Source organism: Paenibacillus sp. J22R160 (genome assembly GCF_059692135.1).
In genome coordinates, this window is the sequence record NZ_JCAUAU010000008.1 from 1 (window position 1) to 57671 (window position 57671).

At 43.9% G+C, this 57671-nt stretch carries 59 protein-coding genes, 1 tRNA gene and 1 rRNA gene (1 of these 61 running past the window's edge); 43 read left to right on the forward strand and 18 right to left on the reverse strand.

Features of this window, described 5'->3' with window-relative positions; all coding sequences use genetic code 11:
* The 9 genes from AC58UW_RS18155 to dnaA form a co-directional block, all read right to left on the reverse strand.
* Nucleotides 1-70, reverse strand: a 16S ribosomal RNA gene (locus AC58UW_RS18155); the annotation flags it as partial.
* A gap of 329 nt (nucleotides 71-399) precedes the next feature.
* Nucleotides 400-1467 (reverse strand): HD-GYP domain-containing protein, encoded by a 1068-nt coding sequence (locus AC58UW_RS18160; RefSeq protein WP_497422031.1) that lies wholly within the window; start codon nucleotides 1465-1467, stop codon nucleotides 400-402.
* A gap of 83 nt (nucleotides 1468-1550) precedes the next feature.
* Nucleotides 1551-4043 (reverse strand): DNA gyrase subunit A, encoded by a 2493-nt coding sequence (gene gyrA / locus AC58UW_RS18165; protein ID WP_497422032.1) that lies wholly within the window; start codon nucleotides 4041-4043, stop codon nucleotides 1551-1553.
* A gap of 46 nt (nucleotides 4044-4089) precedes the next feature.
* Nucleotides 4090-6006, reverse strand: coding sequence for a DNA topoisomerase (ATP-hydrolyzing) subunit B (gene gyrB, locus AC58UW_RS18170; protein ID WP_497422033.1), 1917 nt, complete (start codon nucleotides 6004-6006; stop codon nucleotides 4090-4092).
* 68 nt (nucleotides 6007-6074) lie between these two features.
* Nucleotides 6075-6323 carry an extracellular matrix regulator RemB gene (remB, locus tag AC58UW_RS18175; protein ID WP_127454100.1) on the reverse strand — a complete coding sequence of 83 codons (249 nt, stop codon included), beginning with the start codon at nucleotides 6321-6323 and terminating at the stop codon, nucleotides 6075-6077.
* Between the two features lie 5 nt (nucleotides 6324-6328).
* Nucleotides 6329-7447, reverse strand: a complete 1119-nt coding sequence (gene recF / locus AC58UW_RS18180; protein ID WP_497422034.1) for a DNA replication/repair protein RecF — start codon at nucleotides 7445-7447, stop codon at nucleotides 6329-6331.
* Between the two features lie 28 nt (nucleotides 7448-7475).
* A complete protein-coding gene (gene yaaA / locus AC58UW_RS18185) occupies nucleotides 7476-7691 on the reverse strand; it encodes a S4 domain-containing protein YaaA (protein WP_127454096.1) in 216 nt (71 codons plus the stop codon).
* 13 nt (nucleotides 7692-7704) lie between these two features.
* Nucleotides 7705-8847, reverse strand: coding sequence for a DNA polymerase III subunit beta (dnaN, locus tag AC58UW_RS18190; protein WP_497422035.1), 1143 nt, complete (start codon nucleotides 8845-8847; stop codon nucleotides 7705-7707).
* A gap of 178 nt (nucleotides 8848-9025) precedes the next feature.
* Entirely contained in the window at nucleotides 9026-10390 is a 1365-nt protein-coding gene (gene dnaA / locus AC58UW_RS18195; protein WP_497422036.1) for a chromosomal replication initiator protein DnaA, read from the reverse strand.
* A 634-nt stretch (nucleotides 10391-11024) separates the two neighbouring features.
* Here dnaA and rpmH point away from each other — a divergent pair.
* The 12 genes from rpmH to AC58UW_RS18255 all read left to right on the forward strand — a co-directional run bounded on the left by rpmH (nucleotide 11025) and on the right by AC58UW_RS18255 (nucleotide 21857).
* Complete coding sequence (gene rpmH, locus AC58UW_RS18200) at nucleotides 11025-11159, forward strand: 50S ribosomal protein L34 (RefSeq protein ID WP_028557239.1); 135 nt, start codon at nucleotides 11025-11027, stop codon at nucleotides 11157-11159.
* A 137-nt stretch (nucleotides 11160-11296) separates the two neighbouring features.
* Nucleotides 11297-11656: a ribonuclease P protein component gene (rnpA, locus tag AC58UW_RS18205; RefSeq protein ID WP_497422037.1), complete on the forward strand. Its 360-nt coding sequence runs from the start codon at nucleotides 11297-11299 to the stop codon at nucleotides 11654-11656.
* Nucleotides 11657-11727: 71 nt separating this feature from the next.
* Nucleotides 11728-12501: a membrane protein insertase YidC gene (gene yidC, locus AC58UW_RS18210; RefSeq protein ID WP_235959431.1), complete on the forward strand. Its 774-nt coding sequence runs from the start codon at nucleotides 11728-11730 to the stop codon at nucleotides 12499-12501.
* Nucleotides 12498-13115 (forward strand): RNA-binding cell elongation regulator Jag/EloR, encoded by a 618-nt coding sequence (jag, locus tag AC58UW_RS18215; RefSeq protein WP_145665519.1) that lies wholly within the window; start codon nucleotides 12498-12500, stop codon nucleotides 13113-13115. The genes yidC and jag overlap by 4 nt, the downstream gene beginning before the upstream one ends.
* 73 nt (nucleotides 13116-13188) lie before the next feature.
* Entirely contained in the window at nucleotides 13189-14565 is a 1377-nt protein-coding gene (gene mnmE, locus AC58UW_RS18220; RefSeq protein WP_497422038.1) for a tRNA uridine-5-carboxymethylaminomethyl(34) synthesis GTPase MnmE, read from the forward strand.
* A gap of 49 nt (nucleotides 14566-14614) precedes the next feature.
* Nucleotides 14615-16507 (forward strand): tRNA uridine-5-carboxymethylaminomethyl(34) synthesis enzyme MnmG, encoded by a 1893-nt coding sequence (gene mnmG / locus AC58UW_RS18225; RefSeq protein ID WP_497422039.1) that lies wholly within the window; start codon nucleotides 14615-14617, stop codon nucleotides 16505-16507.
* A gap of 3 nt (nucleotides 16508-16510) precedes the next feature.
* Nucleotides 16511-17236: a 16S rRNA (guanine(527)-N(7))-methyltransferase RsmG gene (gene rsmG / locus AC58UW_RS18230; protein WP_497422040.1), complete on the forward strand. Its 726-nt coding sequence runs from the start codon at nucleotides 16511-16513 to the stop codon at nucleotides 17234-17236.
* Nucleotides 17237-17483: 247 nt separating this feature from the next.
* A complete protein-coding gene (gene noc / locus AC58UW_RS18235; protein WP_497422041.1) occupies nucleotides 17484-18302 on the forward strand; it encodes a nucleoid occlusion protein in 819 nt (272 codons plus the stop codon).
* Nucleotides 18303-18459: 157 nt separating this feature from the next.
* Nucleotides 18460-19218, forward strand: a complete 759-nt coding sequence (locus AC58UW_RS18240) for a ParA family protein (RefSeq protein ID WP_127454079.1) — start codon at nucleotides 18460-18462, stop codon at nucleotides 19216-19218.
* A complete protein-coding gene (locus AC58UW_RS18245; protein ID WP_497422042.1) occupies nucleotides 19215-20087 on the forward strand; it encodes a ParB/RepB/Spo0J family partition protein in 873 nt (290 codons plus the stop codon). Before AC58UW_RS18240 ends, AC58UW_RS18245 begins: the two co-directional genes overlap by 4 nt.
* Nucleotides 20088-20189: 102 nt before the next feature.
* Nucleotides 20190-21350: an aminotransferase class V-fold PLP-dependent enzyme gene (locus AC58UW_RS18250; RefSeq protein ID WP_497422043.1), complete on the forward strand. Its 1161-nt coding sequence runs from the start codon at nucleotides 20190-20192 to the stop codon at nucleotides 21348-21350.
* A gap of 15 nt (nucleotides 21351-21365) precedes the next feature.
* Entirely contained in the window at nucleotides 21366-21857 is a 492-nt protein-coding gene (locus tag AC58UW_RS18255; protein ID WP_497422044.1) for a DUF4446 family protein, read from the forward strand.
* Here AC58UW_RS18255 and yyaC read toward each other — a convergent pair.
* Nucleotides 21832-22455, reverse strand: coding sequence for a spore protease YyaC (gene yyaC, locus AC58UW_RS18260; protein ID WP_497422045.1), 624 nt, complete (start codon nucleotides 22453-22455; stop codon nucleotides 21832-21834). The genes AC58UW_RS18255 and yyaC overlap by 26 nt on opposite strands.
* Nucleotides 22456-22554: 99 nt before the next feature.
* On the opposite strand from yyaC, the gene AC58UW_RS18265 reads away from it, so the two are divergent.
* The 5 genes from AC58UW_RS18265 to AC58UW_RS18285 all read left to right on the forward strand — a co-directional run bounded on the left by AC58UW_RS18265 (nucleotide 22555) and on the right by AC58UW_RS18285 (nucleotide 24728).
* On the forward strand, nucleotides 22555-22791 hold the full coding sequence (locus AC58UW_RS18265) for a putative Se/S carrier protein (RefSeq protein WP_497422194.1): 237 nt from the start codon (nucleotides 22555-22557) through the stop codon (nucleotides 22789-22791).
* A gap of 16 nt (nucleotides 22792-22807) precedes the next feature.
* Nucleotides 22808-23647 (forward strand): mechanosensitive ion channel family protein, encoded by an 840-nt coding sequence (locus AC58UW_RS18270; protein WP_497422046.1) that lies wholly within the window; start codon nucleotides 22808-22810, stop codon nucleotides 23645-23647.
* A gap of 22 nt (nucleotides 23648-23669) precedes the next feature.
* Nucleotides 23670-23885 carry a DUF951 domain-containing protein gene (locus AC58UW_RS18275; protein ID WP_161406880.1) on the forward strand — a complete coding sequence of 72 codons (216 nt, stop codon included), beginning with the start codon at nucleotides 23670-23672 and terminating at the stop codon, nucleotides 23883-23885.
* A 70-nt stretch (nucleotides 23886-23955) separates the two neighbouring features.
* Nucleotides 23956-24043, forward strand: a tRNA-Ser gene (locus AC58UW_RS18280).
* 250 nt (nucleotides 24044-24293) lie between these two features.
* Nucleotides 24294-24728, forward strand: a complete 435-nt coding sequence (locus AC58UW_RS18285; RefSeq protein WP_497422047.1) for a hypothetical protein — start codon at nucleotides 24294-24296, stop codon at nucleotides 24726-24728.
* Between the two features lie 35 nt (nucleotides 24729-24763).
* On the opposite strand, the gene AC58UW_RS18290 is transcribed toward AC58UW_RS18285, so the two are convergent.
* Nucleotides 24764-26125 (reverse strand): right-handed parallel beta-helix repeat-containing protein, encoded by a 1362-nt coding sequence (locus AC58UW_RS18290; protein WP_497422048.1) that lies wholly within the window; start codon nucleotides 26123-26125, stop codon nucleotides 24764-24766.
* A gap of 193 nt (nucleotides 26126-26318) precedes the next feature.
* Between AC58UW_RS18290 and AC58UW_RS18295 the strand changes: the two genes are divergently transcribed.
* The 5 genes from AC58UW_RS18295 (at nucleotide 26319) to AC58UW_RS18315 (ending at nucleotide 31245) form a co-directional block, all read left to right on the forward strand.
* A complete protein-coding gene (locus tag AC58UW_RS18295) occupies nucleotides 26319-27566 on the forward strand; it encodes a hypothetical protein (protein ID WP_497422049.1) in 1248 nt (415 codons plus the stop codon).
* 61 nt (nucleotides 27567-27627) lie between these two features.
* Entirely contained in the window at nucleotides 27628-28353 is a 726-nt protein-coding gene (locus AC58UW_RS18300; RefSeq protein WP_497422050.1) for an ABC transporter ATP-binding protein, read from the forward strand.
* A complete protein-coding gene (locus tag AC58UW_RS18305) occupies nucleotides 28340-29092 on the forward strand; it encodes an ABC transporter permease (RefSeq protein ID WP_497422051.1) in 753 nt (250 codons plus the stop codon). The genes AC58UW_RS18300 and AC58UW_RS18305 overlap by 14 nt, the downstream gene beginning before the upstream one ends.
* A 12-nt stretch (nucleotides 29093-29104) precedes the next feature.
* Nucleotides 29105-30532 (forward strand): sensor histidine kinase, encoded by a 1428-nt coding sequence (locus AC58UW_RS18310; RefSeq protein ID WP_497422052.1) that lies wholly within the window; start codon nucleotides 29105-29107, stop codon nucleotides 30530-30532.
* A gap of 17 nt (nucleotides 30533-30549) precedes the next feature.
* Nucleotides 30550-31245, forward strand: a complete 696-nt coding sequence (locus AC58UW_RS18315) for a response regulator transcription factor (protein WP_497422053.1) — start codon at nucleotides 30550-30552, stop codon at nucleotides 31243-31245.
* Nucleotides 31246-31310: 65 nt separating this feature from the next.
* Here the strand turns inward: AC58UW_RS18315 and AC58UW_RS18320 are convergent, their stop codons facing one another.
* Together AC58UW_RS18320 and AC58UW_RS18325 are read right to left on the reverse strand one after the other, a co-directional pair.
* Nucleotides 31311-31583: a hypothetical protein gene (locus tag AC58UW_RS18320; protein WP_497422054.1), complete on the reverse strand. Its 273-nt coding sequence runs from the start codon at nucleotides 31581-31583 to the stop codon at nucleotides 31311-31313.
* A gap of 16 nt (nucleotides 31584-31599) precedes the next feature.
* On the reverse strand, nucleotides 31600-31782 hold the full coding sequence (locus AC58UW_RS18325) for a YjzC family protein (protein WP_145665448.1): 183 nt from the start codon (nucleotides 31780-31782) through the stop codon (nucleotides 31600-31602).
* A 232-nt stretch (nucleotides 31783-32014) separates the two neighbouring features.
* On the opposite strand from AC58UW_RS18325, the gene rpsF reads away from it, so the two are divergent.
* From rpsF to AC58UW_RS18375, 10 genes are all read left to right on the forward strand, one after another.
* Entirely contained in the window at nucleotides 32015-32302 is a 288-nt protein-coding gene (rpsF, locus tag AC58UW_RS18330; protein WP_173221841.1) for a 30S ribosomal protein S6, read from the forward strand.
* Nucleotides 32303-32337: 35 nt separating this feature from the next.
* A complete protein-coding gene (gene ssb, locus AC58UW_RS18335) occupies nucleotides 32338-32817 on the forward strand; it encodes a single-stranded DNA-binding protein (RefSeq protein WP_497422055.1) in 480 nt (159 codons plus the stop codon).
* Between the two features lie 23 nt (nucleotides 32818-32840).
* Nucleotides 32841-33128 carry a 30S ribosomal protein S18 gene (gene rpsR, locus AC58UW_RS18340; protein ID WP_029196139.1) on the forward strand — a complete coding sequence of 96 codons (288 nt, stop codon included), beginning with the start codon at nucleotides 32841-32843 and terminating at the stop codon, nucleotides 33126-33128.
* A 163-nt stretch (nucleotides 33129-33291) separates the two neighbouring features.
* The gene (locus AC58UW_RS18345; protein ID WP_161406888.1) at nucleotides 33292-33603 is read left to right on the forward strand and encodes a MazG-like family protein; all 312 of its coding nucleotides are present in this window, start codon (nucleotides 33292-33294) and stop codon (nucleotides 33601-33603) included.
* 6 nt (nucleotides 33604-33609) lie between these two features.
* Nucleotides 33610-34524 carry a DUF2232 domain-containing protein gene (locus AC58UW_RS18350; protein WP_497422056.1) on the forward strand — a complete coding sequence of 305 codons (915 nt, stop codon included), beginning with the start codon at nucleotides 33610-33612 and terminating at the stop codon, nucleotides 34522-34524.
* A gap of 18 nt (nucleotides 34525-34542) precedes the next feature.
* Entirely contained in the window at nucleotides 34543-36507 is a 1965-nt protein-coding gene (locus AC58UW_RS18355; protein WP_497422057.1) for a DHH family phosphoesterase, read from the forward strand.
* On the forward strand, nucleotides 36504-36953 hold the full coding sequence (gene rplI / locus AC58UW_RS18360; protein WP_497422058.1) for a 50S ribosomal protein L9: 450 nt from the start codon (nucleotides 36504-36506) through the stop codon (nucleotides 36951-36953). The genes AC58UW_RS18355 and rplI overlap by 4 nt, the downstream gene beginning before the upstream one ends.
* 82 nt (nucleotides 36954-37035) lie before the next feature.
* The gene (gene dnaB, locus AC58UW_RS18365; RefSeq protein ID WP_497422059.1) at nucleotides 37036-38400 is read left to right on the forward strand and encodes a replicative DNA helicase; all 1365 of its coding nucleotides are present in this window, start codon (nucleotides 37036-37038) and stop codon (nucleotides 38398-38400) included.
* 383 nt (nucleotides 38401-38783) lie between these two features.
* The gene (locus tag AC58UW_RS18370; protein WP_497422060.1) at nucleotides 38784-40070 is read left to right on the forward strand and encodes an adenylosuccinate synthase; all 1287 of its coding nucleotides are present in this window, start codon (nucleotides 38784-38786) and stop codon (nucleotides 40068-40070) included.
* Between the two features lie 140 nt (nucleotides 40071-40210).
* Nucleotides 40211-40864, forward strand: a complete 654-nt coding sequence (locus AC58UW_RS18375) for a hypothetical protein (RefSeq protein ID WP_497422061.1) — start codon at nucleotides 40211-40213, stop codon at nucleotides 40862-40864.
* A gap of 29 nt (nucleotides 40865-40893) precedes the next feature.
* Here the strand turns inward: AC58UW_RS18375 and AC58UW_RS18380 are convergent, their stop codons facing one another.
* A complete protein-coding gene (locus AC58UW_RS18380; RefSeq protein WP_497422062.1) occupies nucleotides 40894-41157 on the reverse strand; it encodes a hypothetical protein in 264 nt (87 codons plus the stop codon).
* Between the two features lie 311 nt (nucleotides 41158-41468).
* On the opposite strand from AC58UW_RS18380, the gene AC58UW_RS18385 reads away from it, so the two are divergent.
* From AC58UW_RS18385 to AC58UW_RS18410, 6 genes are all read left to right on the forward strand, one after another.
* Nucleotides 41469-43013, forward strand: a complete 1545-nt coding sequence (locus AC58UW_RS18385) for a peptidoglycan DD-metalloendopeptidase family protein (protein WP_497422063.1) — start codon at nucleotides 41469-41471, stop codon at nucleotides 43011-43013.
* A 134-nt stretch (nucleotides 43014-43147) separates the two neighbouring features.
* Nucleotides 43148-43867, forward strand: coding sequence for a response regulator YycF (yycF, locus tag AC58UW_RS18390; RefSeq protein WP_497422064.1), 720 nt, complete (start codon nucleotides 43148-43150; stop codon nucleotides 43865-43867).
* 2 nt (nucleotides 43868-43869) lie between these two features.
* A complete protein-coding gene (walK, locus tag AC58UW_RS18395; RefSeq protein ID WP_497422065.1) occupies nucleotides 43870-45702 on the forward strand; it encodes a cell wall metabolism sensor histidine kinase WalK in 1833 nt (610 codons plus the stop codon).
* Entirely contained in the window at nucleotides 45699-46988 is a 1290-nt protein-coding gene (locus AC58UW_RS18400) for a YycH family regulatory protein (RefSeq protein ID WP_497422066.1), read from the forward strand. The genes walK and AC58UW_RS18400 overlap by 4 nt, the downstream gene beginning before the upstream one ends.
* Before the next feature lie 40 nt (nucleotides 46989-47028).
* Nucleotides 47029-47853, forward strand: a complete 825-nt coding sequence (gene yycI / locus AC58UW_RS18405; RefSeq protein WP_497422067.1) for a two-component system regulatory protein YycI — start codon at nucleotides 47029-47031, stop codon at nucleotides 47851-47853.
* 80 nt (nucleotides 47854-47933) lie between these two features.
* Nucleotides 47934-48734 carry an MBL fold metallo-hydrolase gene (locus AC58UW_RS18410; RefSeq protein ID WP_477498439.1) on the forward strand — a complete coding sequence of 267 codons (801 nt, stop codon included), beginning with the start codon at nucleotides 47934-47936 and terminating at the stop codon, nucleotides 48732-48734.
* Here the strand turns inward: AC58UW_RS18410 and AC58UW_RS18415 are convergent.
* A complete protein-coding gene (locus AC58UW_RS18415) occupies nucleotides 48703-48912 on the reverse strand; it encodes a hypothetical protein (RefSeq protein ID WP_497422068.1) in 210 nt (69 codons plus the stop codon). The genes AC58UW_RS18410 and AC58UW_RS18415 overlap by 32 nt on opposite strands.
* A 180-nt stretch (nucleotides 48913-49092) precedes the next feature.
* On the opposite strand from AC58UW_RS18415, the gene AC58UW_RS18420 reads away from it, so the two are divergent.
* From AC58UW_RS18420 to rlmH, 3 genes are all read left to right on the forward strand, one after another.
* A complete protein-coding gene (locus AC58UW_RS18420; RefSeq protein WP_497422069.1) occupies nucleotides 49093-50316 on the forward strand; it encodes a S1C family serine protease in 1224 nt (407 codons plus the stop codon).
* Nucleotides 50317-50349: 33 nt separating this feature from the next.
* Nucleotides 50350-50517 (forward strand): CxxH/CxxC protein, encoded by a 168-nt coding sequence (locus AC58UW_RS18425; protein WP_497422070.1) that lies wholly within the window; start codon nucleotides 50350-50352, stop codon nucleotides 50515-50517.
* Nucleotides 50518-50580: 63 nt separating this feature from the next.
* Nucleotides 50581-51060, forward strand: coding sequence for a 23S rRNA (pseudouridine(1915)-N(3))-methyltransferase RlmH (gene rlmH / locus AC58UW_RS18430; RefSeq protein ID WP_497422071.1), 480 nt, complete (start codon nucleotides 50581-50583; stop codon nucleotides 51058-51060).
* Between the two features lie 191 nt (nucleotides 51061-51251).
* On the opposite strand, the gene AC58UW_RS18435 is transcribed toward rlmH, so the two are convergent.
* The 3 genes from AC58UW_RS18435 to AC58UW_RS18445 form a co-directional block, all read right to left on the reverse strand.
* Nucleotides 51252-52031, reverse strand: coding sequence for an isocitrate lyase/PEP mutase family protein (locus AC58UW_RS18435; protein WP_497422072.1), 780 nt, complete (start codon nucleotides 52029-52031; stop codon nucleotides 51252-51254).
* Entirely contained in the window at nucleotides 52028-53086 is a 1059-nt protein-coding gene (locus AC58UW_RS18440; protein ID WP_497422073.1) for a bifunctional transcriptional activator/DNA repair enzyme AdaA, read from the reverse strand. Before AC58UW_RS18440 ends, AC58UW_RS18435 begins: the two co-directional genes overlap by 4 nt.
* A 602-nt stretch (nucleotides 53087-53688) precedes the next feature.
* On the reverse strand, nucleotides 53689-54348 hold the full coding sequence (locus AC58UW_RS18445) for an FMN-dependent NADH-azoreductase (protein ID WP_497422074.1): 660 nt from the start codon (nucleotides 54346-54348) through the stop codon (nucleotides 53689-53691).
* 286 nt (nucleotides 54349-54634) lie between these two features.
* Here AC58UW_RS18445 and trpB point away from each other — a divergent pair, with 286 nt between their 5' ends.
* Both trpB and AC58UW_RS18455 read left to right on the forward strand, forming a co-directional pair.
* Nucleotides 54635-55795, forward strand: coding sequence for a tryptophan synthase subunit beta (gene trpB, locus AC58UW_RS18450; protein WP_497422075.1), 1161 nt, complete (start codon nucleotides 54635-54637; stop codon nucleotides 55793-55795).
* A gap of 264 nt (nucleotides 55796-56059) precedes the next feature.
* Nucleotides 56060-57671 carry the 5' portion of an ABC-F family ATP-binding cassette domain-containing protein gene (locus AC58UW_RS18455; protein ID WP_497422076.1) on the forward strand. It continues 128 nt past the right edge of the window, so 1612 of the gene's 1740 nt are visible here — the first part of the coding sequence; its start codon is at nucleotides 56060-56062; its stop codon lies off the right edge, out of view.

Consider the following 57671-nt stretch of genomic DNA (forward strand, 5'->3'; position numbering starts at 1 on the left):
TCCGCTCGACTTGCATGTATTAGGCACGCCGCCAGCGTTCGTCCTGAGCCAGGATCAAACTCTCCATAGTAGAAAAGCTTAATTGTACTCATTGACTTGCTAGCGAGATTACAAATAATCTCTATTTTTGAACGATTTCTCGTTCGTGCTTACTCACTCGTTGTTCAGTTTTCAAAGATCAATTTCTTCCTTATTAACCCTTCGCTCTTCAAAGGCGACTTGATTAATATACCACATCGGCCTAACCGATTGCAAGAACTTTTTTTCAGTTACTTTCGTTCTTTCGTTCGACCGCCGAAGCGACAAGGAGTAATATAACAAATCTAGAAACAGAATGCAAGCATTTTTTATATTCTTTTATAAAAAAAGAAAAACCCCTGGTTAAGGGGCTCCTCGTCTTTATATTTGTCCGATTACTTCCTGTATAAATATGCTTCTCTCTAGCGTTAAATTGACGATCATTCCATTGACATTTACCCAAGGCCTTGTCGGCTGTGAGCGATCCGAGAATATAATCTCTCCAACACGATTATCACTGAGTTTAACAAGTGTCCCATTGCTAATTTGTGTAGACTTGTTAATGAATACTTGAACCAAGGTTGGATCTACTTTTCCGAATGATTCCGTAAAGAGCTGCTCCAACACAAGGTAAGGAGAAAGAGCTGTTTTGTGATAACGCTCGTTCGTCATCGCATTATAAATATCAGCGATCGCGACGATTTTAGCGTAAATATGAAGCTTGTCGCCTTTCATACCTAAAGGATAACCCGATCCATCCTCACGCTCGTGATGTTGAACCGCTGTTAATTTAACACCCTCGTTGATCCCAGAAATGTTTTTCAGGATCTGATAGCCCATCAACGTATGCTGTTTGATCTCCTCCATCTCAGACTCCATCAAGCGACCCTTTTTCTCCAGGATGGATGAATCCACTTTGGAAATGCCGATATCATGCAAGAGACCGGCTAGTGCGATTTGCATTAAATCTTTCTGCGGAAGTCCATGCCATCTAGCCAAACAATACGAGGTCAAACTAACCATGATGCTTTTATGATATATGTAATCTTGCAAATTGCGATTTTTGGGAGTAAATGTGAGTACTTTGTAGGTATCGATATGTTGAATAAGTGCTTCAAGCCCGTTACGAATATCTAGGATGGGTAAAGGTTGTCCGCCATTGGCAAGCAAAAAAACGCGTTTAAGCAGCTTTAACATGTTCTGATATTCTATATAAAAAGGAGGAACTGAAGGGACTTCTTTCACTTTCGCATCCTCAATGGCTCCCTCCGGCTCAACGCCGTTCTTTGATTCAATATAAACAGAAGCAATGAAAAAAGCTTTTAGAATCTCAAGATCTCTCTCGTTAAGGATTTTCCCTTTATTGAAGAGAACATTCCCCAATTTCGTTGTTACATTGTCTCCTAGTTTTTCCCCATACTTTAATTGAGAAACGGCTACTGTCGGCACGATCGCTCACTCACCTTACTTTATCTTATACATGCTATTGTAAAGTAAAAGGGATGGGTTTGTAAGCCCATCCCTGCAATTTATTATTCTGTATCCGTCGACTCAGTTTCGGATTCTTCCCAATCGCCGTCTTCTTCGTTTTCATTTTGGTCTTCGTTCTTCTGTACGCGCGCCAAGGTTCCAACTTCATCATCTTCACGAATGTTGATAAGACGTACACCTTGGGTGTTACGACCCATAACCGAAATACCATCCATACTTGTGCGAATGACCGTGCCGGAAGCGGTAATAATCATGAGATCTTCGTCCTCTTGAACGACTTTAAGACCCACCACAGGACCATTCTTATCCGTGACGTTTAAGGTTTTGATCCCTTTACCACCACGTGATTGGATACGGTATTCAGAAACAGGCGTTCTTTTACCGAAGCCCTTAGACGTTACAATCAATACACTATTATCTTCATGGACTACGTCCATGTCGATTACAGCGTCTTCCTCATCGAGCTGGATACCTTTTACTCCAGTAGCTGATCTACCCATCGAACGTACATCTTGTTCTGGGAAATGGATCGACATGCCGAGTTTGGTCCCCATAATGATACCTTGATTGCCGTCGGTTAATTTAACACCGATGAGATCATCGTCCTCACGCAAGTTAATAGCGATTAGACCGCCTTTACGGATATTGGAGTAATCGTCAATTGGCGTTTTCTTCACAACACCTTGCTTCGTTGCAAAGAACAAGAATTGATCTGTTTCGAAGCTCTCAACCGGGATTACCGCATTGATCGTTTCACCTTGCTCGATCTGGATCAAGTTAATGATCGGTGTTCCACGCGCAGTTCGGCTCAAATCTGGAATCTCATAAGCTTTCAACCGATACACTTTACCTTTATTCGTAAAGAACATAAGGTAATGATGCGTATTCGTTACGAACAAATGTTCCACAAAGTCGTCGTCTTTGGTCCCCATACCGACAATTCCGCGCCCTCCGCGTTTCTGGTTCTTATACGTGGTGACGGGTAGTCGCTTAATATAGCCTGTATGCGTAATCGTAATTACGACATCTTCACGTGGAATGAGGTCTTCATCTTCGATGCTTTCCTCACCAATTGTAATTTCGGAACGACGTTCGTCACCGAATTTCTCTTTTATTTCATTGAGTTCTTCGCTAATGATTGCTAGAATCAGCTGCTCGTCAGCAAGAATCGCTTTAAGTTCAGCGATTTTCTTCATGAGCTCTTCATACTCAGCCTCAATTTTTTCACGCTCTAACCCGGTTAAACGCTGTAGGCGCATGTCCAGAATAGCTTGAGCTTGATCATAGCTCAAATTAAACGTGCTCATGAGGCCATCTCTAGCTTCCTCGGTTGTTCTGGAAGCACGAATCAAAGCGATAACTTGATCTAGATGATCCAATGCGATCCGCAAGCCTTCCAAAATATGAGCGCGCGCCTCTGCTTTGCGCAATTCATACTCTGTTCTGCGGCGAATGACTTCCTGCTGATGCTGAAGATAGTAATGCAGCATCTCACGAAGATTCAATACTCTTGGTTGGCCATTAACTAGCGCCAACATGATAATGCCGAAGTTAGACTGCATAGCCGTCTGTTTAAACAAGTTATTCAGAACGACATTCGGATTCACATCTCGGCGAAGCTCGATTACAACACGCATTCCGTTGCGATCCGATTCATCGCGAAGATCTGTGATACCATCAATCTTTTTCTCACGAACGAGTTCAGCAATCTTCTCAACTAGTCTAGCTTTATTTACTTGATAAGGCAGCTCATTGACAATGATTCTAGCCTTGTTATTATTTTCTTCAATGACGGTTCTAGCCCGCATTGTAACAGAGCCTCTACCTGTCGTGTAAGCTTGTCTAATACCTTCACGGCCGAGAATGAATCCAGCCGTAGGGAAATCCGGCCCTTTGATCGCTGTCATCAGCTCTAAAGGCGTTATTTCAGGATTCTGGATCAGCATCTGAATACCCTCAATAACTTCTCGGAGGTTATGCGGAGGAATATTCGTAGCCATACCTACCGCGATACCTGAGCTTCCGTTCACAAGCAAGTTTGGAAAACGAGAGGGGAGAACAACAGGCTCTTGTTCCTCACCATCGTAGTTGGGCGCATAATCGATCGTCTCTTTGTTGATATCCCGTAGAAGTTCCATCGCAATTTTGGATAGACGAGCTTCCGTATAACGCATGGCTGCCGCCATATCGCCGTCGATTGACCCAAAGTTACCATGACCGTCAACGAGCATGTAACGAAGAGAGAAGTCTTGTGCCATCCGAACCATGGTTTCATAAACAGCTGAATCCCCGTGTGGATGATACTTACCGATAACTTCGCCGACAATTCTCGCTGATTTCTTATATGGTTTATCTGGAGACATGCCCAGTTCAGACATCGCAAATAGAATACGACGATGAACTGGCTTCAGGCCATCCCTTACATCTGGCAGTGCACGACTGACAATGATACTCATCGCATAGTCTAAGAAGGATGTACGCATTTCGGTAGAAATGTCAATTTCTTTGACTTGCGAACGTAATTCTTCGCTCATGAATGTTCCTCCTGAAAGCTTACATCGTTAACAACGTCTAAGACGTTTAGACATCTAGATTTTTCACGTAAATTGCGTGTTCCTCGATGAAATCTCTTCTAGGTTCTACGTTATCTCCCATCAAAGAATCAAAGAGCGTATCCGCTTCAATCGCATCTTCGATCGTCACTTGCAGCAAGGTGCGGCTTTCTGGATCCATCGTGGTTTCCCATAATTGCTCAGGATTCATTTCACCTAGTCCTTTGTAACGCTGTACATTGACTTTGGCACCCTCACCAAACTCTTGCATGATCGCTTCTCTTTGCTTTTCGTTGTAGGCATAGCGTATGGTTTTATTTCTTTCCAATTTGAAAAGTGGAGGCTGTGCAATATATACATACCCGGTTTCAATCAGCTTTTTCATGTATCTGTAGAAGAACGTAAGAAGGAGTGTACGAATATGCGCTCCGTCAACGTCGGCATCTGTCATGATAATAATTTTGTGATAACGAGCTTTATTGATATCGAAATCATCACTGATCCCCGTACCAAAAGCCGTAATCATCGCCCGAATCTCCGTATTAGATAAAATACGATCCAATCTGGCTTTCTCAACGTTCAAAATTTTTCCGCGAAGTGGAAGAATCGCTTGGAAGTGACGATCACGTCCTTGCTTAGCTGATCCGCCCGCAGAGTCGCCTTCTACGATGTAAATCTCACTGATAGAAGCATCCTTGGAGGAGCAATCTGCAAGTTTACCTGGCAATGCGCTTACTTCCAGAGCACTTTTACGACGAGTCAGTTCTCTCGCTTTACGTGCCGCTTCTCTAGCTCTTGCTGCTTGAATTCCTTTTTCCAAGATGCGCTTGGCAACCGCTGGGTTTTCTTCCATGAAAGTTTGCAGTTTCTCAGCAAATAAAGACTCAACAATACCGCGGACTTCGCTGTTTCCTAGTTTCGTTTTGGTTTGACCCTCGAATTGAGGCTCCGGAATTTTCACGGAAATAATCGCAGCTAGCCCCTCACGGACATCATCACCGGAAAGGTTAGAGTCGCTTTCTTTCAGAGAGTTCGATTTACGTGCATAATCATTCAATATCCGCGTCAGCGCGCTTTTAAAGCCTGATTCGTGGGTACCGCCTTCATGGGTATTGATGTTATTTGCGAAAGAGTAAATGTTCTCCGTATAGCTGTCGTTGTACTGCAGCGCAATCTCGATAGAGATATTATCCTTGGATCCCTCTACATAGATCGGCATCTCATTGACGACTTCACGATTTCTATTCAAATGCTGTACGAAGGAAATAATCCCGCCCTGGTACATATGGGTTGTAACCGTATCCGTGCGCTCGTCGATTAAATTAATCTCGATTCCTTTGTTTAGAAAAGCTAGCTCTCGAATCCTCGATTGAAGAATATCAAAGTCATATTCCGTCGTCTCTTTGAAAATCTCAGGATCTGGCTGGAATGTAACTTGCGTGCCTGTCTCTTCGGTTTCGCCGATCACTTTCACGTCATACTGCGGCGCGCCGCGGCGGTACTCTTGTTGATGGATTTTGCCCTCACGCTTTACTTGCACAGTAAGATGCTCAGACAACGCATTAACAACGGAAATACCTACCCCGTGCAGACCCCCCGATACCTTATAACCGGAGTCATCTCCACCGAACTTACCGCCGGCATGAAGAACCGTAAGAACAACTTCCAATGTCGGACGCTTGAGCTTCGCATTTTCACCGACAGGAATGCCACGGCCATTATCAATAACGGTAACGCTATTATTCTTATGAACTATAACATCAATCTTGGTACAGAAGCCGGCTAATGCCTCATCGATACTATTGTCGACAACTTCCCATACGAGATGGTGAAGTCCACGGGCGCTTGTCGAGCCAATGTACATGCCCGGCCGTTTTCGTACGGCCTCTAACCCTTCAAGTACCTGAATCTGACTGTCATCGTACGCATTTTGATTCACGGACATGTTAATCTCCACCTGCTTTTTTATAGTGAGATAAACCTCTTATACTCTCTTATGTGAACAACAAAAGGTTAGTTCGTTAACAAAAGATGCGCTCTTTTCTTGAGCGTGGTAGAGGAGATTGGGGAATAATACACCTTACTCTTCGTAACAACGAGTGATTTGCATTCTTCCTCACCGATTTTTTCTGTTTTTTTATCCTTAACAGCTTGTTGAATGAATTGTTTCGATATTTTTGAAGACTTTTCTATCGAGATATCGAATATAGCAATCAGTTCGGAAGCTCGAATAATTTTTTCTCCACCCAAATGAATAAACATGCTCCTCAGCTCCTGCCACTTACATTTCCTTTCAAAACATGAAACACGGAAGCATGGTTCAGTTGGTCCAAATGGACACTCTCTAGACCCGTCGTGGTGATAAACGTTTGCACTTTTTCCTGAAACGTGCGGATCAACTGCGTCTGCCTATATTCATCAAGCTCTGAAAGCACATCATCAAGCAATAAAAGAGGATATTCGCCAACTTCCTCATGGATGAGTTCAATTTCCGCCAGCTTAAGGGAGAGTGCAGTTGTTCGCTGCTGCCCCTGAGAGCCGTAGGTTTGGACTTCTTTGTCGTTGATGTAAAAAAGAAGATCGTCGCGATGAGGGCCAACTAGTGTAACGCCTCTTCGGAATTCCTGATCTCTGACCAATGATAACTTTATCATAAATTGGTTTAATAAAACAGATTCATCTTCAAACGAGCCCATGTCAAACGAAGGGGAATATCGGATGAGCAGCTCTTCGCTGTCATTCGTAATTCCTCGATGTATCGTTTCAGCCCATTGTTGCAGCTTCTTAATAAAGTTTTGACGCTTTTTCATAATTTTAACACCATACAGCGCTAATTGTTCATTCCAAATGTCCAACATCGCGTCTGGAGAGCCTTTTCCCGCGAAATTTTGCTTTAAATAATTGTTACGCTGAAGCAAAATTTTCTGATATTGCGATAGATCGTAGAGATAGGAGGGCTGCACTTGGCCAATCTCCATATCTAGAAATCGCCGTCTTATACCAGGCGTGCCTTTGACAATTTCTAAATCCTCCGGCGCAAACATTACAACATTGAGTGCACCAATAAAGTTACTGAGCTTTTTCTGCTCAAGCCCGTTGATTTTGGCTTTCTTGCCTTTGGATGAAATGGAGAGGTCCAGTTGGCAACTGCCATATCGCTTTTGAATTTGTGCATGCAGCTGTGTTTGTTCGCCGTTCCAGCCTATTAGTTCTTTGTCTTGATGTGTACGATGTGATTTGGTCATTGCCAAAACATAAATGGATTCCAATAAATTCGTTTTTCCTTGTGCGTTAGGTCCAACAAAGATATTAACATTGCTATCTGTGGTCAACTCGATCTGATCGTAATTTCGGTAAGACTTAAGCGCGAGTCTGTTCAAAAACATGATTACTCATCCTCCTGGCTTGGCCCAATCAGGAGCTAACGACTTCGAATTGTCCGAAACCCTCCACGGTAACGATATCTTTCGGTACGAGTTTCCGTCCTCTGCGATTTTCTGCTTGTCCGTTCACTTCGATTTTTGTATCCACAACAAAAAATTTGGCTTGTCCACCTGTGGATATGCAGTCCGATAATTTGAGAAACTGCCCGAGTGTAATGTAGTCCGTGTTAATGGCGATTTGCTTCATACTGGAGCACTCCTTAATTCGTAGTTCGATATGGCAAGATCAGCTGTAAAATGTTTGTTGAATCTTGCGGCTTCATGATGATAGGCTGCATAGCTCCAGTAAATCCAATATGAATAAACTCTGAGTCGAGAACTTTGAGCGCATCAAGCATGTATTTGGAGTTAAATGAGATTTTCAGTAGATCGCCGACAATGTGTTGCAGGTCAATTTGCTCCGTCACTTTGCCGAGCTCGGAGGAGCTGGATGAAATCTCAATCGTTTGGTCTTCCAGCATCATCATTTTAACAATATTCGTCTTATCTTCTTTGGAAAGGAGGTAAGCGCGATCGATGGCTTCAGCCAATTCTTTTGTTGGAACGACCATTTCCGTTTGAAATGACTGAGGAATGAGCTTCGATGTATCCGGATAAGTACCATCCAAAATACGTGAATAAAATAAAATAGAATGAATTTTGAATAAAACTTGATTGTCCGAAATAACTATATCTATAAGTGAATTTTGATCAGGCAAAATTTTGCTTAATTCATTTAGTGTTCGGCCTGAAATGACAATATTAGGCAAATTTTGCGCATTATCGTTATCAACAGTAACTTCTCGGCTGGCAAGACGGTGGCGATCACAAGCAATAAACTTCAGTTTATCACCAGTGATATTCCAAAGTACACCTGTAAGAATCGGTGTGGACTCATTTGTAGATACCGCATAAGACGTTTGTTTAATCATTGTTTTGAGCAAATCGCTTGGAAGACGCAGCATTTTGCTTTCTTCGATTTCTGGCAGCAGCGGATATTCATCTGGATCAAGTCCCATTATTTGAATTTCGGAAGAACCTGAACGAATAATGGTTTGAAAATTATGACCTACTTCAATTTCAATGAGTTGAGCAGGGAGTTTACGAATAATTTCAACGAAAAATTTAGCTGGAAGCACGACACTCCCGGCTTGAAATAACTGAATGATTTTGTTAGTACCATTTTCGCTTGGTGTAAAGCTTTGAATCGAAATATCGGTATCGCTTGCCGTAAGGGTTACACCGCTTAAGGTTGCATCTATTTTTATCCCTGTAAGGATAGGAATTGTTGTACGTGACGATATGGCTTTGGAAACGTGACCAATGGATTCTATTAAATGGTCTTTAAGGATCGTTAATTTCATGACTTCACTCCTGCAGTTCTTTTTTGGGGTGCGTTAGCATATCTATATATAATATCATTCTTTATTAGTAATAGCAGTAGGGGCTCTGGATATGTGGATATGTGGATGAACCGTATATAAAGCAAGCCTATCCACATGTGCATAGATTGTGTATAGGCTCACCCGAAATCAAATGTTATTAAGAAGGGTTTTTGATACGCTCCGTTAGATTATGAACGATCTTATAGAGCTCCTGATCCACTTGCAACATTTGCGATATTTTTTCATGGGCATGGATAACCGTTGTATGGTCGCGGCCACCAAAATTATCTCCTATTTTCGGCAAAGAGAAGTCCGTCAGCTCCCGTGCCAGGTACATTGCGACCTGTCTAGGGAAAGCTACGGCTTTAGTTCGTTTGCGCGCTTTAAAATCCTCGAGCTTTAATCCATAGAATTCACCAACACGCTGCTGAATATCCTGTATGGTTATGACCTTTGGCCGGTTCGATGGAATAATATCTTTCAAAGCCTCGGCGGTCAAATGCACGCTAATATCCTGATTAATTAGAGAGGAGTAGGCAACTACCCTTATTAGAGCACCTTCCAGCTCACGAATGTTCGTATCGATTTGATTCGCGATGTAGATCATCGCTTCATTCGGAATTTCAAGGTTTTCTGCTTTCGCTTTTTTACGCAAAATCGCGATGCGCGTCTCTAAATCAGGTGGTTGGATATCGGTAATCAAGCCCCACTCAAACCTAGAGCGCAAGCGGTCCTCCAGCGTTGGGATCTCTTTGGGAGGCCGGTCACTGGAGATAATAATCTGCTTACCTTCTTCATGAAGAGCGTTAAATGTATGAAAAAATTCCTCCTGCGTACCTTCTTTACCGGCGAGGAATTGAATATCGTCAATTAATAGCACATCGATTGTTCTATATTTATTGCGGAACCCTTCGCCGCGGTTATCACGGACAGCATTAATGAATTCATTCGTAAATTTCTCTGATGAAATATATAAAACACGGGCCCCAGGGTTATGTTCCAGCACGTAATGACCGATTGCATGCATTAAATGAGTTTTGCCTAAACCAACGCCTCCGTATAAAAACAGTGGATTATAGGCTTTAGCTGGTGCTTCGGCCACAGCTAAAGAAGCTGCATGCGCGAATCGATTGCCTGATCCGATAACGAAGGTATCGAAGGTGTATCTCGAATTCATCATATTCGTGAAATTTTCTTCGCCGGCCACAATGGCGGGACCCTTAGGCGGTATGACAGCCGGTTGAGTCGAGGCGGATTGAGCTTTCTGTTCTTCGGTCTCGATGATGAACTTCACGGATACGTGTTTGCCGGTGAAATCATAAATTGTGCCTTCAATTAGCTTCGTGTAGCGGCTTTCCAACCACTCCTGGGCAAAATTGTTGGGCGCACAAATAACGACAGTCGAGTCATTGAAAACTGTCGCTTTGGTCGATTTTAGCCAAGTATCGAAGCTAGGTTTGCTGAGTTTGGTTTGGATAATCGTTAAGATTTGCTGCCATAAATCCGTAGAATGGCCTTCCACAGTAATTCACTCCTTTAAAATCAAACATGTGGCGTAAGGCCAGGTTTCAGAAAATGTGGGCTGTGTATAAATCATTATGGTTGAAGCTCTAACTGGAGCGATCCGATATAGACTTAGATTGAACGCAATCAGAGTATATTCTGCGCGATTTACGGCGAAAAGAACCTTCATGTCTGATGGGGTCAAAAAAGGACGGCTTTTGTCGTTTTATCCACATTATTAAGAATCGGTTAAAATGACTTATTCTTGTAGAGGGAATTTTGTTCACAATGTTATCCACAGACTGTTGATAAAACGGAGAAAAGGTCGTGTGTATCCACAACAGAAACATTATCATCTTAACAAAAGATAGCCTGTTAATCAACGGATTGTTTGGTATTATCCACAATTACAACAAGTTGTGCATAGAAATTGTTCACAACACAAGATATTGTTAATAATCTGTTGATTTTCGACAAGCTTCTCTTTTCGGTGGATAAATTTTATACACAGGTTATTCTTTTTCGATTTTATGTGATTGATTTGGCATTTACTTCTGAACGCTCGGGTAGGTTGACTTTCTTCAGTGATATATGATTTAATGAGTAGTAGAAATTTTGTAGGATGGATATCCTCAGGTAGGGAGGTGCTATAGATGGGTCCGACGTTTAACCCGAATACGAGAAAGCGTAAGAAGAATCATGGTTTCCGTAAAAGAATGAGCACGAAGAACGGTCGTAAAGTTCTACAAGCTCGTCGTCTTAAAGGAAGAAAAGTTCTTAGCGCGTAAAAAGAGGCTCCGGAAGGGGCTTTTTTTTTTGCATTTAGATGGATCAGTTTATATGCCGTCATTTCGGTCAAAAATAGATAAGATGCCTAATAACTATTTAGCTTATCTGATGTTAACGGTCTGGAGCGTACATGTCTGTGGAAAAAGAATATAGATTAGCTAAAAGAGAAGACTTCAATAAGATTTATCGATATGGCAAATCAATGGCCAACCATCAATTTGTTCTTTATTATTTACCTCAGCCCAAATTGGAGAATTTCCGACTAGGCATATCTGTGAGTAAAAAAGTAGGGAATGCGGTTGTCCGGAACCGCTTGAGACGAATGGTGAAAGAGATCATCCGTTTGAAAAAAGAAAACTTGATGCCGCATTATGATTACATTTTGCTGGCCAGGAAACCCGCAGTAGATATGGAATATGCCGAGATGGAAAAAAGCATTTGGCATGTAATCCGAAAAGCTTCTTTATTAAAAAGAAACGACACAATAAAAAAGTGAAGCATTATTTCTTTTCGCGCTTAAATTGTGTTATAGTTTATGTTGGAAAAGATATTTAGGAGGATCTCATTTTGACTCGTCGACTCTATTTGCTTGCAGCTCTTTCTGCGTTGATCTTATTGTTGTCAGGATGTAGTCCTAGTAGCGCTGCTATGGCACCAATTGATCCTAATACGGCAGGTTTTTTTGTAAAATATTTCGTGTACCCGCTTTCGCAGACACTCGACTGGTTCGCCGTCAAGTTATGGGGTCAATATGGCTTATCCATTTTGGTCGTAACCCTAATTATTCGTCTCATTATTTTGCCTCTGACGCTGAAACAGTATAAGAGCTCTAAACGGATGCAAGAGTTGCAGCCTGAGATGAAGAAGCTTAAAGAAAAGTATAAAGATGATGCGAAGAAGCAGCAGGAAGAAACAATGAAGTTATTTCAGTCAAATGGTGTGAATCCGTTAGCTGGGTGTTTCCCAATCATTGTTCAAATGCCAATTCTAATTGCGCTTTATCAAGCTATCATGCGTAATGATCATATTCGAGAGCATACTTTTTTATGGATGAATTTAGGACAGCCCGATCATTATTACATTCTTCCGATAATTGCCGCGGCAACAACATTCGTTCAACAAATGTTTATGTCTTCTCAAATGAATCAACAAATGAAAAGCTTACTATACATTTTCCCGGTTATGATTTTCGTGATGTCCATGAATTTCGCAGCTGCGCTGCCACTTTACTGGATTTACGGTAATATCTTCACCATTATTCAGTCTTACTTTATTTATGGTTCTCCTGGAAAGCAAAAAAATCCTGGATCTCAAAATAATAAGGGTGGCCTGTCCAAATGAAAAAAATTGTGGTGACTGGAAAAACTATTGAGTTAGCGGTTAAAGCCGGTCTTTCTCAATGGCAGGTTTCGGAGGATCGTGTAAAGATTCATATTTTGGAACAACCCTCTCGTGGGTTGTTCGGGTTTATTGGTTCCAAAGAAGCTAAGGTAGAGCTTGAATTGATACCAGATCCGCTTGAGGAAGCCATTGCTTTCTTACAAGATATGTTCGAAGCGATGAAAATTTCCATCACCATAGACACGACAAAGGATCGCGAAGGCTACCAGTTGAATATGAGTGGTTCGGAGCTAGGTATTTTGATCGGTAAAAGAGGACAAACACTTGATGCGCTGCAATATTTAGTGAATATTGTTGCAAATCGTTATGCAAATTCGCATTTTCGGATTATTTTAGATGCAGAGAATTTCCGAGATAGACGTAAAAAGACGTTAGAGGAGCTAGCTTTAAGGTTAGCGAATCGTGTCATAAAGTCGAAAAAAGAAGTTATTTTGGAACCGATGAACTCGCAAGAACGCAAGATTATTCATGCTGAATTGCAAGGACATCCCGTTGTCAAAACATATAGCAAAGGCGAAGAACCGAATCGTCGGGTCGTGATCGCCGTCAAATAACCTTAGCCGCAATGACATGAGCATAAGTCATTGCTTTTTCTTTAAGATGAGGTAAATTCGAGGTGTAAATACTATGTTAAATGATACGATTGCTGCTATTTCTACGCCGCTCGGTGAGGGTGGGATAGCGGTTATTCGTGTGAGCGGAGATGAGGCAGTTCCACTGGTGGAGCGCGTTTTTCGCTCAAAAACGAAATTATCTGATGCTGAGACGCATACGGTACATTATGGATTCATTATAGAACCTGCTTCTGCCGAAAAGGTAGAGGAGGTTCTCGTTACATTAATGAAAGCTCCGCGTTCTTTTACAATGGAGGATGTAGTCGAAGTCAGTTGTCACGGCGGCATTGTTTCCGTAAAGAAGGTATTGGATTTATTGCTGCAGCAAGGGATTCGTTTGGCGGAACCAGGTGAGTTCACGAAGCGAGCCTTCCTTAATGGTCGGATCGATTTGACACAAGCAGAAGCTGTTATAGATTTGATTCGTGCCAAGTCGGACCGAGCTTTTAAAGTGGCATTAAAGCAGGTTGAAGGTAATTTGTCGAAGCAAATCAAACATTTGCGATATGTGTTAGTAGAATTGATGGCCCACGTGGAAGTCAACATTGATTACCCAGAGCATGATGTTGAAGAAATGACGAATGCTTTCATAAAGAGTAAATGTGATACGGTTATGATTGAAATTGACCGTCTTTTGGTGACCGCTGAGCAAGGCAAAATTCTGCGTGAGGGCATTGAAACGGCCATTGTTGGCAGACCGAATGTAGGAAAATCGTCATTGCTGAATGAGTTGGCGCAGGAGAATAGGGCGATTGTTACGGATATTCCAGGAACAACTAGAGATGTCATTGAGGAGTTTGTTAATGTTGGCGGTATTCCGCTCAAGCTGTTAGATACAGCGGGGATCCGAGAAACGACAGATATTGTGGAACAAATCGGAGTGGAACGATCGAAAACAGCTTTGGCTGAAGCAGATTTAATTTTACTGGTGCTTAATAGTAATGAAGAGCTTCAATTAGATGAGATTGCACTGATGAAGCAATTAGCTGCTAAGCAAACGATTGTTATTTTGAATAAGATTGATTTAAGTCGAAAGTTAGATATCGAGCAAGTATTGAGTTATTTTCCACAGGAACGTATTGTCGAGTTATCTCTGATTGAGAATAAAGGTATTGATCATTTAGAAAAAGCGATTGCCGCGATTTTCTTTGAGGGCAAACTAGAATCAAGTGATCTGACGTACGTCAGCAACGTTCGACATATCTCATTGTTGAAGCAAGCGAAACGCTCGTTACACGATGCGCTGGAGGCTAACGAGCAATACGTGCCTATCGATATGATTCAAATAGATATCCGCGCAGCTTGGGAGCAGCTTGGAGAGATTATTGGTGATTCTGTAGGGGAATCGTTGATCGATCAAATTTTTACACAATTCTGCTTAGGTAAATGAAAACCGACAGCATTTTCGTTTTCATAAAAGAGGGAGGGACTTTTAAACTATGGGATATCATGCAGGTGATTATGATGTTATTGTCATCGGAGCTGGACACGCGGGATGCGAATCTGCTCTGGCATCTGCCCGGATGGGCTGTAATACACTACTTTTAACAATTAATTTGGATATGGTTGCTTTCATGCCTTGCAATCCATCTATTGGTGGTCCTGCTAAGGGCCACGTTGTTCGTGAAATTGACGCGATCGGTGGCGAAATGGGTCGTAACATCGACAAAACGTATATTCAAATGCGTATGTTGAATACAGGGAAAGGTCCAGCTGTGCATGCGCTTCGTGCTCAAGCCGACAAATTTTCGTATCAGCATAAAATGAAAGAAACAATTGAAGCAACGCCAAACTTAACGTTACGTCAAGGTATGGCTGAAGAACTCATTGTCGAAGAGGGCACAATTAAAGGTGTTATTACCAAAACAGGCGCTGAGTATTATGCAAAAGCAATTGTTCTTACAACGGGAACTTACCTAAGAGGGAAAGTTATCATGGGCGAACTTATGTACGAGAGCGGCCCGAACAATCAACAACCTTCTGTGAAGCTATCCGAATCTCTGCGCAAACTAGGCTTTGATCTCGTTCGTTTCAAAACGGGAACTCCGCCGCGTGTTCATAAAGATTCTATCGACTTCAGTAAAACGGAAATTCAACCTGGTGATGATGAGCCTAAGTTTTTCTCTTTTGAAACAAAATCAGGTGCTCCTAATGAACAATTGCCTTGTTGGCTAACGTATACATCTGAAGAAACACACAATATTATTAACTCGAATCTTCATCGTGCCCCCATGTTTTCTGGTGCGATTGAAGGTACTGGGCCAAGATACTGCCCATCTATCGAAGATAAAATTGTTCGTTTTGCCGATAAACCGAAGCATCAAATTTTTCTAGAGCCGGAAGGGCGTAATACATCCGAGTACTATGTACAAGGTTTATCTACGAGTATGCCGGAAGATGTGCAGCTTGGCATTCTACGCTCAATCCCGGGTCTGGAAAAAGTAGAAATGATGCGTACCGGTTATGCCATAGAATATGATGCGGTAGTGCCTACTCAATTAAAGCCTTCCTTAGAAACTAAGCTTGTTAGCGGATTGTTTACTGCTGGTCAAATCAACGGAACTTCTGGATATGAAGAAGCAGCTGGCCAAGGGGTTATGGCCGGGATTAATGCGGCTCGTAAAGTTCAAGGTAAAGAAGCGGTTGTTTTGGATCGATCCGAAGGGTATATCGGTGTTCTTATTGACGATTTAGTTACAAAAGGGACAAATGAACCATATCGTTTATTAACATCACGTGCTGAGTATCGGTTGCTGCTTCGCCACGACAATGCTGACTTACGCCTAACACCAATTGGTCACGATATTGGGTTAATTTCTGAGGAACGTTATGCGACTTTTTTAAAGAAAAAAGCATTAGTGGATCAAGAGATTGAACGTTTGAGTACGGATAAAGTTAGACCGGAACCGCATGTTCAACAGCTATTAGAAAGCTTGGAAAGTGTAGTATTAAATAATTCAGTTCCAGCAATTGGGCTGCTTCGTCGTCCAGAAATCGAATATAAGCATATTGAGCAAATGTCTCCTTCACCGCTCGAGTTAGATGATGAAATGAAGGAACAAGTTGAGATTCAAGTAAAATATGCCGGCTACATTGAGAAGCAAAGTAATCAAGTTGAGCGCCTACGTAAAATGGAAAAGAAAAAGATTCCGGATGATATCGAATATAGCGAAATTCATGGGATTGCAACGGAAGCTAAGCAAAAGCTCGCTAAAATCCGTCCGATCTCGATTGGTCAAGCATCGCGTATTGCAGGTGTTACTCCATCGGATATTTCTATCCTTCTTGTGTATTTGGAACACTATAACAGAGTCACAGCGGCTAGAGGTTAACATATGGATGCTATTCAACAACAATTCGTTCAATTTTTAGAAAAGCAACAGATAGCTCTTTCTACTCTACAATTGGAGCAATTTGAATTGTACTATAAGACACTTGTAGAGTGGAATGAGAAAATGAATTTAACAGGAATTACAGAGAGAGAGCAGGTTTACTTAAAACATTTCTATGACTCTCTTTCTGTTTCTTTTAATTATGATATGAGCTCTGTATCTACGATTGCAGATATTGGCTCAGGCGCGGGGTTTCCAAGTATTCCTTTAAAAATTGCTTTCCCTCATCTAAAGGTTACGATCATTGATTCTTTGAATAAGCGAATTTTATTTTTAAGAGAGCTAGTTTCACAGTTAGGTTTATCTGATACGGAATGCGTACATGGTAGAGCAGAGGATATTGCTAGATTACCTAAATATCGTGATCAGTTTGACCTCGTTACTGCTAGAGCTGTCGCAAGACTTCAAGTGTTGAATGAATTCTGTCTTCCTTTTGTGAAGAAGGATGGCACATTTATTGCAATGAAAGGCTCAGAGATTGAAGAGGAGTTAAGTGAGTCCTCTTATAGTTTATCTGAGTTGAAGGGGAAAGTTGTTAAAGTCCTTAAGATGCAACTGCCTATTGAGGAATCAATGAGGCATTTTGTAGAAATTCATAAACTCGCTGCTACACCAACTAAGTATCCTAGAAAGGCTGGAATTCCACTAAAAGAGCCTCTTATGAAGTAGTGAAAATGTTCCACGTGAAACATTATTCATTTAAGTTTCACAATTGCTTTAAGCAGGAAATCTGGCTTCAATGAAGAATATATTATAGTAAGAATCTATTCTATTTGTAGTGAGTTTATGTGATTGCACTTGTCATACTTCGCCGTATTTTTGACAAGCGTTTTCGTTCTGTAGGACGAAGAGGTCGTCTATCTTTGGATCGTCATGGTCGCTTAAACTACGGGAAGAGTTGGTGGTAGGGTTTCCTATGAAAGAACAAATTTCAAAGTTATTTGGACTTACTGATCGTTCGTCGACGGATGAAGTCAAAAACATACCAGTAAATACTATTATTCCAAGTCCATATCAACCTAGGATCTTATTTGATGATGATCGTATTGATGAATTGTGTCAAACGATACGGACACATGGCGTTATTCAGCCAATCGTTGTCAGAGTCAAAAACAATACATTCGAGCTCATTGCCGGAGAAAGACGTTTAAGAGCTGTTAAGAAACTAGGCCTTGATACGATTCCTGCAATTGTGCGAGATTTTAATGATTCTCAAGCTGCATCCATTGCTCTAATTGAGAATCTGCAACGTGAGGGATTGACTGCAATTGAAGAGGCTGCCGCTTACCAACAGTTGATTGAGATGCATGATTTGACACAAGAGAGTTTAGCACAACGTCTTGGCAAGAGCCAATCAACAATTGCGAATAAGATCCGCTTACTAAATCTAAGCGAACCTGTCAAGATGGCTTTGATGGAACGGAAGATTACGGAGCGCCATGCGAGAGCATTGCTTGCTCTGGATCAAGAAGAAATGCAAGTGAAAATTCTCGAAGAAGTCATTGCTAAAGAGCTGAACGTTAAACAAACAGAGATTAAGATTAACTTTTTAAAGGAAGCTACAAAGATTAAAAAGTCTCGTCGGGTATCTTTTTCTAAAGATGTTCGATTAGCTTTGAACACCATACGTCAATCCGTTGAGATGGTTACAAGCTCAGGTTTGAATATTAACACGTCTGAGAAGGATCATGAGGATCACTACGAAATCATAATTAAGATTCCTAAAAATAATTGAGCATTTATTGCTACCTTAAACGGCGCAAGCCGTTTTTTTGCATCTTATGAGATAAAACTATCAAATATAGATAAGGTAACTGAATGGTAGATATGTTAAGATAGATATACTGCTTTAGTATGGCATTTGGAACATAAGCGATTGAGGTGAAATGGTTTTGTCTAAAATTATAGCAATAACGAATCAGAAGGGTGGCGTCGGCAAGACGACAACTTCTGTGAATTTGGGTGCTTCCTTAGCTTCACTTGGGAAGAGAGTGCTTCTCGTTGACATCGATCCACAGGGGAATACGACTAGTGGTATCGGAGTAAACAAGGCCGATGTCGTGAATTGCATCTATGATGTGCTTATTAACGATGTTCACCCCAAAGATGCAACAGTGGATACGAACGTTCCAAATCTTAAGATTGTACCTGCTACAATTCAACTAGCAGGAGCTGAGATTGAACTTGTTCCAACAATCTCAAGGGAAGTGCGTTTGAAGAAATCATTGCAACTTGTTAAACATATGTATGATTATATCCTTATTGATTGTCCACCGTCGTTAGGTCTTCTTACAATTAATTCTTTAACTGCTGCTGATTCCGTTATCATTCCAATTCAATGTGAATACTACGCGCTTGAAGGATTAAGCCAACTGCTTAATACAGTTCGCTTAGTTCAAAAGCATCTTAATACAGGGCTTCAAATTGAAGGTGTTTTATTGACGATGTTTGATGCTAGAACAAACCTCGGCATTCAAGTTATTGAGGAAGTTAAGAAATACTTTCAGACAAAAGTTTATCAAACGATTATCCCGCGGAATGTTCGCTTAAGCGAAGCTCCCAGTCATGGACAATCCATAATTACTTATGATCCTAGATCAAAAGGCGCGGAAGTGTATTTAGAGCTTGCGAAGGAAGTGATCTCGATATGACCAAAGGCCTAAACAAAGGTTTAGGTAAAGGGCTGGATGCTTTAATCACATCACTACATATTGATGAAAGCGATAAGGTTATTCAAATCCCTTTAGCGCAATTGAGAGCTAACCCTTATCAACCTAGAAAGCATTTTAACGAAGATAGTATTAAAGAGTTAGCTGATTCAATTAAAGAACATGGTGTTATTCAACCTATTATCGTCCGTAAGGTTCTTAAAGGATATGAAATCATTGCTGGTGAGCGTAGATTCCGAGCTTCTCAGGTTACGGGAATCGCGACAATTCCAGCAGTCGAAAGAAACTTTACGGATCAACAAGTTATGGAAATCGCATTAATTGAGAATGTTCAGCGGGAAGACCTAAATGCAATGGAGATTGCTTTTGCTTATCAGGGAATTATCGATTCGTTCTCGTTAACTCAAGAAGAGCTGTCAGCTAAGGTTGGAAAAAGCCGTTCACACATCGCGAACTTCCTAAGACTGCTTCAATTGCCAGAATCAATCAAACAATATGTTTCACGTGGAACATTATCCATGGGTCACGCAAGGGCAATTGTTGGTGTCAAAGATGATAAAATTAAAAAAGAACTTGCGGAAAACACTATCAGCAAGCAATGGAGTGTCCGCGAGCTTGAAGAAGCAGTGAAAATGCTGGAAGAACCACCAGGCCAGGAAAAAGAGAAAACGAAGCAAAAAGAAAAGAATAGAGATCCCTATATTAACCAAGCTGAGGATCAATTAAGAGATATTTACCGCACAACGGTGAAAATCAAGAGCCAGCAGGATAAGGGAAAGATTGAAATTCTCTACTATTCAAAAGACGACTTGAACCGTCTGCTAGAATTGCTTCAAGGCAAAATCTCTTAAAATTAGATAGCATACCGATGGTTTTCTTTCGAACAGAAAGATCAAACTAAGGTATGCTATATTTATGAGTGGAATTCTGAATCCGTAGGAGAGGGTGATAATATGAAGGGTGTCATATATTTTGATCAAGCAGCTTCATCTTGGCCAAAGCCGCTAGCAGTTATGGATGCGATGATGACTTGCATGCAAGATTATGCGGCTAATCCAGGACGAGGAAGCCATCAGATGGCAGTGAAAGCAAGTCGGTTATTATTTGATGCTAGAAAAAACTTAGCACGCTTATTTGGGATCAAAAACCCGAATGATCTATCGTTTGCATTGAATACGACACATGCGCTGAACCAAGCGATCAAAGGGTTTGTAAAACCTGGGGATCACGTGATCTGCACAAATATTGAGCATAACTCCGTACGCAGACCGTTGGAACATTTGAAGGCTACGGGTGGAATAGAGCTTACCTATATCCGCAACGATGAAGAAGGAAATATCCAACTAGATGAGTTCAAGAAAGCTTTACGGCCAAATACGTCACTCGTAGTAGTAAATCACAGCTCTAATTTATTGGGAACGATTATGCCAATTGCTGAGATCGGTGAGATATGCCGTGCTCATGGCGCTAAGTTGCTTGTAGACGCGGCTCAGAGCGCTGGTATACTGCCTATTCACGTAGGCGATATGAACATTGATATGTTGGCTTTCCCAGGCCACAAAGGGCTTCTAGGGCCTCAGGGGACGGGTGGGCTATATATCCATCCTGACATTGATTTGGAACCGTTCATGCATGGCGGAACAGGTAGTCAATCAGAGGCTATTCGTCAACCAACAGTAAGGCCAGATCGATATGAGGCAGGAACACAAAACACGGTAGGAATTGCCGGATTAAACGAAGGCGTGAAGTTCGTCATAGCGGAAACGATTGAGAAGATCCATGCCAAAGAGTGGCGTCAAACACAAATGTTGATGGAAGGTTTACTGGGAATTGAAGGAGTCACGATTCTTGGCCCAGCTCTTGGACAAAATAAAACAGGGATTGTTTCCTTTAATATCAATGGTGCGGATTCATCGGAAGTCGCTTTTATCTTAGATCAATCTTTTCAAATTGCTGTACGGTCAGGCTATCATTGTACTCCGCTTGCCCATGAAACGGCAGGCACTCTAGCCATGGGAGCTGTAAGAGCAAGTGTAGGTTATTTTACAACGGACGAAGAAGTGGATGCTCTTATTTATGCAGTGAAAGAGATCCAATCGCAGTATGCTACGTAGAAAGAGGGATCAACCATGGGGGAACTGTTCGGATTGAATGGAAATTTTGTCGTATTAGCTATTCTGGTATTAATCTTAGTATTATTTATTATCGTCATTATTCTTTCGGTTAAATTATCATCTTTGCGTAAACGATACACACAAATGATGAATGGTTCAAAGTCAGATAATATGGAGCAACTCCTTATTGAAATGCAACAGGCCATCAATGAGCAAAAGGCCGAGTCAGCAATGACGTCAGCCCAGGTTGATACAATTCACCAATCCCTTGCGAAAATGAAGTCTAAAGTAGCGATTCATCGATATAACGCCTTCAATGATGGAGGTAGTAACCTGAGCTTCACAATTGCCATATTGGATGATTTCCAGGACGGTGTGGTTTTAACGGGAATACATAGCCGAGAGCAGATGTACTTGTATGCGAAGCCGATTCAGAATGGACAATCCACTTATACCCTAAGTCCAGAAGAGAAAGAGGCTATTAGTCAATCTGTAAAGCCGTCTTAGCGCTTGGTGCATAAGCTTGCGTGCGGCGTAAAGCAGAGTGGAGAGCATCACCGATTACGTTGGCCATGTTCATGACAAGGCTGAGCCGCGTATTTTGCAGGACGAAATATTCCATGAATCCGCCAACGTTGACGATCCCCGTCACATGGATATTACCAACGGGAGGAAGGTCTTTGTTAACGCCAGCACCAGGCTTAAGCGGACCATCAGCAACTTGAATACAGCCTACGCTGGATACTTGACCTAAACAAGCATCGACAGCAACGATGAAAGGGTTATCGAATTGTCGTTGAATTTTATCAACGGTATCAGATAAGTTCATGGCATGGACAGGTTCATCTAACGTACCGAACAAGTGAAGGTTGCGAAGATTGTTCGTACGATTCAAATGCGAGCCAACTAACGGACCAAGTGAATCTCCGGTAGAACGGTCAGTTCCCACACAAATAACAACGATAGCTTGATAGGTTGGTAGCTTACTAAAAATGGATTGCAAATGCTTAGAGAGAAGAAAAGGGGTATCGGCGTCTGTGTGCTGAATTTTGAGTGGGGTTAGTTCCGTGTCTTTCATTCCGTCGAAACCAATTTGGAATTTCATCATATCCCTCCAAAGTACTTCTTCTTTTTTTACTAGTATATGGATAGATAGAGACATTTATACGTAGGAGAGGAGGGATTTTCCTTGAATATTTCTGTTATGTTGTTAGCGTTCGATTCTACGCAGCAAGCCCTGCGTGCTGAAATGCTGCTAGAGTATGCGGATATAGAAATCGACATCAGACCTACTCCCAAAGAGATTACAGCTGGCTGTGCCCTTTCTATTGAATTTCCAGGAGAAAATCTAGCACAAGTTCAAGAGATTATTCACTCAGAGAATGTAGAAATCAGAGGCATCTATTTTAAAAAAGAAGATAAATATGTTACCATGGAATGAAAAGGAGGTCTAAACTGTGACCTTTATTACGAAGTATTTTACGGATTTAATGAACTGGATTCGAGAACATCTATCGAAACCCGAAATGCTAGCTTCACTATTTTGGATTATCGTAAAAATTATTCTTATTTATCTTGTTGCAAAAGTATGTATCAAAATAGCAGATAAAACGATTGCTCATATGATAGCTGCTAGGGATAAGTCACCTCTCAAATTTGATAGACGTAGAACGAATACAATAGGAAGTCTTATACATAATTTAATAGCCTATACAGTGAATCTCATATGTATCATGTTGATCCTTGGACAAGTTGGGTTAAATCTTGGGCCTTTGCTTGCCGGGGCAGGTGTGCTTGGATTAGCGATAGGTTTCGGAGCTCAGAGTTTGGTGAAAGATGTTATTACCGGTTTCTTCATCATTTTTGAGGATCAGTTTGGCGTAGGGGATGTCATTCAGATTGATTCGTTCAAAGGGACCGTTGAAGAGATTGGCATTCGTGTCACTAGGATTAAAAGCTGGACGGGTGAAGTACACATCATTCCAAACGGAAACATTAAGCAGGTGACTAATTTCTCTACGTATAATTCATTGGCAGTCGTCGATGTGACGATTCCGCATCACATGAACATTGATGAGGCTACGCAAATTCTCAAAGAAACAGTTAAGCACGTGCAAGACCTTACTGAGGATATTGTGAAGGAACCTGAAGTACTTGGCGTTCAAGTGGTGGGTACGACGGATCTGAAGATCCGCATTATTGCCGAATGCAAACCAACCCGACAATTTAATGTTACGAGACTTTTGAACATAGAAATTAAGAAGAGACTCGATAGTGTGCAAATTGAAACGATGTAGTTGAAGAGGGGGTGGCGGACGAATGGAGAAGAAGCAGTATCAACTTGGCGATATTGTGCAAATGAAAAAGCCCCATCCGTGTGGCACCAATGAAATGGAAATCATACGGATGGGAATGGATATTAGAATTAAGTGTGTGGGTTGCAAACACAGTGTTCTAGTGCCGAGAACGAAGTTCGAAAGTAAGCTTAAAAAAGTGCTTAGATCCAACGCAGAGAATGAGGAAGAGTCCTCATAAATACGCTGGAGAAAAGACTTGCGAGGGTGAGGATTTTTTGATATAATGAATCCTGTTCTCGCGTTTTATTGGAAAGGTACCCAAGAGGCCCAAGGGGGCTGACTCGAAATCAGCTAGGCGTCGCGAGGCGTGCGTGGGTTCGAATCCCACTCTTTCCGTACAAGCTGTTTCTAGCTAAGGAATGAGAGTCTTCTGCATCTGCAGGAGGCTTTTTTAATTTATTTAAGACCGAGTAAAATTCCAATATTTAGTTCCACGTGAAACATTTTAAGAGTCTTTTACGTCTATAAGGGCGTAGAAGGCTCTTTTACATTAAGTCTTTTGCCTGTCCAAAAAGGATAAAAAGACTAAAAGGAAAGCAGAATAAGCTCATATCTATGTATTGGCAACAAGAAGGAGGTAAGCGTGATGAGAAGTTGGTTAATGATATTTCTGGTACTGGCCGTAGTGGCCTCAGGATGCGCTAAAAAGAACGAAGAGACATCGCCTAGCCCAACAACGGGGGCGACTGTAGCGCCTTCCACAGGGGCTTCAGCAACGCCTGGTGCAACGAGTGGGACTGGTGGTGGATCAACGGCCACAGCGACGCCAGCTGCTGGTGGCAAGGATACGACAAAGGATGAGCCGCTTCCTCAGATAACGAAGGAGCAAGCTGATAAGATAAGCATGACGAGCACCTATGATGATTTGGTGAAGCAGACAGGAGCAAAAGGCAAATTAGTTAAAGAAGAGAATGGTAAGAAAACATATGAGTTTGCCATTTCTAATCAACCAGGTTACTATGTGCAAATCGTTTACTATGCAGATGGAAAGATATCTGAGAAGAAGGTATTTCAGAAATAAAAAAAGGGCTGTGCAGCTATCCTGCACAGCCCTTTTTACAAGGAGGAAGTCATTGTATTCGTACCTTTGTCTATCACTTTATCCCCATTGCCTGAGCCAATATTCCCAAAGAGGATAGTCTCCCGGCAGTTCAAGTCAGCAATCCGAATGGCAGCTTTACTACAACGAATAAGGCTATTGCCCGTTAGGCAATTGCTATCTGAATAAGAGCCGCTTTCTTCTCCTTCGGATGCAATCCGAATTCCTTCAACTTTAACATCACAAATTGTATTCAACTTGATCTGATTATCGTATGAATTAATCAGGACCAAACCGGTATTACCAATATTGAGGAGTTGGTTATTTGAAATATGGTTGCCGTGAGGACGATCTGATTTACTATCAGTTCCGACTAGCTGAATGCCGACATCGTCGATTTGGCTCATCATATTGTTCGTGATGAGATTTGATACGCAGTTTCCCTTGAGACGGATACCGAAAGTATAACCCTCTTTTCCACTCGAATTTGAAAAGGATTCAATGAGATTATCGGAGATAGTGTTGAGAGAGCATGCTTTTTCTTTAGGTTTTGCTAGGAGATCAATTCCGGATTGATAGCACCTGTACATGCGATTACGTGCGATATGACATTGGCGGCTGCCATTGGTTAAAGTAATGCACGGTTGAAGCAGCATCGTGAATTGATTATGTATCAACTGATGATCTGCAGCATTACTGCACCAGATGCCGAAGCCCTGCGTATCGTAATCCAACGATCCGATTAATGAATCAAAGTTGCAGTTCTCTATAATAACTCGGCTAGAGTCTTCAGATTTGATACCATTGTCAATCAATGAAAATATACATTCTGAAACTAGGATGTCCATTGCTTGATTTAGTATAATTCCACATTCAAAGATAGGATTAGCTGTACCCCCATATGAACCTAATCCCTGAAAAACAAGGCTTTGAATATGGACGTGCTGGGCAGCTGATACATTGAGGAGACCGAATTTGTTTGCAGACGAACGAAGAATACTATTGCTGCCGGCTCCCATGATGGTTACGTTGGAACTCACACGAAGCGGAAGTTTGAGAGCGTATATCCCTGGTGGGATGTATACAATTCCGCCGGAGATCGCAGCCAAATCAAGAGCGCTTTGGATATATGGCGCATCATCCTCATCATAGCGGCTGTTGCCGCGGGCTCCAAAATCTTTCACATTATAAATAAGCGTAGAAGAAGCTGCTGCTTGTGCAGGAGAACTGCCGGCAAACAAGTCTCCTGCTGCTAAGGCAAGCCCAGCAACGCCGAGTGATGAAAGTAATTTTCTACGACTAATAGAGGGAGATGCTTTAGGTTGAGCATTCAAATCAGTTAGTCCGACCTCGCGCTGTCTATCATTATTTTCGTCCAAGAAAGCTCACCTCATTGTAGGATTGGTAGATATAGTAAATTATAAAATAAAGTTAGTCATTCGGAAAGGAAAAAGTAGAAGTGAAAAGAGTTTATACTTTGTTAATAATCCATTTAGATCGATTCAATAAGGTTATATTAAAATAAAAAGTAAGGAAACGTTTCCCGTAAATTGTGTTTAAAGGAGAAAAGAGATGAAACTTAGCAAAAAGTCCGTTACTGTACTGTCCTTTACGATTGGAGCTTGCTTATTCGTATCCACGGCATTCGCCGATACGCTGCTTGGATCGGGGTATGACCGTTTAAAAGGTTCAGCAAAAACGACCGCAAGCATGATGGAAAAGGATATGAAAAACTATACCCTTGAAGCGTTGTATACGTTGAAAGATAACGATAAAACCTTACTTCAAGGCTCAACGTCCCAAAAGATGGATGTTGACAAACAAATGAGGGAAGAGAATACAACGAATAAAAGTGCAGATGGCGAAACAACTTCAAGATACTATTATTCCGACAAGAACAAATCAGTTAATAAAAGTGGAACGGACAATACTTACTATGTAATGGAATATCCGGCTAATGAGAAAAACAATAGATCTGTTGACTTCAAAAACCCGTTTGAAGAGAAGGGCGCAGCAGAGATCGAGAAGATCGTTGACGCCGTAGTTGGCGGAATGAAAGACTATGTGCAAGTTGAGGAAGGACCAGAAGGTGGAAAAGTGTATTCGGGCAGCTTGTCTGAAACTCAAGTGCCAGCCGTTCTGAATGCTGTTTCTTCCTTTGGCATCAAGCGGATGCTGAACGATGAGCCCGATTTACCAGCGATAGAGAGCGATGTTTTTGTGAAAAAGGTAGTAGGTTCGGCTATTGAAAATAAAGCTGGCTACTTAGAGAATGTAACGGGCGATATTACACTGTCAGGAAAAGATAAGAACGGTGTTCAACATGATTTGAACCTGAATGTCATTGTGAAGCTTTCTGAGGTTGGTAATACGAAAATCACATTACCTGACCTAACTGGCGCAAAAGTCGAAAAGGTGAGCTACTCCAATGGATTCAGCAGTAAGTATGTAGGTAAATATAAAAACGATATCGTTATGGAGAAAGACGGCAAGTTTGTGAAAATTGGTGAAAGAATGGTTGAAATCACAAGCGTTGATAACGATAAAGTAAAAGGCAAATATTCGGAAACCGTTATTCCAGGCTATGAGAGCGAATATCCGAATAAAGATGTCTTTGACTTTGAATACGATACAGCCGAGTCCTCAAATTTCACATACAAGGATGCAAATGGTGAGCAGAAGAACGGATCGATTTATCAAGGTGCAGTAGGCAAGATTCACTTGCAATTAAATCTTGAGATTATTGATAAAGACAAAAACTCGTACAAATCCAACGCTAAACCCTATTACGATGGAGAGTTTAGCCGCATATTTGAATAGACAGAGGTTCAGGAGGCTGCTGATGCAGCTTCCTGAGCATTTTTTGGGGAGATGATAGAAATTGACTGTCAAAGCGATTGAAATAAGCGGATTAACCAAGTCATTTAAAAATGGCCGGGGGATCGCAGAGTTGAATTTAGAAGTTGATCAAGGCGATGTATTCGGATTTCTAGGGCCAAATGGTGCAGGGAAGACAACGGCTATGAAAATGATAACTGGACTCATGAAGCCAGACCGAGGCGATGTGAAAATTTTTGGAGCCAGTATTTCTGATGACTATGTTAATGCCATGAAGCATGTCGGTTGTATGATCGAGACAGCGGAGTCGTATCCTTACTTAACGGCGAACGAAAACTTAAAGCTATTCGCGAGGTTTTATCCGAATGTTGATCAGAAGAGAATCGATGAGTGTCTCGAAACCACGGGCATGCTGAAATATAAAAATGAGAAATCTCAGAAGTTTTCGCTGGGGATGAAACAAAGGCTGGGAATAGCGGCTGCCATATTATCGAAGCCCAAACTATTGATTTTGGACGAGCCCTTAAACGGACTAGATGTCGAAGGGATGCTGGAGATGAGAAAATTGATCAAACAGCTCTCTCAAGAAGGCACGACATTTTTCATCTCAAGCCACTTGATTCATGATGTGGAACTGACATGCACAAGAATCGGCATTATTTATGGGGGCAAGCTTGTAAACGTAGAATATACGCAGAATATTCTCTCGTATTACTCGTCGCTTGAGAACTTTTTTGTAAGTGAGGTGGACAGGAATGGAAGGGTTTAAAGCCGCATTTATCAATGAATCTGTGAAGTTGCTAAAAAAGAAAAAAATGATGGCGGCTGCAATTTTGTCTATCCTTGCTGTTTTGGTCGGGCAAATCGCTGTAACAACAATCAAACATGGACTTGGATTACGGGTTGTAGGAAGCGTTGAATTTCCTATAGTTGTTCTATCGTTTATTACTTATACGCTTTTGCCGCTGTTTGCCATTTTTGTGGCAATCGATATGTTTAACGGTGAAACCTCATCGAATACAATGAAAATAACACTTTTAAGACCCGTCTCCCGATTTGGTGTGTTTAGTGCGAAAGTGTTAAATTTAGCATTGTTTATTGCCGGTAACCTCTTATTTGTTATGATTCTTTCGTTATTGGCGGGATTTATTTTTAATCCATCATCAGCCAGTTTGGCAGGGATCTTGAAGGTAGTTCTATCTTATGGATTAACTTTTTTCCCCGTATTTGTGTTTGCGCTGATTGTCGTCCTGCTGTCCAATGTGATTCAGGGGGGACTAGCCGTATTTTTCCTCGCCATACTTGTGTTTATCGGGTTTAATTCATTAGGCATTGTATTCTCATCCTATTCCAGTTTTTTCATTACCTCGATGTTTGATTGGTATACCTTATGGATATCGGAAACGATCAATGCGTTTAAAATATTCCGCCAAATTTTAATCATGTCAGGCTGTGGTATGATGTTATTTACAACAGGGTATTATTTGTTTGACAGAAAGGACATATAGAAAGGGATCTACATGCATTTAACCAAACGTTTCTTCACGATGAATGCAATGGCTGTGTTGCTCTCCGTTGGTTTGACGGTTCTGGCTGTCATTGTTTTTGTTGCTGCTTATACGAAGGTTTTTGGCCGTGAAGCCGACACGAAGGAGTTTCAGAGGGCCTTCGAAGTTCGAGCGGCGATCAGTGAAATCAAAAGAGAAGCACAGACCCTCAAGTTCGATCAGCTTTTGGATACGAAATATCAACAAGAGCTTGCTAGTCGAGTTAACGCTTTGGATGCCAGTGCCATTATTTTAAAAAATAGAGATGTTGTATTTACTACGCAAAATTTCAATAAGATCGATATCGAGAGAAGCCTTATGCTCTCAGACAATCAGGCAACTCGAGATGAGGTCGAACTTGCCGGGAAAACATATATGATTACTAGAGCGGATTATAAGCTTCCAACTGGCGATGCCGGTGTGTTGTTGTTACTTGCGTCAATAAAGCTGAAAACGAACTTTTTCATGCTGCTCGGCATTTTTACAGTCTGCGTGTTCACCTTTGTATTTTTGTTAACGAACTTCTGGGTTTCGTATCGATTTTCCCGCGGCATTATTCGGCCGATCTCCAGGCTCAAGGATGTTGCTACTAAAATCAGCGAAGGTGATTTAAGCCACGGAATTGCAGAAGAGGGCGAAGGCGAAGTTCGCGAGCTATGCAGAACACTGGAGTTAATGAGAATCAAGCTGAAGGAATCAGTTTATTTGCAGGAAAAGTATGATGATAACCGAAAGTTCCTGGTTTCAAGCATATCCCATGACTTAAAGACGCCTGTTACATCCATCAAAGGATATATTGAAGGTATTATCGATGGGGTGGCCAAGACTCCTGAGAAAATGGAGGAATATCTGGAAACGGCACGATCCAAAGCTATTCTGGTAAACGCTATGATCGATGATCTGCTTTTATATTCCAAGCTTGATTTGAACCAACTCCCTTATCATTTTGAAAAGAGTGATTTGGCGAGCTATTTTGAGGATTGTGTCGCGGATCATAAGTATGAATATGAAAAGGCTAACCTATCGTTATCGTTAATAAACGAACTAAATGAGCCAGTCAAAGTTTTAATTGATCGTGAAAGATTAAAGAGGGTTATACAGAACATTCTTGATAATGCTATGACATATGTAGAGAAAGCGGATGGAAGGATTGAAATTATCCTCAGGGAAACAAGGACGTCTGCGATCGTAGAAATTAAGGATAACGGAAAAGGGATACCTGAGAATAAACTTCCCCATATATTTGAGCGATTTTATCAAGTAGACCCTTCAAGAAAAAGCGGCAGTGGACTTGGACTTGCTATCGCGAAGCAAATTATAGAAGGGCATGACGGGAAAATATGGGCTAAAAGTGCCGTAGGAGAGGGTACTCAGATAATGATATCTCTGAAGAAGTTCTAGGATGTTTGGAGGTTATGATGAAAAAAATTCTGATTATTGAGGATGACCAAAGTATCGCCAATCTCCAGAGAGATTACCTCGAGTTGAGCGGTTACTCCGTTAAGATGGTGAATAGTGGATCAGCGGGCTTAAAAGCACTGAAGGAAGAAGATTTTGAGCTGATCCTATTAGATATTATGCTGCCAGATATAGATGGATTTGAGGTATTGAAGAAGGTGCGTGAGCAGGATGATATTCCTGTCCTTTTGGTATCGGCAAGAGCAGAGGAGATTTATAAAATTAATGGGCTAGGTCTCGGTGCGGACGATTATATTACTAAGCCCTTCAGCTCCGGCGAATTGGTCGCGCGGGTAGGGGCACATTTGAAAAAATTCCAACGAATGAAAGAGCGGTTCGGCAAAGGGAATGAAGGAAGTACGATCCAAGTAAGAGGTCTAGAGGTTCAGAAGGAAGCTAGGCGCGTCTTTGTTAACGGAAACGAAGTCGTTTTGGCGCAAAAAGAGTTTGATCTGCTTCTATTTCTTCTACAGAATGCCAATCGGGTTTTTGGCAAGGAAGAGCTCTTTGAGAGGATCTGGGGGTTAGACGCGATGAGCGATGCCTCAACCGTAACGGTTCATATTGCCAGAATCAGAGAGAAAATCGAAGAAACCCCATCGAAGCCCCAATATATAGGCACTGTTTGGGGATCTGGGTATAGGTTTATTGTGTAAAAAGAGCTGGTCCTAAGCAGGTAAACTAAAACTACCTAGGGGCCAGCTTTCCATCATTTCAGTCGCTAATAGCTCCCATTGCGGTTTCTGTAGCTGTTAGAGAATCGATCAATGACATAGCCGACAAGCGCCCATGTAGCGATCGTCAATACATAGATGATGAGCATCCGAAACATGGAGATCTCATAGATGTCTGTGAATGTGGATGCAAACCAGGCAGGTACGCTAAGCGCATAGAAAATCATGTAAAAGGCATCATGATCGTGAAATAAATAATGAGCCAAGCAGAGGGCTGCACCTAGGAAGGTAAACAGCCAAGTAAACGTGGATGTTCTCATGGTGAATTTCTCCTAGTTAAGGCTTTTTGCGGTGCCATTTGCGATTATGGTTGCTGTTGGCCGGAAATCTGTCTCCTTTTCTTAACGTGACTATTTTCGGGTTTTCAATTCCCATGTGAACAGCATTCTCACCCATCTCGATGTAAACGCCGTCGTTAGGAACATGATCGCCTTCATTGAATTGTGTCCATTCACCCACATTGATCACCTCATCGAAAGATTTTCAATCAGGTTTAGATTACCCTTCTGAAGGGGAAGCATGTACAAAATGCATTGCCATGTTCATCCTTGAGAGAAAGACTTGTATTCTGCCGGTCAATTTGCTATAGTATTCAGGTGCGAGTTTTGAATAAGAATCCTCGCTCCTTGCTCCTTCGCTTGTGCGAACAAGCTTGAACAGGAGCCGCTTAGTCCAAAAGGAGGTGAAATACATGCGCAAATATGAAATGATGTACATCATTCGTACTGACATTGAGCAAGAAGTTGTTCAGTCTACAGTAGAAAAGTTTCAAGGCATCATCACGAACGGTGGAGGCGAAGTCTCCAAACATGACCTGATGGGCAAACGCCGTCTTGCGTATGAGATCAATAAGTTCCGTGACGGGCACTACGTGCTTGTACACTTCAACGCAGAACCTGCTGTTGTAACTGAACTTGATCGCGTACTTAAGATTTCGGATGAAGTTATCCGTCACTTAATCACAAACGACGTAGCTTAATTGCATGCCAGTATTTTCGTCAGGGGGAATGTTCTATGTTGAACCGTGTCATTCTTATCGGTAGATTGACCAGAGATCCAGAACTTCGTTATACGCCAGCCGGCGTTGCCGTTACACAGTTTACTCTCGCAGTAGACCGTCCTTTCACAAGCGGAGGTTCGAAAGAACGAGAAGCGGACTTTATCAATATCGTCACGTGGAGGCAGCTTGCCGAAACTTGCGCGAACTATTTGCGTAAAGGTCGTTTGACAGCAGTGGAAGGCCGAATTCAGGTACGTAATTATGACAACAACGAGGGCAAGAGAGTTTACGTGACCGAAGTGATTGCCGATAATGTACGCTTCCTTGAATCCAGTAACAGTGCCGGAAATCGTGAAGAAGGCGGATCGAACGCAAACGCTAGCTACGGCAGCGGAGGCAGTGGCAATCGTGGCGGTGGGTCACGCGAGCAGCAAGATCCTTTCATCGATGACGGAAAACCGATCGACATTTCCGATGATGACTTGCCATTCTAAAGTAGAAAGGACTGAACAAACTAATGGCTTTCCAAAAAAGAGATAACAATAGTGAAGATCGCGGCGACCGCAAATTTGCTCCTCGTGGCAAAGGCGGTAAAGGCAAACGTCGTAAAGTTTGTTACTTCACAGTTAACAAAATCAAGCACATTGACTATAAAGACATTGAAACTCTTAAAAAGTTCATCAGTGAGCGCGGGAAGATTCTTCCTAGACGTGTAACTGGTACTTCCGCTAAGTACCAACGTGCATTGACGATCGCTATCAAGCGTTCCCGTACAATCGCATTGTTGCCTTACACAACGGAATAGGGTTACTTAGAAGGCAGCTGTTTATACGGCTGTCTTTTTTGTATGCTGAGAAGTCGGTAGGCGAGAGCAGAGATCCCGCCGCTTTGTAGAGGCTTTCTTTTCTCCCCCTATTTTGTGGTATAATTAACGCTATAGTCTTTTGTAGGATGAGGAGAGATGACGGTTGCTGAATAGGGAAAAGGAAGTAGACCTAGCCAGACGGGCCAAAGTCATTGAGTGGCTCAAGACAGAAGTCGTAGATCACGTAGCGCACCTGCTTAAAGGCATATGGGAAGGCAGCCATGTCAAAATTGTGGATGGTTTAGCCAGTTTAATCTCAAGCGGCTATATTTTGGGAAGAAGACTGGGTATTTCTTATCGCGATTTGGACGAAGCCATTGTAGAGAAAATGAAGAAGCACCGCCAAGAGGGCCATCAACTTGAGGATTGGTACGGCGACATTTCATCGCTCGAAGAACATTTACGTAAGAGGTGAGCCCGGTTGGGGAATCGAAGTTGGCAAAGCATCATTTGGAGTGCGGTGACGATCCTATCATTGCTGTCTCTAATGACGCCTTTTATTATTTTCACATTTAGTTTTCTCATGATCCCTGTATTAATGTTATATGTAAAATCAAGCACCAAACGCTTCGTCATCAGCTATGTCATTAGCTTGCTCGTCGTTTATTTGCTTACCCAGTGGCATGGGATATCCCTCATGTCCGTATCGCTGTTCTTTTTGCCGCCGGTACTAGTCATGGGTAATTTATATAAACGGAAAGCCGCCGCTAGGACGGTAATCACTGCAGGAATTATTACCATTCTGGCAGAGTCGCTGCTCACCCTGCTCATCGGGTATTCGCTTGGATTTGATCCCGTAGCGAAATTCAAGAGCTTTATGATGGACAGCATTGCAAGTATGCCGCCGGGCATTCGGGAGGTTCTACCGAAGGACCAGGATTGGTATGTGAATTTCATTGTGCAAGTGATACCGCTATATTTGATCTTTGTGGCGTTGTTCTATACCTTCGTGACTCACGGCATTAGCCGCTGGTTGCTCAACAAAACGGGAGAAGGCATCCCGGGCTTGCGACCAATGAGGGAATGGATGCTGCAGAAATCGCTGGTGTGGATTTATTTGATCGTGTTTGTCCTCGATCTATTTATGAATCCAGCTTCCAATGCACTAATCCCGACGCTGATGATGAATGCGATGCCACTGCTGATGCTGGCCTTTGCCATTCAAGCGATCTGTTTTCTATTCTTTGTTGCACATGCGAACAAATGGAAGCCAATTTTGCCGATCGTTGCGATGATTATTCTTTGTTTCATGCCTCCACTTTTTATCGTTTACAGCTTACTAGGGGTATTTGATGTTGCGTTTCCAATCCGTGAACGGTTTAAGAAAAATTTATAGGATTAGGAGCTAGTTCGAATGCCGAAGTTCCTTTTAAAGCGATGGCACGGTCAACACATCGTGTGGATTTTCGTTCTGCTCATCATCATGTCAGCTACAATTTATATGTTCAAATGGTGGCTGGGCGTTACGGCCTTCCTGGTCTGCGGAATTCTGGCGTACTTCACACTCCAAGCGGAAGCAGCTTTCCGCAAAGAGCTCAATATGTACGTCGGAACGATTACGCATCGGGTCAAAAAAGCCGGCAATGAAGTGATGAGCGGCCTTCCTATCGGAATTATTTTATATAATGAAGAGAAGCGCATCGAATGGCACAACCCGTTTGTGGCGAAAATGTTGGGTCAGGATTCCGTCATTGGCGAGCCGCTGTACGAATATTTGCCAGACCTGAAGAACCGGAAAGATAAAAGCGAGAAAATCGATTTAACCATCGGGAAGTTGATTTATCAAGTATGGTTTCGACCCGAAGAGAGACTGCTCTATTTCCGGGAAATCACGGAGCATGCGAATTTGGCAAGAAAGTACGAAGATGAGAAAACGGCGATTGGTATCGTGATGATGGATAATCTGGAGGAGTCAACGCAAGGTCTCGATGACCAAACGCGGAGCATTATGCTGGCCAAAGTGACCGGTGAGATTACCGAATGGGCACAGAAGAATCAGCTTTATTTGCGCCGGACGTCCTCGGATCGTTTTCTTATTCTGATGGATCAGAAAGCGCTGCGTCAATTAGAGCAAACGCGATTTGAAATTCTGGACGATGTGCGGGACTTGACGATAGAGAACAAGCTGCCGATGACGCTGAGCATCGGGATTGCATCTGGCGCTGAGCAGTTAACGGAGCTTGGTCAAATGGCGCAGATGGGACTGGATATGTCCTTAGGCCGCGGCGGCGATCAGGTGACAGTTAAAGTGGGCCAAAGGCTGAGCTTTTATGGCGGAAGAACGAATGCGGTTGAGAAGCGAACGCGGGTTAGAGCCAGGGTTATTTCCCATGCATTAAGGGATTTGATGAAGGATAGCGATAAAGTGATTATCATGGGCCACCGCTTTCCGGACATGGACTGTATTGGCGCATCGATTGGCATATTGAAGGCCGTGCAAGTGGTTGGCAAGGAAGGCTACATCGTGCTTGAGGGTGTGAATCCATCGATCCAGAAGGTGATGGAGACGATTGCCGGCGATGAGCGGCTGCACCGCTGGTTCATTACACCAGAACAGGCGATGCAGATTACAACGCAGCGCACCTTGGCTGTGGTGCTGGATACACACAAGGCTTCTATGGTAGCCGAGCCTAAGCTGCTCCAACAGACCCACAGGGTCGTTGTGGTCGATCATCATCGCCGCAGCGAGGAGTTCATCAATGACGCGACACTCGTCTATATGGAGCCTTACGCGTCCTCTACCTGCGAGCTGGTGACCGAGCTGCTGCAGTACATCAATGAGAAGCTGACGATGGAAGTGCTCGAGGCAACGACATTGCTGGCTGGTATCGTGGTCGATACGAAGAGCTTTAGCCTTCGTACAGGGGCGAGAACCTTCGAAGCTGCCTCGTATTTGCGCCGTAATGGCGCTGATTCCGCGCTGATTCAGCGTTTGCTGAAGGAAGATCTCGATTCGTACATCGAGCGAGCAGAAGTGATTAAGCATACAGAAACGATCCACGAGCACATCGCTTTGGCAGTTGCTGAGCCTAATCGCAAATATTCTCAGTTGATGATTGCACAAGTTGCTGATACATTGTTGAATATGACGAATATCATGGCTTCCTTTGTCATCGCCGAACGGCCGGATGGACTTATCGGCATCAGCGCCAGATCGCTAGGGCAGATGAATGTCCAACTCGTGATGGAAAGGCTGGGAGGCGGCGGTCATTTAACCAATGCAGCAACTCAGCTGGATGGCACGACATTAGAGGGAGCAACGAGCCGATTGAAGAAAGTACTCGATGAAATGCAGGAAGAGGAGGGACTTTTCGAATGAAAGTCATTTTACTTAAAGATGTTAAAGGGCAAGGCAAAAAAGGTGAAGTTAAAGAAGTATCCGAGGGCTACGCACAGAATTTTCTTATTGCTCAGGGGCTTGCAGCTCCCGCGACAACTGGCACAGTGAAAGTGCTGGATAATCAGAAGAAGGCGGAACAGCGCAAGAAGGATCAAGAGAAAGCCGATGCCAAAACGCTAGGCGAGAAGTTGAACGAAATGACGGTTCAAATCAAGGCGAAAGCCGGTGAAGGCGGCCGATTGTTCGGCGCAATTCCAAGCAAGCAAATCGCAGAAGTACTAGAGAAACAGTACAAGATTGTGATTGATAAGCGCAAAATCGTCCTCGAAGAGCCTATTCGTACGCTAGGCGTAACGAAAGTCCCTGTGAAGCTGCACAGCGAGGTTACAGCAAGTTTGAACGTACAGGTCCTCGAAGAGAAATAAGTGACAGAGAAGGCGAATAAGAGTCCCTAGGAGGGGCTCTTATCTATTCTTAAACTACGAAAAGAAAGGCGGGTACTGTAGCATGAGCGGAGACAATATGTTTATGGATCGCGTACCCCCTCAAAATATAGAAGCCGAGCAAGCCGTACTCGGTGCAATTTTGATTAACAGCGACGCTTTAATTACCGCGATGGAACGGATTTCGAGCGACGACTTTTATCGGGGAGCGCATCAGCGCATTTTTGAAGCGATTGTTGAGCTAGCGGAAGATCAGGAGCCAGTCGACCTGATTACGCTAACATCGCTTTTGCAGAACAAGCAGCAGCTAGAAGAGATCGGCGGCGTTACGTATTTATCTGAGCTGGCGAACGCGGTGCCGACAGCTGCTAACATCGACTATTACGCGGCTATCGTCGAAGAGAAATCGATGCTTCGCCGTTTGATCCGCACAGCAACCCAAATCGTCACCAATGGCTACGCCAATGAAGACGATGTAGGGTCCATGCTGAGCGAAGCGGAGGCGAAGATTCTTGAGATCTCGCAGCGCCGCAGCTCAAGCGGTTTCGTGGTCATTCGCGATGTGCTCATGGAAGTATTCGAGAAAGTAGAGTCACTTTACTCGAATAAAGGCGGAGCCACAGGCATTCCCTCGGGCTTCGTTGACCTGGACAAGATGACCTCGGGCTTCCAACGCTCCGACTTAGTTATTCTGGCGGCGCGTCCTTCTGTAGGTAAAACCGCGTTTGCGCTGAACGTAGCGCAGAACGTCGGGGTACGCGCCAAGGAAACCGTCGCGATTTTCTCGCTCGAGATGGGCGCGGCGCAGCTCGTACAACGTATGGTCTGCGCCGAGGCGAACGTCGATGCGAACCGCATGCGGACGGGGTATCTCGAAGGCGACGACTGGGAGAAGCTGACGATGGCGATTGGCGCCCTCTCGGAAGCGAATATTTTCATCGATGATTCGCCATCGATTACGGTTGCGGATATTCGTGCGAAATGCCGCCGTCTCCAGCAGGAGAAGGGGCTCGGCATGATCCTCATCGACTACTTGCAGCTGATCGCCGGCCGCGGCAAAGGCGACAACCGTCAGCAGGAGGTCTCTGAGATCTCCCGTACGCTGAAGCAAATCGCGCGTGAGCTCAATGTACCGGTCATCGCGCTCTCGCAGCTCAGCCGGGGCGTTGAGCAGCGACAGGACAAACGTCCGATGATGTCGGACCTTAGGGAATCGGGTTCCATCGAGCAAGATGCCGACATCGTAGCGTTCCTATACCGGGACGATTACTACGATAAAGAATCCGAGAAGAAGAATATTATCGAGATTATCATTGCCAAACAGCGTAACGGTCCCGTTGGAACGGTTGAGCTGGCGTTCTTAAAGCAATTCAATAAATTCGTGAACATGGATCGGAGTCATCAAGAAGCAGCGGCCGGGCAATATTGACGGCCCGCTGCTTCTTTTCATGAGGTTAGCTAGGCGTAACTTCATAGTTTGACCAATATCCGAACGATTATACAGGAGCACTTATTATTGTTCGTTTTTCATTGACTTTGCTTAGGGGGACTGCTACACTAAAGACGGTGAAAAAAACCTTGTTCGTCTGCCTGCACGATTCGTTCTAAGCAGGGCAGCTTCGAGTTAAGGTCGTTTTTCATGCCGAAAGGTAGGTGCCCTTCCTGCAGATTACTGCCGAGGAGACCTAGTTCCTTCGGTGAGTAGTGGACGCTGAACACTTTAGTGCTTTAATGAAGTCCATTTTTTTCAGTGGTACGAAAGCCATAACGGCTCATTATGGGTGACTCGTCACCGTACGGAGGTAAGTGCATATGTCAACGGTTGTTGTTGTCGGAACGCAATGGGGAGATGAAGGGAAAGGTAAAATCACGGATTTCTTAGCGGAATCTGCTGAGGTTGTTGCTCGTTACCAAGGTGGTAACAATGCAGGCCATACGATCATTATCAGCGGGAAAAAGTATAAGCTGACGATGATTCCTTCCGGTATTTTTTACCAAGATAAAGCATGTGTTATCGGGAACGGTATGGTTATTAATCCCGCAGCACTCATTGAAGAAATTAACTACATTCATGATAATGGTTTTTCGACAAAAAATTTAAATATCAGTGATCGCGCGCATGTTATCATGCCGTATCATCTGCTGCTTGACGGTCTGGAAGAAGATCGTAAAGGCGATAGCAAAATTGGGACCACCCGCAAAGGGATCGGACCTTGTTATATGGATAAAGCAGCACGTAACGGGATCCGTATCGCGGATTTAATGGATGCTGAAGAGTTTGAATTGAAACTAAGACGCATCATCGCCGAGAAAAACGTGTTAATCGAGCAAGTATACGGTTCCACAGGTCTTGATGTAGAGCCGATTCTTAGAGAGTACCTCGCATACGCAGAGGTCATTCGTCCATACGTAACGGACACTTCTGTCGTTCTGAATGAGTACATCGATCAAGGTCGCAGAGTTCTGTTCGAAGGCGCACAAGGCGTTATGTTGGATATCGACCAAGGCACATACCCGTACGTAACATCCTCCAACCCAACGGCTGGCGGCGTATGTATCGGATCCGGTGTAGGTCCAACGAAGATCCACAACATCATCGGCGTAGCCAAAGCGTACACGACTCGTGTCGGCGACGGTCCGTTCCCGACGGAACTCGACAATGAAGTTGGCGCTTGGATCCGTGAAAAAGGCTTTGAGTACGGGACAGTAACTGGCCGTCCGCGCCGTGTTGGCTGGTTCGACAGTGTTGTCGTTCGTCACGCAAGACGCGTTAGCGGCATCACAGGCCTGTCATTGAACTCCATCGACGTTCTGACAGGGCTTGAAACGGTCAAAATTTGCACAGGCTACATGTACCGCGGCGAGCTTATCGAGCACTACCCGGCTAGCTTGAAAGCCATCTCCGAGTGTGAAGCTGTTTACGAAGAGCTTCCGGGCTGGACAGAAGATGTGTCTGGTGCGCGTACACTGAGTGATCTGCCTGAGAATGCAAGACACTATGTTGAGCGTGTTTCACAGCTGACAGGCATTCCAATCGCAATTTTCTCCGTAGGCCGTAACCGTGAGCAAACGAATTTGGTTCGTCCAATCTACGCTTAATCGAATCGAAATTAATACAAAATCCTCTAGGCTCATAGCAGCTTAGAGGATTTCTTTTTGTCTAAAGGGATTTAATGGACATGATTTCGTCAATACTGGGAAGGAGGGAATAGATTGAAGCGTCAGGAGTGATAGAGCGAATGAAAGTGTTAGCGTGGCTGGGCAAAATCGTCATAAGCAGTGTACTTATTACATCAATCACAATGTTTACGACATGGTATGTTGTAAACATGTATGTAGAGGATATATTTCGACAATATCAGATACCAGCCTTGGGTAAAAAGATTCAATTTAGTGATTTTACTGCAAGATTGGCCGGAGAGCTGAATATAGTTATGCGTAGAGACGGGGGGAAGCAAGCTGCCCCGGTGGATACACCAGCAGCTAAGCCTAGTCCTAGTCCCAGCCCGTCAGGAAGCGTACCTAGTTCTGGTTCGAGCGATCCCTTGCATTCGGACGCAGGAGCTTATGGAGCAACGGCTTCCCCAGGAGTAAAGGATGATGATGCCTTAGCCGTCATGGGGCGAGTAAGTGATGCAAACGAACAGAAGAAGGATCTTGTCATGTCGACCGAAGATTTCGCTAAGAAGAAAGAAGCGCTATCCAGCGACGATAAGATGAAAATATTTTCTCTTGTTGTTGCTAAGCTGCCGCAAAATGAGGTGCAGCATCTGTCTGTTCTGCTAGAAGACGGGATTACAACGGATGAGCTTAAGCAGGTCAATGAGACGCTCAAGAAATATTTAAACGAGACGGAATTAAAACAGCTGACAACTATCCTGAACAAGTACTAGCTTTCCTCATCCAGGACCATGGATTAGCCCTAATGGAGCTGTCCGCCGAATTTCATAATGGTATCTTCAGCTTGACGGTAGCGCGATTTCTCTACACAAACCGTGAGCGCGTAAGAGGGCTCAGCTGCCGAAAGGCTATCAACCGATTGAGTCAAACCGCCGGCAAAGTCATCCGTATGTGGCTCACCGCCATAATTGAATTTGATATCCAATACACCTTGAGATCTAAGGACTTCAGCTGTTTTCTCCATTGTAGACCGATCTGTGAACGTAGCTTCCAAATTAATTTCCATGCATAAGTTCCCCTTTCAAATTTTCACTCAAATTCGTCATTTCTCGTAATTGGGTGTAAATCTATTGGATTTATATACAAAAAAATGAAAATTTTACGTCTTCTTTTGGCGGTGGACACGAATCTATCACATGGAGATCGAGTATTTTGTTGAAATAAGCAGAGAAAGTGTGTTAAATTTAACAAAAGGTAGATATCCTCATGGATATTATGTCTAATCAAGGTTTATTTATGTATTTTGAAGTAATTAATCATTAGGTTGCCTTTGAATAATTACTTCATGGATGCAAAACCGTTCAAAGGGAGAAGATCATGACAGGTTTCAGGGGTATGCGCTTTGTTCAAGATCTCATCAAGAGATTCACGCCGAAGCGAGAAAGCTTGACCGGAAATGAATCAGTATCAGACAAGCAGCTGGAAGAAGTATCGACAACTACGACGCTAACGGTAATCAAACGACATAAATGGTCTCTAGTTCTGGGAGTTAGTGCAGTCGCGCTAACTGGCGCAATTACGTTTGCAGGTCATCAATATGTGCAAGCGAATATGGTAAATGTATATCACGTGATGCTCAATGGCGAAGAAATTGGCGTCGTGAGTGATAATAAATTGATTGATGAATATAAGCAGACAAGACCACAAGAAGTACAAAAGAATTTCCCAGATGTTCATGTCGTTCTCAAAACAAATGGCGTAACCTACACGCCTGAAAAGGCTTACAGTCCAGTAACGGATGATTCAGCTGTGATCGCCACACTTAATAAGGCATTAGTGCCCCAACCGGTCGGGGTCGAATTGAAGGTAGATGGGAATACTATCGCGATTGTGAAGGATCAGCAGACGGCCGATCAGATTCTTGAACAGGTCAGTGCGCCTTTTGAACCAAAAGGCAAAGAAACAGCTAAGGTTGCTGTTCTATCCTCAAGCCAGGGGCAGGATATTTCCACTGCGCCGTCAGAACTTGAGAAGGTGGAATTTGTTCAGCAAGTTGACAAAATAGAAGTCCCGATTGAGCCAGCAGATTTGGCTAAACCGGAAGATGTAGTGAAGAAGTTGACGACTGGCGATGTGACGCCTGCGAAGTACACAGTAGTTGAGGGAGATTGCGTCTCCTGTATCGCGAAGAAATTAGGAATTACGAAGCAATTCATCTATGATAAAAATCCTGGTCTTCAGGATGATAAGCTGAAGATTGGCAATCAGCTTGATGTAACGGTGCTTAAACCTAAACTGTCCGTCAAAACGACAGAAAAGATTGTGCAGAATCAAGAGATTCAGTACGATACGGAATATGTGAAAGATGATTCGCAACGCGTAGGCGTCGTTCAACCGATTTCTCCTGGGAAAAACGGGCTGAAGAAGGTGACGATCCAAGTGACGAAGGTCGATGGTTTAATGACCAACGAACAAGTAGTGGATGAAGAAATTATTGATAAACCCGTCACGGCGAAGGTGAAAAAAGGGACCAAAGTCGTTAAGGGTGAAGGCACAGGGAAATTCGCGTGGCCTGTCATTTCTCCAAGTATCTCCAGTACGTTCGGCGTGCGTTGGGGCAAGCTTCACAAGGGAATCGATATTACGGGTAACAAGAACATCATGGCAGCCGACAATGGTAAAGTAACCGAAACAGGGTATAAGTCAGATTACGGCAATTATGTGATTATTAATCATTTGAATGGTTACGAGACGTTATATGGCCACATGAGCAAGATTATCGCAACCGAGGGTTCAATCGTTGAAAAAGGCGATATCATCGGTATTATGGGAAGTACAGGCGATTCCACAGGCGTTCACTTGCATTTTGAAGTGCACAAAAGCGGCAGCTTGGAAAATCCGTTGAAGTATTTAAATCGTTAACTTACATAGAGGCAAGGTCAAACCGGACAATCCGGGGGCCTTGTCTCTTTTTAGTTGAATATATGATAAAATAGAGGGTAGTATGCAAGGAATAGGACGACTTCGCATTTATCATGGAGTAGGCGGTGGTAGGTTTGTTTGGGAAAATTCTCGTGGTGGATGACGAACAACCGATTGCAGATATTTTGAAATTTAATTTGGAAAAAGAGGGCTATCAGGTGATCTGTGCCTATGATGGCGGAAGCGCTGTAGAGCTTGCGTTCTCTGAGCAGCCCGATCTTATATTGCTGGACCTCATGCTTCCCGTGAAGGATGGGATGGATGTGTGCCGAGAGGTGCGATCGAAGCTGAACACACCGATCATTATGTTAACAGCCAAAGATACCGAGCTGGATAAAGTACTTGGCCTGGAAATGGGCGCGGACGACTATGTAACCAAGCCATTCGGTACAAGAGAGCTGCTAGCCCGGGTCAAGGCGCATTTACGCCGCCAGACGAAAGCGCAGTCGGCTCCGAGTGAGTCGGACACGCAGCGCAACGGGATGCGGATTCACGCTTTATTCATCGATAACGACATGTACATGGTGTATAAAGATGGGGTTCCGCTCGATCTAACGCATCGCGAATTCGAGCTGATTCAATACTTGGCCAAAAACTCCGGCAAAGTCATGACACGCGAACACTTGCTGCAAGCGGTGTGGGGCTTTGAATATTTCGGCGATGTGCGCACCGTCGATGTAACGATACGCCGGCTGCGCGAGAAGCTGGAGACGGACCCAAGCCGTCCAGAATACATTATGACGCGCAGGGGGCTTGGCTATTTGATGCGCAGTCCTAAAGCCGGAGGCTTCTAAGCATGAAGGGCATCCGCTTCTTTCAATCGATCCAAGCGAAGCTGATTATTGTGTATGTCCTGCTTATTTTGATTGCGATGCAGCTTATCGGGGTGTATTTCTACAAAACGGTGGAGACGTATTTCAAGAACGACTTCTTGGTTTCGCGCAACAGCCAGGTTACGCTGCTGGCCGGCTTCGTGGGTTCCTACCTTACAGGTGATCAGGACAGCAAGAACGCTGCCGAAGGCAAGAAAACGTACGCGGATTTGAACGAGTTCGTTAGCAATTTATTTTCGATTAATAATGCTGAAATTCAAATTATAGATGCCAACGGGAACGTCATTAGCACGTCAGTTCCCAATCATTTAAAGCAAAAAAATACGCAGCCGGAAGTCATCAGAGCGCTGCAGGGGATTAAGGACAACCAGCGGATCTTCACCGATGAGGATGGGTATCGGAAGGTCATCATTGCTAAGCCTGTGGGCAGCGGTGCACGTGTTCTGGGCGCTGTCTATCTGATCGCGTCCATGGAGGATGTCTATAAGACGATCCGGTCGATTAATCGCATCCTGATTTCGGGTACATTGATTGCGCTAGGGTTAACCGCCATTCTTGGTGTCATCCTTACAAGTACGATTACGAATCCGATCAAAGAGATCACGAGGCAGGCGACTGCGGTTGCCGAGGGGAATTTTGATCAACAGGTCATTATTCAAGGTACCGATGAGATCGGTCAGCTGGGTCATACGTTTAATTTCATGATGAATCGGCTCAGGGAAGCCCTTTCTCTCAATGAAGAGGAGAAGGAGAAGCTGGCATCCATCCTGACGAATATGAACGACGGGGTCATCGCAACGGATGATAAAGGGAATGTCATCGTCTTGAACCGCAGGGCGAAGCAAATTCTGCAGGCGGAAGAAGAGACGACAATCGGCCTCGATATCTCCAAGGTGCTCGGAATTCCGGACGAAACGATACAGGGGCTTCTTCAGGGAGAGGTACGAACGACGCTGCTCGATATTGAGCTTCCGGATGATGATGAGCAGCTGTCCGTACGCATCACGTTCACACCGATTCATCGCCGGGGAGAAGGGCAGAGCGGGATTATTGCCGTGCTGCAGGACGTAACGGATCAGGAGAAGCTGGAGCAAGCCAGACGCGAGTTCGTCGCGAACGTGTCGCATGAGCTGCGCACGCCGCTGACGACGATCAAGAGCTATCTAGAAGCGCTTGATGACGGCGCCATAGAGGAGCCGCAATTGGCTTCTCGCTTCATCAGCGTGACGCGCAGCGAGACAGAGCGGATGATCCGCTTGGTAACGGATCTCTTACATTTATCGAGGCTGGATTCCAAGCAGTCGATGATGAGTAAATCAACAACACTTGTGAGCGAGATGCTGGAGGAAGTGGCCGACCGGTTCTCTTTTCAGCTGCAGCAGCGCAAGATTGAGATTGTAATTCGGGTGGAGAAAGGCGTAACCGGCCTGCTGCTCGACCGTGACAAAATAGATCAGGTCCTCGATAACCTGGTGTCGAATGCGATTAAGTATACGGGTGATGAAGGCGCAATCCGGCTGGAGGCTCGGAAGATTGAGAAGGATATGCTGGAGATTTCCGTACAGGATAATGGTATTGGGATTCCGAAGAAGGATTTGACCCGTATTTTTGACCGTTTCTATCGTGTAGACAAAGCGCGTTCTCGGAATATGGGCGGTACAGGATTAGGGTTGTCCATTGCCCGGGAAATAGTCAAAGCACATGGGGGAACAATTAATTTAGAGTCCGAATTGGGACAAGGAACCCGTGTAGTGTTCACGCTGCCGATTCAGCAAGAGGAGGAAGATGAGCTATGATTGAGAGTTTAAAATCTATCGCGCTTGTCATCCTGATTGGTACCTCGCTGTATCAAAGCTTTTTGCTGGCGTCGTACAGTCCGCCTAAGATTGAGCCTATCCAACAAAGCAATTATGTGCAAACCGAGACATTGGGGAAGCAGGCAGAGCTGCAGGATATGCTTTTCCCGGATCAAATTATCGTCCATTTGGGCAATCAACAGCATTCCGTGCTGTATCCCAGCAATTATTACTATACAAGATTGCTCGATAACATTAAGCAGCGGAGCTTTAGGGGCTTCCGCAAGACGTCGATGTATTTGGTGAATGTGAACTGGGAAGAAGTTCGTAATAAACAGCAGGGCGTCGAGATCCGGTTCCGAGATGGCATTCCTTTCACCATTCTGCAGCAGGTGCTGCGAATTGAAGGCGAGCTGCCGGCTGATAACGACAAAGTGACGCGGATTTGGATTTACTCGAAAGGCAACAACGAAGATGTTCGCGCTTTCTTCTTTACGGATTCCCCGGGCGTAGGGTACGAGGTGATCGGGGCCGATTTTACAAGTAAAGACGTGGAAAATTTCGCAGCTTTCGGAGATATTACGAATCTATACAAGACGACGAATAGCGGTGATTACTATCTTCCGGTCAAGCCGCTCCGGCTGCCGAGTTTTACATTCAGTTACACCCAGCTTACGGCGGATCAATTGAAGCAAAGTCTGTTCGTAGATCCTGGCATCACCCGCTATCTCAAAGAGCGTGACGGTTCGGAAATCTACACGGATAGCAAACGCGGTTTTCAGCTTAATCGTGACCTGCGGTGGATTACGTACTCTGACCCTGTTGCTCCTGTGGAGAGCAAAAGTGAAGTGCTTGAGAACTTGCTGGCCGGCATTAAATTTATCAACCAGCATATCGGTTGGGATGGTAAATATATGGTGGCTCGTACGCCGCAGAAGCAGCTTTTTGACAATCAGACCTTTACGTTCCGTCAGTATTATGAATCGTTGCCGATTGTGACAGCGCAGCCCGAGGGCTATGGTTCTCTGAAAATGCAGGTGCAAAAGGGAATCATCTCCGGATTCGAACGGTCTATGATTATTCCTGATCTGAAGACAGCTCAGCGGCGTGATGGGGAATTATTGTCCGGTGACGTGTTAGAAGAACGGCTGCAGTATTATCAGCGACGGTCCAGTATCGTCTCTATTTTTCCTGCGTATCGTCCAGTTGTTTCGGAAAAGTTTCTCATGTTGGCTCCCGTATGGGCTTTGGAGCTGCGGGATGGCACGTATGATTTCATTGAATAAGTTCGATTAAGATTATCTTTATGGAAAGGTTGGTGAGATCATGAATTGGAGCAGGGCCAAAACGATCCTGATTTGTTCCTTTTTGCTGCTCAATATGATTCTTGGCTTCCAGCTGTGGTCCACCAATCGCTCCAATCAGACGGAAGTCGCGTTAGATACGTCAGGGACGATCGAAGAGCTGAATCGTGCGCTCCAGAGTAAAAATATTCGATTAGCCGATGAGTTGCCGACAGATGTCACGAAGCTGAAGGTTATTACGGTGAAATATGACGATAGCATAAAGCCTGGGGACAAGAAAGTGTTAAAAACGCCTCTAAGCATGAGCGCGCTGCTCGGCAAAGGAGCAAGCAAAGAAGTTCAAGCCCAGTCGGAAATTCCAAATTTTAATCTGTATCAGTTGGATTCGTCGGTAAGAACAAATGGTACTTATGTATTTAATCAGCTGTACGGCAAGCTTCCGCTTTTTGATGTGACGGTGGAGTTGAATGAGGAAAATGGAGAAATTACCAGTTACCGTCAAGCCTACGTTGAAGTAGAATCAGGAGTAGAACAAACGGAGCAAAAGCTGATTCCCGCTCAGCTAGCGGTACGCAGTCTAGTAGACAACTATTTAAGCGAAGGCTCAATTATTACGGAGGTCCGACTGGGTTATCATGGACAGCCGTACAACTCCCAGACGCAGCCGATGTTTCCGCACTGGCGGATTACGATTGATAATCGGGATATCTATTATCTGCAAGCGTTCAACGGCGCGGTGGAATCTCCGCAAAAAGGGGCGGATCCCGTTCCCTTTGGCACACAAGAGAGCGGTAAAAAGGAAAGTACAAATAACAACGGTGATAAGAGCACGCCAGATAAGAAGTAGAAGGTAAGCAACTTACATAAACAGCTAAGGTTCGTTGATAAAAAGCATGTGTACATGTATGCATAGAGGAGCAGGGTAGGATGGGTATGAGGTTTACAGTGCTGTCGAGCGGTTCGACGGGGAATGCGACGGTCGTCGACAATGGGGAGACCAAGGTGCTTATCGATGTGGGCTTCAGCGCGAAGAAGATGGAGGCGTTGATGAAGGAACGCGAGCTAGCGGCGAACACCATAGACGCTATTGTGATCACGCACGAGCATTCGGATCATATCAAAGGTTTAGGAGCGCTGGCGCGAAAATATGATTTGCCCATCTATGCGAACGAGAAGACATGGGTAGAATTGGATCGCCAGATTGGTGTGATTGCGGAAGAAAACAAGCGGGTTATGGAAACCGGCAGCATCGAAGAGTTCGGCACTCTGCGTGTGGAATCGTTCGGGATTTCGCATGATGCGGCGGAACCGGTGGGCTATTGCTTTTATGAAGGAGAGCAGAAGATAAGCGTTGTAACGGATTTGGGCTATATGAGCGAGAAAGTGAAAGAGAAGATTATAGATTCGGATGCTTTGGTGCTAGAGACGAATCATGACGTAGACATGCTGCGCGTAGGACACTATCCTTGGAGCATTAAGCGCCGTATTCTCGGGGATAAGGGGCATTTATCCAACGAAGCCGCGGGAGAAGCGCTCTGTGACGTGATGACGAATAAGACGAAGTCCGTCTATATGGCACATTTAAGCCGTGACCATAATTTAATGGATTTGGCCAGGCTAACGGTGAATAACATAGTACAAGAGCGCGCCCCTGAGTCTAAGCAGCTACGGTTAATGGATACGTACTTCGATCGATCTACGAAATGGGATGTATTGGATTCGGAGTAAGCGCGGCATCAATTTCCTTGGATTTGAGCTGTATTTCCTGCGGCGTGATCAAGCCCTTATCAATCAGTGTTTGAATGAGAGATGAAAGAACGAGGGATTGGTGGTAAAGGCTGTCCTTGAGGTCTGCGAGCTTCCCGATCATGTTGATTTCTTCCATATGGGATTGAATACGATTCATAATGTGCATTCTCCTTTGATTTTCTAATTTAAAGTTACTGTTAACTCTAGTAATTCCTTGAGAGATTTGGTTTACTATTATTATAGGCAAGAGCGGAACGAAACATTCCTATTTTTTGCAAATAAGATTCTGAGGCAAGAGCGGCATGACCCGCCCCCTGTCAACAAGGAGGGACACCCTGTGAGTTTGTTTGATGATGATTTCTATTCGACCAAAAGAACCAAGCAGCGCCAGCCTGTGTGGCGTCCTAAACGTTCAGGAGGATTAGCAGGCTTTACGGAACGTAGACGAAATGTGGCCCTTGTAGCGGGTGTAGGCGGGGCTTTATCGATGCTTTTGCTAGTTGGATTGGTTAGCGGTTTGGGTCAAAGTGAACCGCAAGCCGATGCGATAGCGATCCCAGCTGCAGTTGCGAGTGCAGAAACGCGTCCCATGAACGTCAACGACTCTGTCGTGGCAGCAACGGAGAAAATTAAGCCGGCCGTGGTCAGCGTGATCTCCTCCAAGAAGGATGATAAGGGCCAAGAGAGCGGGATTGGGATCGGATCGGGTGTCATTTTTTCCCGAAATGGCGATAAAGTGCGGATCGTGACGAATAGTCATGTTGTTGAAAATGGGAACCAGTTTGAAATCGTCAATTTTCAGGGCGAGCATCGCAAAGCTACGCTGGTCGGCCGCGACCGGATTACGGATTTAGCAGTTCTGGAAGCCGATGGTAAGGATATCAAGGTAATTGCGGAATTTGGCGACTCCGAGACGCTGCGCGCGGGTGAAATGGCGATTGCTGTCGGGAACCCCTTAGGACTTGGCTTCTCGCCAACCGTTACGCAGGGCATCATTTCATCGCCAAAACGAACGATTCCAGTTTCCTTATCCCGTGAGGGCACAGATTATGACTGGGAGATGGATGTCATTCAGACCGACGCGGCGATTAACCAAGGTAACAGCGGTGGACCCCTGGTGAATATCGAGGGCAAAGTGATTGGTATTAACTCGATGAAAATTTCAGATACCGGCGTCGAAGGATTAGGGTTCGCGATTCCTATTAACAGCGCGAAGCCGATTATCGATAGTCTGATCACGGATCACAAGGTCAAGAGACCGCTGATGGGCGTATCAACACAGGAATTGCAAGCTTTTAAAGGGACGGATGTATTAAAGCTGCCTGCAGATGTGAAAACTGGAGTTATCGTCTTCGAAGTGTCTGGACCTTCCAAGGATGCGGGTCTCAAAGCGCAGGATGTCATTGTGCTGTTGGATGACCGGAAGATTGATAGCACGATCACCCTGCGTAAATATTTATACAATGAGAAGCACATCGGTGATAAAGTGAACGTCACTTATTATCGCGGCGGCAAGAAGATGAATGCGGTGGTCACTTTAGTGGAAGCGACCGATAAATAAGATATAGAAACATTGCGGATGAGAGGTAGTTGCATGCACGTAGTTTGTAAAGATCATGTAGAAATCGCGATTGATGAGTTTGTCGATGAATTTGAGGAAGCGCCGGACGTTGTGGATTTGCAGAAAACCCACTTCGCGAACTGGGAGCCTCCTTCACATTGTGAGCATTGCCAGGAGTTAGCGCGATTTCTAGTTGTATGAGGAAGGCTGATGCCTTCCTTTTTGTTTTGGTTGGAGTGAATAGAAGAAGGGATGTTTCGTTATATGCAGATTCAGATATTAACGGTTGGGAAGTTGAAGGAGCGCTATCTGGTGGATGGGATCGCGGAGTACGTTAAGCGCCTTGGGCCTTATGCCAAGGTGCAAATGATCGAGGTGCCGGATGAGAAGGCACCGGAGAACATGAGCCCTGCTGAGGAGCAGCAGGTGCGGGATCGTGAGGGCGCGCGTCTGTTGACTGCGCTGCGTCCGGATGTGTACGTCGTGGCGCTGGCCATCGACGGCGAGATGTGGTCGAGCGAGCAGCTGGCGGGCTCGCTCGATAAGTTGGCCACCTATGGACGGAGCCAGGTGGCCTTCGTGATCGGCGGCTCGCTGGGGCTCTCGAGCGAGCTGCTGCGCCGTGCGGATATGCGGCTGAGTTTTGGCCGCATGACGCTGCCGCACCAGCTGATGCGGCTGGTGTTGGTGGAGCAGATTTATCGCGCTATGCGGATAAATCGGGGGGAACCGTACCATAAATAAGGGCAAGTTTTTTTGTGGAATTCCTTGCGGGGCATGGATTTGTAATCGAATTCCAGTTCAATGCCTCGAAGCTTTTGGCCTTGCTGTACGGCTATCTGCTTCACTATGGTCTGTATTAGGGTCTTCTGCGTTTCGACTGGAGAGGTCTGAAGAAGCCCGTTGAAGTCGCTGAGTGCTTTGTGTGTTTATGTTTAAAATTCCTGCAAGGCTAGAGCTCTAATGCTGGCTTGTTTTAGCGCACCCATTAACAGCAAGTAAGGATGTGGACCGTAGCTAATGCGAGCAACACCTAATGCGGCCAGTCTATGGAGAGAAGGCGACTCCGGGGAGATCATCACGTTAACGGGAATCGGGGATTGCCGGCACAAGATCTCGATGAGCTGTTCATTGCACAGACCTGGCACGAAGAACCCGTGAGCGCCAGCTTCCGCATAGACGTGTGCCCTTTGGAGGGCAGCTTCTACATGTGCTTCATTGTGCTCACTTGCAGAGAATTGGAAGAATATATCAGTGCGAGCGTTGATAAAAAGAGGAATCGATGTATGTTGGGCGGCATCTCGCACAGCTGCGATACGCAAGGCGTGCTCTTCTTCGGAATAAAGTCGAGATCCATCGATCCACTGATCTTCGATATTGATACCTACTGCTCCGCACTCGATAATCTTTTTCACGTTCTCCTTGACGATTTCTGGAGACCGACCATAGCCGCCTTCTATATCAATCGTAATGGGTAGATCCACGTTATTATAAATCCGCTGAAGATTCGACAAAACAAGGTCGAAAGGGAGCGCCTCGCCGTCGTCGTATCCATGCGCAGCCGCTACTGACCAACTGCCGGTAGCAATGGCCTGAGCACCGGCTTGTTGAACGGTCCGTGCGCTTCCGGCATCCCATGCGTTGACGAGAATGAGCGGGCTGCCGCTTTTATGCAATTCATGAAAATTCCTTGCTTGCTCAAGTTGATTTTTCATTTGTTTGATGTCCCTCTTTTCTCATGATTCAGAAGCCATTCTTTGCGTGCAACGCCGCCTCCATATCCTCCGAGCTCGCCGTCGGAGTTGATCACACGGTGACATGGAATGACAATCGCCAATTGATTGGCGCCGTTCGCTTGCGCTACTGGTCGATAAGCAGTCGGTTTGCCAAGTGCCAGCGCGATGTCAGCGTAGGAACGTGTTTCTCCCGCTGGAATTTGTCTTAATTGATCCCATACACTCTGCTGAAAAGGCGAGCCTATTAGATGTAGCGGAGTCGTCCATTCAGTTAACGTACCCTCGAAATATAGAGTGAGTTCTCGTTCTATCGATTGAATAGGTACTGTTTGTCCGGGAATAATTGCTGCTTTCATTCTTTTCCTTAGCCGCTCAACTTCGCGTTCTAATCCTCTGCGGTCTACGAACTCCAAGAGATACAGTTCGCTTTCGTCCGCTACGGCTACCATGGGGCCGAGCTGCGTGTCCAGCCACGCTGCTTTGAGAATTCGGCTATCGTCCAGACGCGTAGGAGGCGCGCCCATGATGCGAGAAAATGCGTCTCTGAATCCGCTGCTGGAATCGTAACCTGAAGCTAATTGCGTGTTAATAATTTTTTCCCCCGATCGGATGCTCTTCAAGGCCAGTCCCATTCGACGGGCCCTGGCGTATTCAACGAATGTCATACCGAAGCGCTTCTTGAACTGACGGCGTGCAGTAGACTCGTCGATAGACAAAGCCCTGAAATCTTGCTCCTTCCAGCGCTTCTCCGGGTTCTGCTCAACCGCGTCGACGAGGAGTCGGACGATATCCGAGACTTGATTCGGATGGGACAAGGGACGGCAACGCTGACAGGGACGGAAGGAAGCTAGAAGCGCCTGCTGCGCTGTCTCGTAGAATTCGCAGTTATTGTATTTTGGTTTCCTCGCCGGACAAGTCGGTCGGCAAAACACGCCGGTAGACGTGACGCCCACATAGAAAACACCTTCGTATTCGGATTTTTTCTCAACAAGCGCTTTATAATATTCGGCTTTTCGTTCCTGGTTATCGATCATGTTGACACCTACAAATTAAGAATAAGTTTATTATACCCTGCGCTTACGACTTCCGTAGCCGAAAATCAGGCATCTATTTTAAAGAAAGAGCCATCCCTCTAAGGATGGCATTAAAACTTGCCGTTACAGATAGCGCGGTGAGCCGTATCACAAATAATAAAAAGTAAGTAAATGATTATAAACAATGCTAATCAAATTAAATTAAAGGATACTTATGTAAGAATCGTGGAGGAATTATATGGAGACAACATGCTGACACCTTATAATTGCAGGGATAGAGTTAGTAAGTTTGGTCCTCTTTTTAACAGCTTGTCACTTTATATGGACAAATATAGATGATTGAAAACTATCCAATGGACCGTTAACATCAATCTACATTTGGGCAATAAATGGAACTTAGAGTCGATCAAGCTAAAAATAAATATTCATCAGAGTGCCGAAATTATGTACAGGCAAGAATTGATAGATGGAGTATTCTTAAATCGGAGACTATCAGTAGTGATGGAAAATGAGGATAAACTCTGAACCGTTCTGCCGCCAAACGTGACTAAAGAAGTGGTATTGAAAAAAGCCGATCATACAGATCGGCTTTTTTCAATTCCTTACTTAGCTGCCAACTTCAAAGCCTGCTCCTCAGCATCTCGATATCCCTTTTGTAATACTTCATTTCTATCCAGGAAGGCTGTTCCTTGTATGCGAACTGCTTCAAAATCTTCGATTCCCATTAAATCAAACATGGACTTCAAAAATTTATTCGAGTACTCTAGTTCGGTATAGAAGTCATTATTGGTGTAAATGGACCCGCTGGCTTGAATGGTAACGACGCTTCTTCCATCATCGAGAAGTCCGACGGATGCTCTTCCGTTACTCATGGGGGGACTGATATATTTAAATGTTTCCCTTGGGATCATAACATTATCTATATAATCCTTTAGTTTTGAGGGGATACTGAAGTTATGCATTGGAAATACAATGACGTATTTATTAGCACTTATAAATTGCTTTAACAGGGTATTCATACGATCTGTTACTTCTTTTTCTTCACTAGTTAATTCTTTCTCTTTCGCTTGTTTCGACCATGCGCTCAATACATTTTTATCGAGTGCGGGTACTTCGTCGTCGTATAGATTAATTTGTTCAATAACCTCGTCATTCGAATGCTTCTCTTTGTATACTTTCAGAAAGTAGTTAAAAACATCAAGACTTGCAGAGGTTTTGGAATCAAAATCCGGGTGTGCATTGATAATAAGTAATTTACTCATGTAAATTTCCTCCTAGGTGCTTATCATAGACTCTATGAATCGGCGATTGATATAATCCATAATATATGTTGCCCAGTTACATGTCAATTTATAAAACCAAGAAGTTTATGTAAATAAACATAATGAAATCGATCCTACTATGGTTTTTATCCCCTACACTAGCGTATTTGTTGGCCGCGCCGAGGACATATTTTGCCTACTTTCTTTTAAATACGGCACCAGAAAATTATGGTAAAATAATAGAAGAGAGTACCATTCCTATTTCATAAAGTGGAGGCGCTTACTTATGGACCAACTATTGCAGCAAGAGGGATACTTTGGGGAGTTTGGCGGCAGCTTCGTCCCGCCGGAATTACAGGAAGTGTTGAGTTATTTGAGTGAGCAATTTTATAAGTTTAGAGACGATCCGGAGTTTAAAGAAGAGCTTCGTTATTATCTAAGCGAATATGTTGGACGTGAGAATCCATTAACGTATGCGGAGCGGCTGACCAAAGCTTGGGGAGGACCGAAAATATACTTAAAGCGTGAGGATTTGAATCATACAGGAGCGCATAAGATCAACAATGCGATTGGCCAAATTCTGCTCGCTAAGCGGATGGGTGCCAAACGGATCATCGCTGAGACTGGTGCCGGACAGCATGGTGTGGCTACGGCAACGGCTTGCGCTATGTTTAATATGGAATGCGTCATCTATATGGGAGCTGAAGATACACGTAGGCAGGCGCTTAATGTGTTCCGAATGGAGCTGCTGGGAGCGACGGTTGTACCGGTTCATAAAGGCCAAGGAAGATTGAAGGATGCGGTAGATGAGGCACTGGACGATTTGGTTCGCAATTATAAAAATACGTTTTATTTGCTAGGCTCCGCCGTTGGTCCGCATCCGTTTCCGACAATGGTCAAGCACTTTCAGGCTATTATTAGTGAAGAATCGAAGAGGCAGATTGTGGAGAAAGAGGGCCGTTTGCCAGATGCAGTGGTGGCTTGCGTAGGCGGTGGCAGTAATGCAATTGGTGCCTTCACTCATTACATCGATGAGCCTACCGTTCGCTTAATCGGTGTCGAGCCTGATCAAGCACCATCTTTGACCCAAGGCGTTCCGAGCATCATACACGGCTTCAAGTGTTTAGTGCTGCTGGATGAGGAAGGCCAGCCAAGGAAGACTTATTCCATCGCCGCAGGACTGGATTATCCGGGCATTGGGCCGGAGCATAGCCACCTGAAGGTCTCGGGCCGGGCTGAATATGCAACAGTCACCAATGAGGAAGTGCTGGAAGCCTTCCAGGAACTGTCGCGCACGGAAGGAATCATTCCTGCCTTAGAGAGCGCGCATGCAGTTGCCTACGCGAAGCAGTTGGCGCCGACGATGAGCGAAGATCAAATTATTATCGTTAATCTGTCGGGCCGCGGGGATAAGGATGTCGAGCAAGTTTATCAAATGCTTAAATAGTGAGACGGAGGGCGTCCAATAGGACGCCCTTTTGATTAGGCTCTGTAAACGATGGACAGGTAGATGCCGCTATTATTTGTACATCATTCCGCGCTTCTTATAAGGTAAGGAGGTAGCATGGAACTTTGATCCCCAAGCGATGGAATACAATGGGATTGTAGTTAGTAGTAAACAGTGTTACTCTTACAACGGTAAACTCATAATCTACGTTTTGCCATACATCCCATAATAGTCGCTATTTTAGTTATAAAGAAAGGTAATACTATGATAAAAGTTAATAACTTATCCTTCTCGTTTCCGCAAAAAGAATTATATAAAAACATTACATTTACGCTTGAAGAGGCACAACACTGCGCTTTTATAGGAACAAGTGGCAGTGGGAAAAGTACATTGATAGATATCCTGATGGATCCAGAAAGATATCTGTTCGAGGGCAAGTTAGAAATAGATCCGACTTGCAAAATTAGGCATGTAAGTCAATTCCCACAATTCGACAAAACGAAAGAAACAACCGTTTTTGAATATATAGGGGAAGAATTTATTAAAATACAAAATGAAATAACATCGATTTGTACGGAAATGGAAACATCATCGGATATTGATTCGTTATTAGAAAAGTATCAATTAGCTCTAGACGCGTTTGATTCAATCGGCGGGGCTGATTTTGGAAGCAACATTAATAAGAAACTAAATCTAGCAAACCTCATGAAGCTAAAAGATCTTAGGGTATCCGACCTGAGTGGCGGAGAATTCAAACTTATTCAAGTGATGAAGGAAATGCTAAGTAGTCCAGACTTACTGATTATGGACGAACCAGATGTATTTTTAGACTTCGAAAACCTAAATGCACTTAAAACTCTTATTAATTCTCACAAAGGAATGCTGCTAGTTGTTACGCACAACCGATATCTATTGAATCATTGTTTCAACAAAATTATACACCTTGAAAACATGGAGATCCAAGAGTTTGATGGGCGGTATATTGAATATAATTTCTCATTACTTCAGACAAAAATTGAGTTACAAGAAATCGCAGTCGCTGAACAAGAAGAAATTGAGAGATACGACAACATTATTGATAATCTTAGAGCTATCGCAACGTATAATTCAGAAGCATCTAGAGGGAGAGCATTAAAAGCTAGAGTTAGGTTTCAAGAGAGATTGGAAGCACGTAGAATTAAAGCGCCATTTGTTGATATTAAGCAACCGAATATTAGTTTTGGTATTGACAATGAGATTGAAGACACCATTGTTGTAAATGTCAATAATTATCATGTTACGTTTGATGAGTTGCTTTTAGACAATGTTAACTTTGAGATAAAATCTACGGATAAAGTAGCTATTATTGGTCCAAACGGTACCGGGAAAACGACTTTGCTCCGCGATATATTTAGAAATAATCATGATTCAATTGAAATAAATGCTGATGTTAAAGTGGCTTATTTATCTCAGAATCAAGGCGAAGTGCTAAAGGATTCTAATACAATTCTAGAAGAATTCATCGATGCTGGGTTTAATACGTATGATGAGGTTAGATCGTATCTTTCAAACTATGGCTTTGAAGGAGAAATCGTTAATCAAAAGATAGAGTCTTTATCTGGTGGAGAAAAAAATATGCTGCAATTGGCTAAAGTTTCTGCCAGTAAAGCAAACGTATTGCTTCTTGATGAACCGACAAGCCATTTGGACACGTATACGCAAATAGCACTGGAGAAAGCCATTGAAGACTATAAAGGTGCGATTCTCATGATTTCTCATGATTTCTATTCGGTTGTAAATGGTATGGATTATGTTTTAATCATTGATGATAAGACGATTAGAAAAATGAGTATGCGAAAATTTAGACAGATGATTTATGCGAGTCATTTTGACAGAG

What these genes read in the sequence shown, in the direction of transcription:
- AC58UW_RS18415 (WP_497422068.1), bottom strand. Translation starts at nt 48,912, where the DNA reads ATGAATCGTATTCAATCCCATATGGAAGAAATCAACATGATCGGGAAG.
- trpB (WP_497422075.1), top strand. Translation starts at nt 54,635, where the DNA reads ATGGACCAACTATTGCAGCAAGAGGGATACTTTGGGGAGTTTGGCGGC.
- AC58UW_RS18355 (WP_497422057.1), top strand. Translation starts at nt 34,543, where the DNA reads ATGCCGAAGTTCCTTTTAAAGCGATGGCACGGTCAACACATCGTGTGG.
- AC58UW_RS18445 (WP_497422074.1), bottom strand. Translation starts at nt 54,348, where the DNA reads ATGAGTAAATTACTTATTATCAATGCACACCCGGATTTTGATTCCAAA.
- AC58UW_RS18285 (WP_497422047.1), top strand. Translation starts at nt 24,294, where the DNA reads ATGAGAAGTTGGTTAATGATATTTCTGGTACTGGCCGTAGTGGCCTCA.
- AC58UW_RS18250 (WP_497422043.1), top strand. Translation starts at nt 20,190, where the DNA reads ATGAAGGGTGTCATATATTTTGATCAAGCAGCTTCATCTTGGCCAAAG.
- dnaN (WP_497422035.1), bottom strand. Translation starts at nt 8,847, where the DNA reads ATGAAATTAACGATCCTTAAAGACCATTTAATAGAATCCATTGGTCAC.
- AC58UW_RS18385 (WP_497422063.1), top strand. Translation starts at nt 41,469, where the DNA reads ATGACAGGTTTCAGGGGTATGCGCTTTGTTCAAGATCTCATCAAGAGA.
- remB (WP_127454100.1), bottom strand. Translation starts at nt 6,323, where the DNA reads ATGTTTATTCATTTGGGTGGAGAAAAAATTATTCGAGCTTCCGAACTG.
- AC58UW_RS18320 (WP_497422054.1), bottom strand. Translation starts at nt 31,583, where the DNA reads ATGAGAACATCCACGTTTACTTGGCTGTTTACCTTCCTAGGTGCAGCC.
- rplI (WP_497422058.1), top strand. Translation starts at nt 36,504, where the DNA reads ATGAAAGTCATTTTACTTAAAGATGTTAAAGGGCAAGGCAAAAAAGGT.
- AC58UW_RS18400 (WP_497422066.1), top strand. Translation starts at nt 45,699, where the DNA reads ATGATTGAGAGTTTAAAATCTATCGCGCTTGTCATCCTGATTGGTACC.
- AC58UW_RS18425 (WP_497422070.1), top strand. Translation starts at nt 50,350, where the DNA reads ATGCACGTAGTTTGTAAAGATCATGTAGAAATCGCGATTGATGAGTTT.
- gyrA (WP_497422032.1), bottom strand. Translation starts at nt 4,043, where the DNA reads ATGAGCGAAGAATTACGTTCGCAAGTCAAAGAAATTGACATTTCTACC.
- AC58UW_RS18370 (WP_497422060.1), top strand. Translation starts at nt 38,784, where the DNA reads ATGTCAACGGTTGTTGTTGTCGGAACGCAATGGGGAGATGAAGGGAAA.
- gyrB (WP_497422033.1), bottom strand. Translation starts at nt 6,006, where the DNA reads ATGTCCGTGAATCAAAATGCGTACGATGACAGTCAGATTCAGGTACTT.
- rlmH (WP_497422071.1), top strand. Translation starts at nt 50,581, where the DNA reads ATGCAGATTCAGATATTAACGGTTGGGAAGTTGAAGGAGCGCTATCTG.
- yyaC (WP_497422045.1), bottom strand. Translation starts at nt 22,455, where the DNA reads ATGAAATTCCAAATTGGTTTCGACGGAATGAAAGACACGGAACTAACC.
- AC58UW_RS18255 (WP_497422044.1), top strand. Translation starts at nt 21,366, where the DNA reads ATGGGGGAACTGTTCGGATTGAATGGAAATTTTGTCGTATTAGCTATT.
- AC58UW_RS18410 (WP_477498439.1), top strand. Translation starts at nt 47,934, where the DNA reads ATGGGTATGAGGTTTACAGTGCTGTCGAGCGGTTCGACGGGGAATGCG.
- rsmG (WP_497422040.1), top strand. Translation starts at nt 16,511, where the DNA reads ATGGATGCTATTCAACAACAATTCGTTCAATTTTTAGAAAAGCAACAG.
- AC58UW_RS18375 (WP_497422061.1), top strand. Translation starts at nt 40,211, where the DNA reads ATGAAAGTGTTAGCGTGGCTGGGCAAAATCGTCATAAGCAGTGTACTT.
- AC58UW_RS18440 (WP_497422073.1), bottom strand. Translation starts at nt 53,086, where the DNA reads ATGATCGATAACCAGGAACGAAAAGCCGAATATTATAAAGCGCTTGTT.
- AC58UW_RS18245 (WP_497422042.1), top strand. Translation starts at nt 19,215, where the DNA reads ATGACCAAAGGCCTAAACAAAGGTTTAGGTAAAGGGCTGGATGCTTTA.
- mnmG (WP_497422039.1), top strand. Translation starts at nt 14,615, where the DNA reads ATGGGATATCATGCAGGTGATTATGATGTTATTGTCATCGGAGCTGGA.
- AC58UW_RS18380 (WP_497422062.1), bottom strand. Translation starts at nt 41,157, where the DNA reads ATGGAAATTAATTTGGAAGCTACGTTCACAGATCGGTCTACAATGGAG.
- walK (WP_497422065.1), top strand. Translation starts at nt 43,870, where the DNA reads ATGAAGGGCATCCGCTTCTTTCAATCGATCCAAGCGAAGCTGATTATT.
- AC58UW_RS18435 (WP_497422072.1), bottom strand. Translation starts at nt 52,031, where the DNA reads ATGAAAAATCAACTTGAGCAAGCAAGGAATTTTCATGAATTGCATAAA.
- AC58UW_RS18305 (WP_497422051.1), top strand. Translation starts at nt 28,340, where the DNA reads ATGGAAGGGTTTAAAGCCGCATTTATCAATGAATCTGTGAAGTTGCTA.
- ssb (WP_497422055.1), top strand. Translation starts at nt 32,338, where the DNA reads ATGTTGAACCGTGTCATTCTTATCGGTAGATTGACCAGAGATCCAGAA.
- recF (WP_497422034.1), bottom strand. Translation starts at nt 7,447, where the DNA reads ATGTTTTTGAACAGACTCGCGCTTAAGTCTTACCGAAATTACGATCAG.
- AC58UW_RS18275 (WP_161406880.1), top strand. Translation starts at nt 23,670, where the DNA reads ATGGAGAAGAAGCAGTATCAACTTGGCGATATTGTGCAAATGAAAAAG.
- rpmH (WP_028557239.1), top strand. Translation starts at nt 11,025, where the DNA reads ATGGGTCCGACGTTTAACCCGAATACGAGAAAGCGTAAGAAGAATCAT.
- AC58UW_RS18315 (WP_497422053.1), top strand. Translation starts at nt 30,550, where the DNA reads ATGAAAAAAATTCTGATTATTGAGGATGACCAAAGTATCGCCAATCTC.
- rpsR (WP_029196139.1), top strand. Translation starts at nt 32,841, where the DNA reads ATGGCTTTCCAAAAAAGAGATAACAATAGTGAAGATCGCGGCGACCGC.
- yaaA (WP_127454096.1), bottom strand. Translation starts at nt 7,691, where the DNA reads ATGAAGCAAATCGCCATTAACACGGACTACATTACACTCGGGCAGTTT.
- AC58UW_RS18310 (WP_497422052.1), top strand. Translation starts at nt 29,105, where the DNA reads ATGCATTTAACCAAACGTTTCTTCACGATGAATGCAATGGCTGTGTTG.
- rpsF (WP_173221841.1), top strand. Translation starts at nt 32,015, where the DNA reads ATGCGCAAATATGAAATGATGTACATCATTCGTACTGACATTGAGCAA.
- AC58UW_RS18265 (WP_497422194.1), top strand. Translation starts at nt 22,555, where the DNA reads ATGTTGTTAGCGTTCGATTCTACGCAGCAAGCCCTGCGTGCTGAAATG.
- yycI (WP_497422067.1), top strand. Translation starts at nt 47,029, where the DNA reads ATGAATTGGAGCAGGGCCAAAACGATCCTGATTTGTTCCTTTTTGCTG.
- dnaB (WP_497422059.1), top strand. Translation starts at nt 37,036, where the DNA reads ATGAGCGGAGACAATATGTTTATGGATCGCGTACCCCCTCAAAATATA.
- noc (WP_497422041.1), top strand. Translation starts at nt 17,484, where the DNA reads ATGAAAGAACAAATTTCAAAGTTATTTGGACTTACTGATCGTTCGTCG.
- mnmE (WP_497422038.1), top strand. Translation starts at nt 13,189, where the DNA reads ATGTTAAATGATACGATTGCTGCTATTTCTACGCCGCTCGGTGAGGGT.
- AC58UW_RS18295 (WP_497422049.1), top strand. Translation starts at nt 26,319, where the DNA reads ATGAAACTTAGCAAAAAGTCCGTTACTGTACTGTCCTTTACGATTGGA.
- jag (WP_145665519.1), top strand. Translation starts at nt 12,498, where the DNA reads ATGAAAAAAATTGTGGTGACTGGAAAAACTATTGAGTTAGCGGTTAAA.